This window comes from Chitinophaga sp. Ak27 (genome assembly GCF_012726295.1).
In the GTDB taxonomy this organism is placed as follows: Bacteria; Bacteroidota; Bacteroidia; order Chitinophagales; family Chitinophagaceae; genus Chitinophaga.
In genome coordinates this window covers 1-57,671 of sequence record NZ_JABAOB010000008.1, presented here as the reverse complement: position 1 = coordinate 57,671, position 57,671 = coordinate 1, and the positions used below count along the sequence as shown (strand labels likewise).

Here is a 57,671-nt window from a genome sequence, read left to right as displayed (position 1 = left end):
CACAGCGATGTTTTCCAGGAAATCCGGCAGAAGCTGGATCATGTGGACATTAACCGGTTAACACCGGTAGAAGCGCTGCTGAAGCTGAGTGAGATCAAGAATATGATTGGATAAATGATCCAACAGGTATAAAAAAAACATCCCGTTTCGGAAAGTCCGAAACGGGATGTTTTTTTATTGTAACGATGATTTGAGACTTGATTAGCGTACGTCCCAGAAAATCTTGATATCGGCTTTATCTTTAGCGGCCACTTTAGCGTAGTTATCAGGGTTGTATATCTGTTCAGTAGCAGGATATAGCAAACGCTGAGGAGGTGTAGTAGCACCGCCGGCAGCCGGCGCCAGTGCGAAAGGCAATGCCGGGTAACCGGTGCGTCTTACTTCTGTCCATGCTTCACCTGCTTGGAGAATGAAGAAGTTTACCCATTTCTGCGTCCAGATCTTCGCCAACTTTTGTTGAGAAGTGCCTGTATAGGCTACAGCTGGCTTAGCGATAAAGGCGCTGATGACAGTACCGGATGGTGTTGGCAGGATTGGCCATGTACCACTGCTGAAATAGGCAGACTGATTAATAGAATAATAGAACCCAACAGATTGAGCAATTCCATTTTCATAATCTGTTTGCGGTGAACCAACACCCCATCTTTCGCCGGCTTCTGCTTTTAGGAAACTAACTTCAGCTGCAGTGAAAATAACACCTGGTATATTGTAGTTATTGAAGAAAGTAGCAGTATCGTAGGTAGCAAATCCTCCTTTGTCATAGTCGGTAGTAGTACCGTTAGTTGCAAATCCTTTCATACCTTTTGTTCCTGCATCCCAGTATACGTCTGTACGAGGATCGTTGTTAGCCGCCATTACGGTATCCAGCAGAAATGCAGGAGCGTAGGGGCTACCAGTCAATGCGCTCTGGATATCGCTTTTCAGGGTAGTCGGGCTCATTTTAACCACCGCATTCTGTGTATTGTCGCTAATCAGGGGATATTGTGTGGGATTACCCAACATAGCAGTAACGGCCGCCTTGGCAGTGCTTTCCTTTACATAAGAGGTATGCATCAACAAGCGCAGACGCAGAGAGTTAGCATATCTTCTCCATGCCATGAGGTCTCCTCCCAGCAGGATATCTGCTCTTTTAAAGGAAGCCTGCGTTTCAATGGATAACTGTGCAGTTGCGAAATAGCTGTTCAGTTTGTCCAAATCAGCGATAGCCTGATCATAGATGGCAGCGGCATCATCGAAAGGTGCCGGGTTAACCACACGGTCAGTATTCAAAGACCCTGCCTTTGTGAAAGGAATATCTCCCCAGAGATCTACCAACTGTGCAGCCTGATCATAAAGTACTACTTTACCACAATTGAGGAAAATCGCTTGTTGGGTCTGTTGGTCAGCAGTTAACTGACCATAGGTAGTTTCCATTTCGCGATAATTAGCCATGATACCGGGACCAACATAATTATAGTCGTTATCATCAGCTTTAGATCCAGCATAAAAATCCACCCACCGATTTTCTGTATAAGATAAAGAAGGAATATACATTTTGTTGGAAGCCGGCATCGCAGTCATTTGCGAAAATGCGCCGGTAGTAGGTAGTATAAATGTAGCAAAATCCCAATAAGAAGGGCGCATACGCTTATTTAAAAACATACCGCTGAACAGTTTGCTCATAGATCCGGTAGTTTGTAACTCCGGATTGGGATAAGCGTCCGCTATTTGTTTCTTACAGGAACTAAAGGTAGCCACCAGTAAGATAAGCAGTGAAGAATTTATTAAGAGACGTTTCATTTTAATCTGTTAAGTTCGTTTTACAAATCAGTATCTTACTAGAAACGGGCACGGATGCTGGCACCCAGGCTTCTTGTTGGTCCCATAGTACCACCGTCAACTCCCTGATTCAGCCAGGAAGAGCCTACTGCTACTTCCGGGTCGAGGCCTTTAGGCAGCGTCTTCCACAGATAGAACAGGTTTCTGCCAATCAGTGATAACTGAAGCGACTGGAAGTGCATTTTTTCAACGATGCTTTTAGGCATGTTATAAGCCAGTGTTACCTCACGTACTTTGATGTAGCTGTTTTTGAATACTGCATTTTCATATAGTCCGTTAGTTTCCCAATCATACTGATTCATATAGTATTGAGCCGCAGTAATCACTTTTTCGTTCTTTTTACCATCAGCAGTTACACCTGGGAGGATCACCCCATCGTGTTTGGAACCATTTGGATTGGCTACCAGATTACCGGAAGCGTAGTCGATCGGATCGTAAGAAATACCACCATGAGCGGCATCTCTGTACTGCAGGGTACTGTTAAACATACCTGCACCAATCTGATAGTAGTATGGAATTGATACCAGGTTGCCACCTAAGCGATAATCCAGGGTAAAGTCGAGCGTAAAGTTTTTATAACTGAGGGAGTTGGAGAAACCTCCCACTACTTTAGGCATAATGTTACCAGCATATTCGTAAGCACCGGTGTTGGTAGTATAAATACCATCCTGGTTTACGATTTTGTTACCATTCGCATCCTTATTAGCCGGGTGTACGTAGATATTACCCAAAGATTCGCCGATATTAGATCTGATTAACAGATAACCACCATCATATGGGTTCATTGTCAGGGTGGTCTGACCATCTCTCAGTGCAGCTAACCTGTTTCTGTTGATTGCAAAGTTGAAACGGGTAGTCCAGCGGAAATCTTTAGTAGAAATCGGGCTGGCATTAATAGCTGTTTCAAAACCGTAGTTGGTCAGGTCGCCAGCATTCATGATTTGTGATGTAGCACCAGCAGATCCAGGAGTAGTCATGTACAGGATCTGGTTCATGATTTTATTGTTGTAGTAACTGAAGTCTACCCCAATTTTATTTTTGAACAACCTAGTTTCCAAGCCAAACTCCACTTCTCTTTTTCTTTCAGACTGCAGCTCTTCATTTCCAAATGAATTTGGACTGGATTGCTGATAAGGAATGTTATTCTTGCTCAACGTAACGATATACGGCGTGTATGCCACGTTAGCCTGATACATGTTCGGGTGGTTACCTACCAGACCGAAAGAAGCGCGGAGCTTCGCGTAATCAATAAATGAAGGCAGTTTCGCTACTTCAGAAAGCAGGAAGCCTGCGTTCACGGATGGATAGAAATATTTGTTATTCTTTACTGGTAAAGTAGAAGTTGATTCATACCGACCGGTTCCTTCCAGGAACAAGAAGCCTTTATAGGCAAGGTTCAACATACCGAAACCGGCGATGTCAATCTGCTTAGCACGAACGCCTGTAGCTCCTAATGGATCTGCGGAGTTAGCTAAACTGAACCAGTTTTCTTCCATCAAACCACCTTTCGTTTGGGTGTACATGTTTTTGTAAGTCTGCTTACGCGCCATGTAACCACCGGTAACAGTAAGATCCAGGTCTTTAGATACTTTAGGGTTATAAATCAACATCGCATCGCCATAGAAGGAATTGTTGTTGCGGTTGTTGATCGCATATTGACCTGTAAATCCGTAGATAGAAGGTTTAGTGTTGTATTGCTGATCAGTAGTGGCAACATTAGTGAAATCACCACCCAGTCTGCCTCTGAAGCGTAAATTATTCAGAATACTAACATTCAGGGTTGCACTGTTAATAAAGCGGTTCTGCGTTTCGTCGTAACTGTTACGCAGGTTATTCCACAGGTAATCCATCAGGTTAGTAGCCCTGAAACGATATGCCAGTTTCTCGTCCTGATCGTACTGGTTGTTAGTAAAATCCACATACTTATAACCATGACTTGTCTGGTATTTATTGAAGAACGTACCCATGTCATCGAAGCGGCTAAAGAAGCCATCGAATGAACCGAATATGTTGCTCATTACATTGGGACGATTGTGTACAAAGTTGTTGTTATAAGTAGATACGAGATCTACGCTTACTCTGTCACTCAGTTTCAACGTACCATTGAAATTGAAGTTATTTTTATACATATTACTCCCTGGCATGATGCTCTTATAATCTACACGATTGTAAGAGAAACGGAAGCTACCCATATCGCCTGCATTTGAAATGGCGACGTTAGCGGCAGAATTATAGCCTTTCTGGAAGAAGTCTTTATAGTTATCTTTCTGTGCAACATACTTACGGGTAGTACCGTCCCAGTATCTTACATCACGACCATCGAACTTAGGACCGAATTGATCATAAGCGCGATAGTAAGGGTGCATTGCACCGTTAGCATCTTTAATCCAGCCATCGGAATCGGCACCTACCTGTAAGTTGGTGGCGGCATCGTAACCTGGTCCGTATTCGTTCTGGTAATCCGGTACTGTTGCCAGTCTTTCCTGGTTGTATACATAATTTACGTCTACATTCAGACCGCGACCTTTGGTACCTTTCTTAGTGGTGATAACGATCACGCCATTGTTGGCTTCAGAACCGTACAACGCAGTGGCACTGGCGCCTTTCAATACGGTCAGGGATTCAATGTCTTCCGGGTTGATATCCAATGCGCCGTTACCATCCACTCTTCCACCAGTAGTACCAAAGCTGTTAGTGGTAGGATCGTTGAAGTTTCTTAATGGTACGCCATCTACTACGTAAAGTGGTTGTGTATTCAGTGCCACGGAGGAAACACCTCTTACCTGAACAGATACACCGCTGGACGCACCACCCGGAGCAGTAACGACTTTTACACCGGCAGCTTTACCATACAATGCTGAAGCAAAGTTGGTAGCACCGCTTTCGGTAATTTCCTTTGAACTTACTGTACTTACCGCATACCCCAGCGCTTTCGCTTCTCTCTTAATACCCATGGCGGTTACTACCACCTCATTCAGATTCTTATTATCTTCTTTTAATACAATGTTCAATGGCGACTGTCCATCAGCAGCCACTTCCTGGTTGGTAAATCCTATATAGGAAAAAATGAGGGTAGCACCTGGTGCTACCTGAATGGTAAATTTTCCATCCGGGCCGGTAGTAGCGCCGTTGGATGCGTTTTTCTCTTTGACGGTTACTCCTGGTAAAAACGTTCCTTTTACGTCTTTAACAGTACCCGTAACAGCTTTCTTACCCTGCGCCCATGCAGTAATACAGCAGCATAAGAAAAGCAACGTGGTGAGAAGAAGTGATCTTCGCATAGCTTCCTTTGGTTTAGTGAATTATAACAAGTGAATCAGACACATAAGCATAAAAGGCATGGGAATCCCCGCACCAAGGTCCCTGCATTGCACAGGAATCCTAATGGTTAATTGAAAGTTTCCGTCCTTAAAAATAGCATGGAATTACTCCATTGGCATTCAGCGTAATTCTGACAGTTGGCCTGTAGTAAAACGTTTTAGCATGTTTCCGTAAAAAAAAACCTGTGTAACGCCCTCACATCTCATTTCACTACAAGTTTTTCATAAAAATCAAAATAATCGATTCCAAACTTAGGGATAATTACGAGAAGTGCAAAAAAGATTTAACAATTTTTTTATTTCTCGTTAACAGCTCGTTAAGATTGCGAAAATACTATCCTTTGAAATTAAAATAGCATTATTGAGAAGAGTAGAAAGCAAAGCGTAAAGCAAAAAGCTATTGAGGAGAATGATCTTGGCGAATATTATAAAATCGCTTTGGTCATTCTCCTCAATAGCTTTTTGCTTTACGCTTTATGCTTTCTGTTTTAAAGAAGATGCGCGTACCACCAGTTCCGGCGCCAGTACGACCTGCCTGGAAGGCGATCCCGGGTGGTTTAATTCATTCATCAGCACTTCCACGATGTTTTTCCCGATGCTGGCAATAGGTTGCGATACGCAGGTAATAGAGGGACTGTGCAGGCGGAAAAGATCATGATCATCAAAGCCAACGAGGCCAATCTCCCTGCCTATTTCCCAGCCCAGGGAACGGATACTTTCAATACCGGCAATACCGAGGTAGTTGGTAGCAAAGAAAACTGCATCAAGATCTTTTACGGAGGTGAGAAATTTCTTTATTTCGGTGTTGAAGCTCTCCCTGTCGAGGTCAAAAGCGAGGCGCTTCACCAGCGATTTATTAAAAGGTATTTTATGTTCTTTCAGTGCAGCCACAAAACCATCCAGGCGATCTTTCATCTGGGTTTGTTCTGATGCGATGGTAACGATGGCAATCTTTTTATATCCCTGTGCAATCAGATGGGTAGTGGCATCGTAGGCGCCTTTATAATTGTTGAGCACCACATAGCTGCTGTTGATATGCGGGAAGTAGCGATCCATTAATACCAGCGGTTTGGAGGCGCTCTGCAGCAATTCTATCTCCTTATCAAGATTTTTAGTAGGCGTGATGATATATCCATCTACCTGCCGGTACTTCAATACTTCCAACAGGCCTTTTGCTTTCTCTGTATTATCTTCCGTGCTGCCGTAAAGTACTTTGTAGCCATATTTATCTGCTTCATCTTCCACCACTTTGGCGAGTGAAGCAAAAAAGTTGTTGGCAATATCTTCTACAATGAGACCAATAGTTTTTGTTTTACCGGTACGTAATCCGCGGGCCAGCTGATTGGGCTTATATTTTAGCCGGGCGGCAATTTTCTGGATTTTCTTACTTACCTGTTCGCTGATCCTTTTTTCTTTTGCCTTGCCATTAAGCACAAAAGATACCGTTGTAGGAGATACACCGGCCTGTTTCGCAATATCTTTAATAGAGATCCCTTTCATAGAAAAAAACGCTACATCGATTTAGCCCTGCGTAATTTACAAAATGAAGTTGAAAATTACGTTGTTGTATTAATTATTCCAAGCTACATTGAAAAACTTATCCCTAACTGGGTGGCCCCTTTCCGTCATATAAAAGGTTATTTTGGACAAAATGATGTTTTTTTAACCAATTTTTAATAACTTGGCAACATTCATAGGACAATCTGTATACAACACACCTGCCAGCATAGGAGTTCCCCAAGGGGGCATAATGGCTATGGTAATAAAGTATAGGACTGTCGCAGTAATATAGTAGCTTAAATTAATACATGAATGAAACCCATCCTTATTAAAGTTGGGGCTTTTGCCGATAACCAGATCACTATTATAGAGAGGAGTGATCCATATTTCAATACGCCGTTTCACTTCCACCCGGAATGTGAGTTAGTATATGTTACGGAAAGCCACGGGAAGCGAATTGTGGGAGATAGCATTGAAAGCTTTGAGGAAGGCGACATGGTGTTTCTTGGACCGCATATCCCGCACGTATGGTATAATGAAGAAGAATACTACAAGGGCGATGATTTAAAAGCGCGGTCGGTGGTCATCTATTTCCCAAAGGATATTTTCGGGGAGAAATTTTATGGATTACCGGAAACTAAAGCACTCAGTGAGTTGTTTCACCGGGCACAGCGGGGTATGAAAATCACTGGCGCCACCCATGAACTGCTGAAAACCGAGATACTGGCCCTTCCCCGGAAAGAAGGACTGGACCGCATTATTTCACTGCTCAACATCCTCAAAACATTATCAGAAACACGCGATTGTTATTACCTGGCCAGCACTGGTTATTCCCATGCCTACAATGTAAAAGACAATCATAAGATCGATGAAGTGTTCAAATATGTGATGAATAACTTCTCCAAAGAAATCTCCCTGCAGGATGTAGCCAGCATCACCAACCTGTCGCCACAGTCATTTTGCCGCTTCTTTAAGAACCGCACCAAAAAATCATTTGTCCAGTTTTTAAATGAAGTGCGCATTGGCCATGCCTGCAAGCGCCTAACAGAAGAAGACTGGTCTATCGCCGAAATCGCCTATTCCTGCGGGTTTAAAAACCTCTCCAACTTCAACCGCTTCTTCAAAGAGATCGTGGGCAAAACACCCAAGGAGTATAAGAATGAGCTCCGCCTGAAGGAAGCATGATAAAAATATAATTATTTTAGTATTTGGTTATTTAGTTATTTTAAAAAGTTGGCTGTCAAATTTCAGAATATCAAAATTTTCTTCTTACATTCATTTCAGTAATTATCAACCAAAACGCTTAATTACTACTGTCATTCAATGTACAGCAGTTATTCCGATAACCAGTTAGTATCGCTGTTAAAAAGCGATGATAGTGCAGCCTTCAATGCCATTTATGACCGCTACAGTAAAATGCTGTATTTATTTATATACAGCAAGCTCGACGCGGCAGAAGTCAGCAAAGATGTACTGCAGGAGCTCTTTATTTCCCTATGGGAGAAGCGGCACTCTTTGGTACTGAAAGAATCATTGAAAGCATACCTATACCAGGTAGCCCGCTACAAAATCATTGACATTTACCGGAAAAACGCCACCTATCGCAAGTACCTGCAACAATTGATTGAGCACTTCGATGCGCAACCCCATTCTATTGCAGACACGGTAGACAATAAAGTAAGGACCCAGGAACTATTTGAGGCGATTAACCACCTCCCCGAACGCATGAAGGAAATCTTTATGCTGAGCAGGTTTGAAAATCTAAGCGTAGAACAGATCTCCGATCACCTGGGGCTATCGCAGCAAACGGTTAAAAACCAAATCACCAAAGCACTAAAAATATTGAGGGCCAGCTATGCCAAAACGGATCTTATCCTCCTTTGCGTTCTGCTGATCCGCTATTTCTTCATCTAAACCGGGTATTTCATAAAAAATACCGGGTGGCGATGGTACTATTTCCACGTTATTCCGACTTAAGAACACATAAAATTCCGAGCAGGTGGACACAGAACAGATCAAAATATTGCTGGAACGATATAACCAGGGGAAATGCTCACCGGAGGAAGCAGCTATTGTAGATCAGTGGTTTGAAAACATAAATCGTCACCAGTCCACCTACGTAGATGAAAGAGAACTGGACCGGGAGCTGAACAGCCTAAAAATACAGCTGAATCAACAAATAACGCCGGCACCACGGGTAAAGCCGTTGTATGCCCGCTACTGGTATGCCATTGTAGCTGCTGCAGTTTTCCTGTTGGCCGTAGGCATTTTCTGGCTCAACCAGCCCAAACAGGTAACGCCTTTACCAGCAGGCAACCATGCCGCAGCCCTGGCCGCCAACCAGGGACATCGCGTAGTGCGGGATGGGTTTGTAGAAGTGACCACTGGCAAAGGCAATAAAGAAAGTATTACCCTCGAAGATGGCAGCAGCCTGGAGTTGAATGCCGGGAGTAAAGTGCTTTACCCTGAGCACTTTGGTAACAACATCCGCGCCGTGGTATTACTGGAAGGAGAGGCGTTTTTTAATGTAGCTGCCGATCCTGCCCGCAGCTTTGTGGTAAAAGCCGGCGACCTGGCCACCACCGCATTAGGTACATCTTTCAATATCCGCGCCTATGCCAGCGAACAAAAAGTGACCGTAGCCCTCCTCACCGGTAAAGTAAAAATTGACCAGCTGAATGCCAGTCAGCAATCGGCCTCACTCATCCTGCTCCCCAGTGAACAGATCAGCTACGACCGCATTTCCCTGCACCTGGTAAAAACCAGCTTCAGTAAACCAGATGACATTACCGGGTGGAAACAGGGATACCTGGTATTCAGAGATGCTCCCTACAATGAAATCGTAACCGGCATCGAAAATCGTTACAGTGTGACCGTTATAAATAACAGCGACAAAAAAGAATGGAATTACAACGGCTCCTTCAAAAACGAAAACCTTAAAGAGGTTATGGATATTATCTGCCTGGCAAAATCACTTTCTTATACCATTAAAAACGATACCGTTTATTTGCAAAATCAAAACTAGTTCATATGAGGGTAAAGCCGTGCCCCGTGAAGTGGTTTGTATCCATGGGGTTGATGCTGACACTCCTGTTGGCGGGTAGCCTGAACACCATGACTAGTGCCATCACGCAATTACCCGACCCGCCCACAGATATTGTCGTCACCATCCAGGTTAAAAATAAAAACCTGGAAGATGTAATGGCCGAAATTTCGGCAAAAACAGGACTAAACTTTCATTACGACAAAGCTGATCTTAACCTGAAGAAAAAGATTACGTTAAACTGCACCAAAACACCCATCGAAGAAGTGCTCACGTTAATGTCAGTACAAAGCGGACTAAAGTTTACCCAGATCAATAACAAAATCATAGTGGGGACCGCGAGTGAAAAAACATCGTCACCCAGCGTAGACTTGCTGAATCATGTATCACTGGAACGAGATATTACAGGGATTGTACGCGATAACAAAGGCACGCCGCTCCCCGGAGTTACCATCCAGATAAAACATACAAACAAAGGAACACAATCAAACGCCGATGCTGGTTTTACCATTAAAGCCAGCACCGGCGACGTCCTTGTATTCAGCTCTATCGGCTTCGTTAACCGTGAAGTAGTAGTGTACACTGAAAATGTAATAGACGTACGCCTCCAGGAAAATGTGAAAGCACTGAATGAGCTGGTCGTTACCGCGCTGGGCCTCCAGAAAAAAGTGAAAGAACTGCCCTATGCTACCCAACAACTGGGTGGCGATGATTTACAGCTGGTAAAAGACGTTAATTTCATGAATTCCCTGAACGGGAAAACGGCAGGTGCTACCATTACCTGCAACGCCTCCGGCGTAGGCGGCTCCGTACGCGTGGTGCTAAGAGGCAATAAATCCACCCGGGAAAATCAACCGCTGTATATCGTAGACGGCGTACCATACGTTAACAACACCCCTTCTCAACCAGCCGATGTATGGGGACAATCGCATAATATCATAGGCGCTGGGGGCCGCGATGGCGGCGATGGTATCTCCAATATCAACCCTGATGACATTGAAAGCATCAGCATCCTTAAAGGCGCTTCTGCGGCCGCTCTATACGGCAGCCAGGCCGCCAACGGCGTTATCCTTATCTCCACCAAAAAAGGGAAAGCCGGCCGCAGTAAAATCGATGTTTCCTCCGACTATACCCTGGAAATGCCGTCCCTGCTGCCAAAATTACAATACCGGTATGCACAGACAGATCCCCCGGGTGTAGACCATGTAGGCACGCCACAACCCGGATCGCTTGGCAGCTGGGGCAAGTCCATACAAGCACCGGATCATGTAAGAGCATTTTACCAAACCGGGTCTACCTGGACCAATACCGTGGCTTTCAGCGGTGGCACCGAAACCGCACAAAGCTATTTTTCCTATGCCAACACCTCGAACAAAGGTATTCTGCCTACCAACCGGTTTGACCGGCATACTGTTAATTTACGGGAAACATTAAAGCTGCTCAACGACAAACTGGTGATGGACGCGAATGTATCCTTTACGGCCCAAAATACAGTAAACCGATTGTCGTCCGGCCTCTACTACAGCCCTATTTCGGGGCTGTATACCTTTCCAAGGGGATTGGATTTTGATTACTACAAAAGCAACTTTGAATACTTCGATACGGATCGTAACCTGTACCTGCAAAACTGGTGGAACATCCGCAGCGATAAAAAATGGATAGGGCAAGATGATCAGCAAAACCCGATGTGGGCGCTGCAACGCAACCTACGCCTCGATTCCAGGTACAGGGGGTTAGCCACCCTGTCGCTCACCTGGCAGCTGAACAACTGGCTATCCATAAAAAGCCGTGGCAACTTTGATAAATCGCTCGACCAGTATGAGCTGGAAGCATATGCCGGTACACAGATTGTGTTGGCAGGTTCCAATGGCCGCTATACCCAGGAGCGAGAATTCAATACCCAGTTATACGGAGACCTCATGGTAAATGCCAGCAGCAAGATCAACAGCTGGCTGCACCTGGCGGGTAACCTGGGCGCCAGCATTACCGACACCAAAGCACATGAACGCACTTTCAATGGCTCCAATCCCAATGCGGATCCGGGCCTAATTTATCCCAATAAATTTTCTATCTCCAATATCTGGAGTTCCTCGCTGGATGCGCAACATGGCATTGACCAGAAGCAGCTACAAGCCCTGTTTGGCAACGTACAAACCGGGTTTAAAAACTTCCTGTTCTTAGATATTACCGGGCGTAACGACTGGTCGAGCACTTTTGCATTTACCAACACCAAGAATAAGGGCTACTTCTATTATTCCGCCGGTCTTTCTGCGGTGTGGAGTGAAATGTTTAAGATGCCGGCCGGCATTGACTTCCTCCGTTCCCGCATTTCGTATGCCCGGGTAGGCAATGATATTGCGGCTTACTCGTCCCGCCCCGCTTCGTTTACCCTGCAAACTATTGCCGGGGTTACCCGGGTAATATTGAACCAACGCACGCTTTACCCTGGCCTGACCCTGGAGCCGGAAGACAACCGCTCGTTTGAAATAGGTATGGAAGCGCATCTGTTTAAAAACAGGGTGACGGCCGATCTTACCTTCTATAAGAACAACAACTACAAACAATATATGGAGATTCCCGCGCCACCGGGCTACCGGTTCAGTACTTACTATCTGAACATGGGGAATATCCAAAACCAGGGATGGGAAGCCACACTAACGCTCATGCCCATACGAAACAAAGCTCTTTCCTGGACCAGCACCCTCAACTTCGCCGCCAATAAGAATAAAATCGTTTCCTTGTCCAACTCCCGGATTATAGGCGCCGACAGCAGCAGCATGTTTATATTGACGGACTTCGGGGTAAATATGTTTGGCTCCTTTATTATGGAAGGAGGATCATGGGGAGATATTTACTCAAACAAAGAGTTAGTAAAAGATGATCATGGCGCGTATATACTGGATGGCGCAGGTAAACTGCAGTCGCGCAATGCGTTTAAAAAAGTAGGGAATCCGAATCCTGATTTCACCCTGGGTTGGAATAACAGCATCGACTATAAAAATTTCAACCTGAGCTTTTTGATAGACGGCCGTTTTGGCGGTAAGGTTATGAGCGTAACGCAGGCCGTGCTCGACTGGTATGGCGTAAGTGAAGTGAGTGCCCGGGCCCGCGATAATGGAGGCGTATCCATTAATGCAGTGAATAAAAACGGCAGCCCCTACACCGGCAAAATAGATGCGCAGACTTATTATACCACCATTGGCTCCAGGGCCGGTATTGGCGAAATGTATATGTATGACGCCACCAATATACGACTGAGGGAATTGAGCCTGAGTTACCGTATTCCGTTAAAATGGAAATGGATACGTAGCGTAAGGGCCGGTATTATCGGCAGGAACCTGTTCTTCTTTGAGCTGCATGCACCTTTCGATCCGGAAGTATCCATGGGTACAGGCAATGGCTTGCAGGGAGTAGATGTATTCGGGCTGCCGCCTTTACGCAGTATGGGAATCAATTTAAGATTAGGTATTTAAAATGGTCACCAATGAACAGCAGGAGGAACATATCCACATTATTTGCCCTGGTGGCAATTATGCTGGTAAGCGCATGTACGAAAAAGTTTGATGAGATCAACACCAATCCTTATGACTTTAATGAAGAGGACCTGGCGGCGGACTATCGCCTAATGGGGGAACCGTTATCACAGGCGCAGCTGTGCCTGTTGATTTACAACGACCCTCCTACTGCACAGCTGCAGCAAAATCTGAATGCTGATATCTTCTCGGGATATATGATGTCGCCCACTCCTTTTGAAGGCAATATCAACAACACCAATTACGGGCTGCTGTATTATTGGAACAACCGTCCCTGGCAGGTTACCTATACCAACGTGATGAAGTCCTGCGATTTCACGCAACAGAAGGCCAAAGGCACCTACAGCGATTTTTATGCATGGGCGCAGATTATTAAAGTGGAGGCTATGCATCGCATCAGCGATATCTACGGCCCCATTATGTATACGCATTATGGCGTATTAAACAATGAAATGGGTATTGATTACGATTCGCAGGAGCAAGCCTATAATGCATTTTTCAATGATTTGCGGGAAGCAGTGGATACACTTACCGCGTATATCAACCGGCATGCCGCGCAGCGTTTCACCTCATTCGACCTGGCCTATAAGGGCGACTACGCGCAGTGGGTGAAGTTTGCCAATACCCTGCGACTGCGCCTGGCCATCCGTATTGCCGGCGTTAATCCGCAAAAGGCAAGGCAGGAAGGAGAAGCAGCGCTCAGCCATCCTTTAGGGTTGCTAAAAACGCCTGCTGATAATTTTGCCATCAACATTGCTCCTGTAACCCATCCGCTGAATATCATGTGTTATACCTGGGCTGATATACGCATGAGCGCGCCGATGGAATCTATCCTGACAGGTTATAAAGATCCCCGGCTACCGCATTATTTTGTCCCCACCGACGATGGCGCCAATGCGTATCATGGCATCCGTAACGGCATCCGTATTTCGGCGAAAGAAGAATACAGTGGCTTCTCCCAACTGGTAAAATTCAACAGCAATATCCTGTTTATGACAGCTGCAGAGGCCTGGTTTCTGAAAGCTGAAGCTGCATTAAATGGCTGGAAGGGCGCCGGTACCGCGGCCGACAACTATGCTGCCGGTATTACCACTTCCTTCAACCAATATGGCATTAGTAACGTTAACGACTATATGAATAATAATATAGACAAACCTAAGCCATATGTTGATCCTCAAAATCCTGAAAACAATGTATCTGCAGGCGATCCGCACTTAAGCACTATTACCATTAAATGGGATGAAAATGCCGGCAGGGAACAAAAACTGGAACGTATTATCACACAGAAATGGATTGCCATGTTTCCCGAAGGACAGGAAGCCTGGACAGAATTCAGGCGCACCGGTTATCCTAAGTTATTCCCCGTAGTAATTAATAATAGCGGCGGTACCATCCCTACAGAAAAATTTATCCGCCGCTTACCCATGCCGCAGGTAGAACTCGTCACCAATCCCAAAGCGGTAGCCCTTGCCATTACCACGCTGAAGGGCCCTGACACCGGGGGAACACCACTCTGGTGGGACATTCGATAGCATTCAAAGAAAATTAAAAAAAATTTAAAATCACATAGTACTAGTTTCAACTCCATCCGACTCCTTTTGTGTAGCGCATTATTTCAGCGCTTTTAGCTATGCAGCCTGTAAAAAACAGACGTTATAAAAAACAACATTTCATGTAAGAAAAACACATAACAGGACTCAACCCGAATAGACATTGCCACACGCGATGAGGCCTTGCACGTACCTATGAGTCCGGCTATTGATTAAAAATATTACAAAACAACTGGAACAGGATGGCATCCGCCATGCTAACGGCTTTGTGCGTCCTGTATCCGACATGTATGAACAACTATTCATCACTTTGATCTATTTAAAAATGGTCAGTTTAATGCAACAATACAAATCCCATTTATTAACCAAAAAAAAGGCAAGTATGAAAAAAAACCTACGCCTTATGAAAGTGTGTGCTATGACCGGTCTTGCGCTCACTTCCATCTTAGCAGACAGTGCGTATGCGAAGGCCACCGGCTATCGTTATTCGCCCACCACTTCATTCCGTAGTATTTTACAGGACAGGGAAATCAGCGGCACCGTACGCGATAGCAAAGGCAATGCATTGCCCGGCGTTACGATACAGGTGAAAGGTGTTTCAAGAGGTACACAAACTGGTGCAGACGGTAAATATCATATCAGCGCCAAAACCGGCGATGTACTGGTTTTCAGCTCCGTAGGTTTTGCCGTAAAAGAAATGCCAGTAGGTAGCGGCGCTACCCTCAATGTTTCTTTAGACGACAATGTTAAAGGATTAAATGAGCTGGTAGTAACCGCGTTGGGCATTCAACGTAAAGCAAAAGATCTAACCTACTCCACCCAACAGGTAAAAGGAGAAGATCTGACTACCGTTAAGGAAACAAACGTTATCAACAGCTTATCCGGTAAAGTATCGGGTTTACAAATCAACCGGAGTGCCTCTGGTGTAGGCGGTTCTTCCAGGGTTGTATTACGCGGACAAAAATCTATCCGTGAAAACCAACCACTCTATGTAGTAGATGGAGTGCCCATTGCTAACTTTACCAGCGCCCAGCCCACCGATCTTTGGGGCCAGGCATCCGGTACTTCCTCCGGCGGTCGCGATGGTGGCGATATCCTCAGCACCATCAACCCCGACGACATCGAAAGCGTAAACGTATTGAAAGGCGCCTCCGCATCCGCATTGTACGGTAGCCAGGCAGCCAACGGGGTCATCATGATCACTACTAAAAAAGGAAAAGCAGGACAGGCTAAAATTATTTACTCGTCCAACTTCACCCTCGATCAGCCTTCTTATCGTCCGGACCTGCAATACTCGTACCTGCAATCTTCTCCTGGCAACCTGTATAGCTGGGGAGACAAAGGCAGCAGTCCTGATCATGTGAAGAAATTCTTCCAGACGGGTACTACCTGGATCAATTCGGTGAACGTGTCTGGTGGTACAGAAAAGGCACAGACCTATTTCTCTTACTCCAATACCGCCAATAAGGGTATTGTGCCTACCGCCAAATATGGACAACACACCCTCAACTTCCGGGAAAATGCCAATTTCCTGAACGATAAACTAAACCTGGATGCGAACGTGCAGATGACTACTCAAAATGCTCACAACCGCCCGACTTCCGGTTTATATTATAATGCACTGACTGGCTTGTACCTGTTTCCCAGAGGTTTAAACTTCGATCAGTACAAAAACAATTATGAGTACTTCTCTCCTACCCGCAACATGTATGTGCAGGACTGGTGGAACCTCAACATCGACAAAAAGCTGGATGGACAAGACTCCCAGCAGAACCCTTACTGGATCCTGAACAGGAACATCACTGAAAACCGGAAGGATAACCTGATCACCTCATTGGCCTTGCGTTATACACTCACCGACTGGCTAAGCGTACAAGCCCGTGGTAATGTGAATAAAGCCTGGGATAAATACGAATTAAAAGCCAATGCCGGTACGCAAACCACTATTGCTGATGCCAATGGTCGTTATACCTACGATTACCTGTCCAGCACACAGTATTATGGCGACCTGTTATTTGTTGGAAGTCCTAAAATTTCTGATAAAATAGGCTTCAATTTCACCGCAGGTACCAGTATTACAGACCTGAAACAGGATCGTAACTTCATCGATTCCAAAGATGCCGATCTCGCTTTTGCCAATATATTCCATGTTGGTAACATCAACCTGAGCCCGGCCGCTAAAATTATACCGACTGGCACCAGGAGACAGCTCCAGTCTGTATTTGGAACCGTAGGCTTCAATCTTCAACAGAAAGTATTCCTGGATTTAACTGCCCGTAACGACTGGTCTTCCACCCTGGCTTACACGCCCAATGCCAAGAAAGGCTATCTCTATTATTCCGGTGGTTTAAACGCCATTCTCAGCGATATCTTCCATATGCCTAAATTTATAGACTATGGTAAGGTACGTGGCTCTTATGCCAAAGTGGGTAATGACGTGGCGCCATTTGCAACCCTGCCGGTAAATACCATTACTTCCGGTACGCTGACCTCCAATACATCCGGCGCTTACCTGGGATTACCGCTGAAACCGGAAATGACCACTTCTGTTGAATTTGGTACAGAATGGAGAATGTTTGACAACCGCTTAAACTTCGATATCACGTGGTATAACTCACATACTAAAAACCAGTATTTTGACTTTACCATCTCCGCAGGTTATTTATATCCTAATGCCTTTGTGAACGCAGGTAACGTACAAAATACCGGTATAGAAGCTACTTTAGGCTACCAGGTTATGAAAAGCAAGAACCTGAACTGGCAAACTTCCTTCAACTTTACCCACAACCGGAACAAGCTGATAGAACTGGCTCCGCAGCTGAAAGGCGACTATACCATTACGCCTAAAGGCGACAACGTAAACAGCTATGCGCTGAAATTGCATGAAGGCAGTTCCTTTGGTGATATCTACGGCCGTGCATTCAAACGCGGCGCAGACGGCAGCGTCCTGGTAGATGATAATGGCAAGCCTTTGCCGGCCGATGGTCCGCTGTCTTTCCTGGGTAATCCTACTCCTAAATTCCTGCTGGGATGGAACAACAGTTTCAGCTGGAAACAATTCAGCTTAAACATCCTGATCGATGGACGTTTTGGCGGTAAAGTAATGAGTATTACACAGGCTATGTTGGATGAATATGGCGTATCTAAAGTTACCGCAGACGCCCGCGACAATGGTGGTGTAGAATTTAATGCTACCAAAGCCAGTGGCGGTAAATTCACCGGTAAGATCCCTGCAGCAGTATTTTATGGTGGTGTAGCCGGTCGTGCCGGTATCACTGAATACTACATGTATGATGCTACCAACGTACGTTTGAGAGAGCTAGCCATTGGTTATACCATTCCAATGCACAACAATGTGCTCAAAGACCTGAAGGTTGGCCTGGTAGGACGTAATTTGTTCTTCTTCACTAAAAAAGCGCCTTACGATCCTGAGATGAGCATGAGTACAGACAACGGTGTTCAGGGTGTGGATGTATTTGGTCTGCCTTCTACCCGCAGCTTTGGACTAAACCTGAAAGCTACGTTTTAACCTGATTCAGCACACAAAAAAATTGAGCCATGAATTTTAAATCATATAAAAAAATAGGTTTGGTACTGACTGCTGCCTTACTAAGTTTCAGCAGCTGTACCAAGAACTTCGAGGAAATCAACAAAAACCCGTATGGGTCTACCGATGCTGATCTGCAAGGCGACTTTGCGCTAGTAGCGGCACAGTTACAACAGGCGCAACGCAGTATTTACTTATATCTCCCGGTGCCGGATTTTCAATTGCAGCAAAACCTGTTGGGAGATGTATTCAGCGGTTATATGATGTCGGCCACTCCCTTTGCCGGTAACAGTAATAACCTCAGCTATAACCTGCTGGATGGGTGGACCAGCGCTGCCTGGAGAATTGCCTACAGTAACGTGATGAACCCTTGTTACAAAGCGAGCAACTACTCCAAATCCAAATTTCCTGAAACGTATGCCATGTCGCAGATCCTGAAGGTAGAAGCCATGCACCGTATCAGCGATATTTACGGCCCTATTATCTACACAAAGTATAATCAGCCTAATGCAGATGGTACGGTAGATTTAGACAGCCAGAAAGACGCTTATTATGCTTTCTTCGCCGATTTGAAAGAAGCGATCGACATTCTCACCCCGATCAAAGATCAGCAACAATCCGTTTTATTTGGGAAAGCGGATCTCGTATACGGTGGCAAATACATCCAGTGGCTGAAGTTCGCCAATACCTTACGCTTACGGCTTGCTTTGCGTGTTGTGAATATTGATCCTGCCAAAGCAAAAACAGAGGGAGAAGCAGCCCTGGCCAATGCCGGTGGTTTACTGACCGATGGTACTACCGATAACTTCCTCGTGGATATTGGTGCTACTACACATCCATTAAATACCATCAACGACTCCTGGGGTGATATCCGCATGGGCGCTCCCGCAGAATCTATCATGGGTGGTTACAATGATCCGCGCTTGCCTAAATTCTTCCAGGCAGCTACCGATCCCGCTGTAGCCGGTTCGTTTAAAGGTATCCGCAACGGTATCAATATCGATGCAAAAGAGAGATACCTGAAATACTCCAAGCTGGCTATTTTCCCCAGCAAAATACAGCTGATGACCGCTGCTGAAGGCTGGTTCCTGAAAGCAGAAGCCGGTATCCGCGGATGGGCCAACGCCGGCGACCCGCAAACCAACTACCAGTCCGGTATCCAGGCTTCCTTTGATCAATACAAGCTGGGCAGCGCGGCTACTTACTATAACAACGGTACCGCTAAACCTAATGAGTACAAAGATCCCAAAGCCATCACGGCTGGTCAGAACGATATACTTACCGGCTCTCCTTACCTGAGCACCATCACTATTAAATGGGATGCTGCCGCCACTTTCAACCAGAAACTGGAACGTATCATCACACAAAAATGGATTGCCAACTACCCTGAAGGAGAAGAAGCCTGGTCTGAATTCCGCAGAACCGGTTATCCTAAACTCTTCCCGGTAGTAATCAATAACAGTAATGGCGCTATCAGCACTACCGATTTCGTACGCAGAGCCAATTTCCCGAGCAACGAATACGCTACTAATGCCGGCGCCATTCAAAAGGCAATTGCCACCTTAACACCACAAAAAGACGTAGGCGGTACGCACCTCTGGTGGGATCCGGTAAAATAAATCAACATTTTATTTTGAATCGCGTGCATAAAAAAGGCCGGTCCTGTTGAGGACCGGCATTCTATCACACCAAATGATTCATAAAAATATTGCATTTAGCATTCACTCAACATAGGTCACATTCAAATTAACAGCCGTTGGCATTCCTGTTGACGGACTTTTTAAGAGAACAAGGATTTTCGAATTTCATAAATACAGGACAAAAGCAAAAGCCGGTTTTGTTGAAAACCGGCTTTCTTTATGCAAACAGGCGTTTGTTTACTGGAAGAAACGATGGAAGAACAACAGCTGGTACTGGATGGAATTAGCCCAGTAGTCCCAGTTGTGCTCACCGGGGCGTTCCGTATAGTCATGATCAATACCGGCCAGCAATAATTTCTTGTGGAGGTCGCGGTTTACATCTATAAAAAAGTCCTTTACCCCGCAGTCGATGATAATAGACAGAACGCCGGGTTTTAGCTTTTCTACCTGCTTAATTACCGTATAGTCGGTCCAGTTAGCACCCGCAACGCCGGGAGGACCCAAGCGTTTGGCAATGTCCCAATTTTTGGGAAAGGGGCGCAAGTCAACGCCACCGCTGATACTGCCGGCAGCGCCAAAAACTTCCGGATGGCGGATGGCAAGAAACATAGCACCATGGCCGCCCATGCTGAGTCCTGTAATAGCGCGGTAATGAGGCTCGGGCATCGTCTGATAATGCTGATCGATATAGGCAGGAATTTCTGTGGATACATAACTTTCGAAACGCATGCTGCTATCTACCGGGCTGTCAAAATACCAGCTGGTAACAGCGCCATCGGGGCAAACCACCATACATTGGTAGGTATCTACCAGTTCTTTAATGGCAGGCACTTTGGTGACCCAGTTGGCATAGTTCCCCCCGGCGCCATGCAGCAGGTATACTACCGGGTATCGCTGAGTACCACTTTTATAAGTGGAAGGCGTAATGACCACACAATTATAGGCGCGGTGCATTTTCTGGCTGTAAATGCTGACGGTATCTACATTTGCGGCCTTTGCCACCTGGGCGTAACAGACAAATATCAGTAAGCGGGCAAATAATTTCATATCTCGGGCTTTTATGAATATAAAAAAGGGCGGCTATCATCCGGGATGATAGCCGCCACAAAATATAAAATAGCGCGATTATTTTGTTCTTGCTTTCTTCATGGGGTTGTCGCCGGTGGAAGCGCCACGTACGCCTCCCTGTGCTTTAAACAGCTCAAACTGGGAAGGAGCCGCTTCACGGGGCCAGCTGTTATTGCTTTCGTCGATATCAGCGGTTTCACGCAGGGGATCGAGCTTCACGGCCACCACCTGCTTGTCTTTGGCAAATACTTTGGTCACTTCATTTTCGTTTTTGCGCCAGATGTAGGCAGAAATACGGTCTGTTTCCTTAGTACCATCTGCAAATGTCCACTCAATGATCAGCGGCATTACCAGTCCGCCTTTATTGGAAAAGGTAAGCTGGTAGAAGTTCTTCTTACTGTCGTATAGTGCTTTTTCTTCTGCGCTTAGGCCGTTATAGAACTTGTTGTAGGCTTCTTTGTCTTCCTGGCTTACTTCAAACCGGTTCCATTTGCTGTAGAAGTCCTGCAGGCTGGTATCCTGGTCTACCGCATACTTTATGCCGGCGGCTTTATTCCGCTGACGGGCAATATGATCCATGTTTTTATCATAAGCTGCCTGGGCATTTTTGGCTGTTTTTTCCGGATCATTGCCGTCCATGCGGAACCATTTCACGCTATCGAGGGAGATGTCTACCGGTTCGATACCGAAGAACCAGCCGCGCCAGAACCAGTCCAGGTCTACCGCAGAAGCATCTTCCATGGTGCGGAAGAAATCGGCTGGCGTAGGATGCTTAAATGCCCAGCGGCGTGCATATTCCCTGAAGGAGAAGTCGAACAACTCGCGGCCCATGATGGTTTCACGGAGAATATTCAACCCGGTAGCCGGCTTGGCATAAGCGTTAGGACCAAACTGCACAATATTTTCGGAGTTGGTCATAATAGGCTCCAACTGGTCTTTAGGCATCTTCATATAATCTACGATCTTATGGGCAGGGCCACGACCGGAAGGGAAATTGCTGTCCCATTCCTGTTCGGCCATAAACTGGCAGAAGGTATTTAATCCTTCATCCATCCAGGTCCATTGCCTTTCATCGGAGTTTACGATCATCGGGAAGAAGTTGTGTCCTACTTCGTGGATGATAACGCCGATCATGCCGTTTTTAGTAGATTCTGAGTAGGTGCCATCTTTATCGGCACGGCCGTAGTTAAAGCAGATCATCGGGTATTCCATACCGTTGGCCGCTTCTACCGAAATAGCCACAGGATAAGGATAAGGGATGGTATGCTTTGAATAGGATTTCAGGGTATGCGCTACTACTTTGGAGGAATAGCGGTGATACAGCGGATAGGCTTCAGGACCATAATACGACATGGCCATTACCTTGTTGCCTTCTACGTTAGCCGGCAACGCGTCCCATACGAGGCGGCGGGAAGATACCCAGGCGAAGTCGCGCACGTTCTGTGCTTCATACACCCAGGTTTTGGTGCCGGAGGCATGGCCCTGCATCGCTTTCTTCGCATCGTCGAGGGTCACTACTTCCACCGGTTCCTTGCTGTTTTGTGCCTGTTGCCAGCGCTGGTATTGGGCTGCGCTGAGCATTTCTTTATAGTTTTGGCATTCGCCGGTAGCGCCTACCACATGGTCGGAAGGTACCGTCATGCGTACTTTGAAGTTACCGAAGGTGAGGGCAAATTCGCCTCTGCCGGTGAACTGTTTGTTTTGCCAGCCCTGAAAATCGGAGTATACCGCCAACCTGGGATACCATTGGGCAATGGTATACAGGTAGTTTTTGTCTTCCGGGAAATATTCATATCCGCCGCGGCCACCGATGGTCATCCGATCAGAAATGTTGTACCACCAGGACACTTTAAAGCGGTATTTTTCGCCTGGCATCAGCGGTTTGGGCAAATCAATCCGCAGCATGGTTTGGTTGATGGTGTAGGGCAATGTTTTGCCTTCCGCATCGGTGAGCTTCGTAATTTTTACGCCCAGGTCCTGCTTAGGCGGCAGGATGCTGTTGAGCGTAGAAAGCGTCATTTTATCCGACATCCGGCTTTCGTTGAAAGACTGGTTGTCGCTTTTCGGATCGTGCTCATTTTCATCCAGCTGCAGCCAGATATAGGTGAGCGGATCGGGCGAATTATTAAAGTAGGTAATAGTTTCGGCGCCGGTTAATTTCTGTGCAGCATCATCCAGTTGTACGTCGATATCGTAGTCGGCCCGTTGCTGCCAGTATTTAGGCCCTGGCGCCCCGGAGGCAGAGCGGTACATGTTGGGTGTTTGCAGCATAGTGCCCAGCTGTTCGAAGCGGTTGCCATGGTTGGATCCTGGGTTATTTTGTGCCTGCAGCGATAAAATACTGCAACACAATACCCCGGCGAGGTAAAGATTCTTTCTCATAAACAGTATTAAAAAAACAGCGATCTAACGCCTTGTATAACCATTAAAAATGCGACTCCAAAGGTGGCCGACGACAGGAACATGTTCCAGTCACGGCGTTTTACGTGACTGATTTTCACGATCATCGTAGATACCAGCAGTATGCTCATCACGATGATGATCTGCCCGAATTCCAACCCCAGGTTAAATCCCAGGAGTGATTGTACGATGTTGGCCTGGCTGCCCAATAAACTCTTCAGGTAATTGGAGAACCCCAGCCCGTGAATCAATCCAAAAAACAATGCGTAGAAATAGTTCAGTTGCAGGTTCTGTGGCTCATCTTCCCTTTTCAGGATGTTAGACACGGCGGTAACGCATATTGTAACCGGTATCAGGAACTCCACCAGCGGCCCGGGTATGCGGATAATATGTAACACACTCAAGGCCAGCGTAATAGAATGACCTACTGTAAACGCCGTTACCAATACCAGTACTTTTCTCCAGTCGCGCAACAGGTAAATAGCACTTAGTGCTATTACAAAAAGAATGTGATCGTAAGCGTCCCAATTGATAATATGCTGCCATCCCAGCTGAAAATACAACTCATCCATTGCCCTGCCCTGCTATATTTTGGTTATGATTGCTTTACCAAGTTTACATTTGCGTTCACTGGTATTTTAATTTTCAAAGCACACAAGATAATAATGTTCTCCAAAAATCAATATACAAATGTGTTGAACCAAAAAATCGGGGTTGTGAGCGGAGAATATGGCGGCTTAAAGTGTATTTTTGTCTTCCGGAAAATAAAAATATAAAGAGGTGGGCTTATTATTTTGTAAATGGTGGATGACTTTGTGGCTGACAGCCGTTCATCCTTTTTATGCCAGTGTAACAGAGATTTCGCATAATGCCGCTAAGAAAGAGCTGCAGGTAAGCTGCCGTATTTTTGCGGATGACCTGGAAAATACGCTCAAAGCGGAATATAAAACGTCTTTCGACATCACTCATCCTGCCAATCGCCCACAGGTAGAGGGTTATATTGCCGGTTACCTGTCCCGGCACCTCATCATTACCTTAGATGGTAAAACAGTTCCCTTACATTTCATTGGTTATAAGATAGAAGAAGACGCCGTATGGAGTTTCCTGGAAGCGGAAAATGTTCCTGCACCTAAACAGGTACAGGTTAAAAATAACCTGCTGTATGAAAGACATCCTGCACAAACAAATATGATTCATGTAATGGTAGGGGGCGAACGGAAAAGCACGAAGCTGGATAACCCGAAAGATATAGCGGTGATGGGGTTTTGAATAAATAACGGCTAATTTCTGTTATCTAAAAACTTTACTGGTTTGCGGCTGTTTTCCGGGAACTGCATACGCATAATTTCCTGTTGGCTGGTATACCGCACCTGGGGGATTACCCGTAACTTGGCCTGGAGATAAGATTTTATTTTGCGGTCCATTTCTTCCGACTCTTCGCGGGGCCATAGGTGCAGGAGAATTTCATCAGTACCCAGTTCATTGGAATATACTTCTACTACAAACTCTTTCACATCTTCCATATCGTTCAGCAGGTCGAACAGCGCAGGTGGGTACAGGGTGGTCCCCTTGTACTTGATCATCTGTTTTTTACGTCCTATTACGGGAGATAAGCGTAAAGTATGCCTGCCGCAGCTGCAAGTATCGTAATGATACTGACAGATATCGCCGGTCTTATAACGCAACAGGGGCATGCCTTCTACGCCCAGGGTGGTAATGGTAACTTCGCCCTCTTCGCCGGGAGCTACCGGCTGGTTGTTTTCATCCAGTAATTCCACGTACAACAGCTCAGGATGATGATGCCCGCCATTGCCGGCTTTACACTCTGTAAAGGCCGTCTGCATTTCGGTAGAAGCATAGGTGGAATACAATTTAATATCCCATTGCTCTGTAATTTTCTTGCCTAATACATTCAGCGAAAAATCCGTATTCCGGATATTTTCTCCAATACACACGGCTTTCTTTACAGATGTTCTATTAATGTCGATATTATGTTCTTTCGCGTAGGCAATGAGCTTTACGATAAAGGAAGGTACGCCTACAATAACGGTGGGCTGTATACGCTGTATATTTTCCCATTGCATGCTGGGCACGCCTGGACCTACGCGCAATACGCCGGCGCCGAGTTTACGTATACCATTGTAATACGCCATACCTGCCATAAACTGGCGATCCAGCGTGAGCATCAGCTGGTAAATATCGTTGTCTGTTCCTTCGGCGCAACAAAAAGAAATGTATTCATTGTAGCTTAAACGTTGCAGGTCTTTTTCTGTGAGGGCAATAATAACGGGGCGACCGAGGGTACCGGAAGTGGTAGTATATTCCGCAATCTTACTTTTATCTACGCAAAGGAATTCCCAGTTGTGTTCCTGTAAATCTTCTTTGGTTACCGGTGGAATCATAGAAAAGGCTTCCAGCGACTGAACCTGGTCGGCAGCAATGTTATGTTTTTTAAACCATGCTTTATAGAACGGCGAAAATTCACGCAGGTAGCCCAGCAGGCGTAGTACTTCTTTCTCCTGGTAAGCCCTGATGGCTGCTTTCGGCTGTAGTTCAATATCTGGTATATACATCTTCGGCTTAAAATTTATCCTTCAATAATGACCATGGCTACGGCGGCGCTTTTTTCATGGGATAAAGACACCCATATTTTTCTGATGCCCATGGTAGCGTACATGGCTGCTCCCTTGCCAATCAGGTATACTTCCGGTTTCCCGGCTTCATCGTTGCGTATTTCTATTTCGTCGAAATTAATACCACCGTTGCCCCAACCGGTTCCCATAGCTTTCAACACTGCTTCCTTGGCAGCGAAGCGGGCAGCATAGCTATCGGCCGGAGCAGCCTGTTTTTCGCAATAGGTAATTTCATAGGGCGTGAATACCAGGTTGCGAAATCCCTCGCCCTTAGCCAGCTTGGCCGCGACGCGGGGCACCTCCACAATGTCTGTTCCAATACCTATAATCATAACAGTTACTTTTAGTGGTTCGCCTGCAATTTTGCATTACATAACTCCAGCTGTTTACGGATATGATCTTCCTCTCCTTTGGTGGCAATGACTTTCGTTAAGCCTGTTTCATAATATTTCTTGGCAGCCGCATACTCCTTGCGCTTAAACGCATAATCGCCTGCCAGCACATATGTATGATAGTATGCCGGGTTAGACGCAATCAGTGCGTTAATATCTACTGTTTTACCTTCTTTTATCTGGTCTCTCAGCTGCCGGTAAGTATTAAAGGCAACATACTCTTTTGATAGCAAGAAGCTATCTGCCGGAATAGTTTGGGCACTGTCGTATACCTCATGATCGGAATCCAGGCCGTGCATACTGAATATCTTGTTCAGATCATAGGCTACAAACTGCCCCAGCTGCCACGGCGCAGTAGATATCCACACCATTTGTTTTTTAGGTTCAAATACGATAGAATGATGGGCAATCAACTGGTTGATGGCTTTCTCATTCCCCAGGCCAATATTGGCATTATGTAAACCACCGCGGTCGCGGAGGATGTTCACCGTTTTCTGTACTGTATTAGGCCCGTTTTCCTGCATCAGCTCTTTCAATCTTTCGTAACGGTATTCTGATGCACTTTCTTTCATCTGCAGCTTGTTGGAAGCCAGGTTACCGAGTGAGTCGCCCTGGAAATGATTGGTACAGGTAATGGTGTTTTTGCCAGAACTGTACATATCCATTCCCTCCGGCGTTTTTTCAATGAGCACCGCTTTATTATCAGCTGCCGAGCCAACCAGGAAAGATTCCGATACAAACATTTCCCGCTTGGCAGCGATATTCCAGGCTTCGGAAATATTACCCGCATATTGCAGGATTTCCCGGGCTACCAGCGATACCGGCGTAGCAGCGGCGGTAGGCACGCTGGTTTTGGCAGCATTGATGGTCACGGTGAGGCCCTGGTCATTCATACCGGATACCACCCCTGTAAAACCGCCCCAGGTCACAAACATGAACTTATGCCCTTTTTCCGGGCGATAAAATACCACCATCTTTTCTTTCGCAAAATCGTCGCCCATATAAAAGTCGAAATTGCGCCCGATAATCAGGTTGCTATCGGCCGACTGGTCGTTCCAGGTGCCAAAAGACGTACAACCTACCAGCATCATGCCTTGCAGTGCATGGCCTATATCGTGTGCCGCATGATAATTCATCAAACGGGCATAGTTGGTACCAATGTAATCGTAGTTGGGAGAAGCAGAAAATGATTCTCCATAAATTTCTTCCTTAAACTCTTCCGGCACATGACTGGCCAGATCGCGGTTGAACCAGCCTATAAAATATTTCAGGAAGTGAAGCATGAACTTAGAGGGCACCATCTTACTGAACTGGGCTACAAACACGTCTTCCTGGCGGCGGATCAACTCACCGGAGAGCTTACCATTGATCACCCCGCGTTCAAAAGGCGCACCTTCCACATACATCTCATATAGGCCGCTGTTACTTTTCCGAAACCAGTTGTTACCGAGCGTATAACAGGTGCTATCCAGCTCTTTGCGTTGCAGTTGCAACGCACGCTGATCTGCCACCACCGGCGGCGGCATTTTGCTCACGGCCACCAGGTAAATGGCCAGCCCTACAATGAGCAGCAGGAAAAACCCGATGATATATAACAGTATGCGTCCTAATTTTTTCCAGCCGCTTCGTTTCTTTTGTTTCACTTTATATTGATTGACTGATTAATTTCATCTACCAGGAAGTCCATGCCCAGCAATTCTGCCGAGGTGATGACGCCACTGATGGTCACTCCTAAAATTCCATGCAAGTTCAGGTTTTGACCCGTAAGATACAAATTGGATAATTTAGTACGGGCTGATATCATGGTCCGTAACGGATCTGCGCTATCTTTCATAATACCGTACATGCTGCCATCCCCGGTACCGATATAGTCGCGGTACGACAATGGCGTAGCCACGTAATACGATTGTATACAGTTCCGGAATCCCGGGAATTGCTTTTCCACGCAATCGATCAGCAGGTTGGCCTTTTGTTGTTTAAATGCCTCATAGCCGGCGCCCCGGCCTTCCGGTTGTTGCACGGTATGGATGGTATGTTGCCAGGGTTCCATTTCGGCATACCGCATATACGTCATTACCGACAGGCTATCGGCATAGGTTTCATGCCGGGAACTGGCCGATACATACATCGCATAAGTTTGCGGCCATTCCTCCACACGATAGTCGATGCCCGCCCAGGCGTCGGGGGCAGCATGGTAATAATGATTATAGTTGAGATACCTGAATGTACCGGGTTTCAACACTACGTTCAATACAAACGCGCCTACCGAGTTTTCCAGCTGCTGCACGCGGTTACGGTAAGCGCTCCGGAGCGTATCGCTATGGGTCATGGCCATCGTTTGCGCCGGGTGCAGATTAGAGATATAATGAGTAGCTCTTGCGCGGGTGCCATCCTGTAAGACAATATGGTTTACCTGGTCGCCTTCTCCCTGGATATCCGTTACCGCCATATTCCGGATAATGTTGCCGCCATTTTCCCGGATACGCTGACATAGCAATTTTCCTATCTGAGAGCCGCCATCCACGCATTTCCAGGAGCTTTTCATATAGCTGTTTAACACCAACGCATGTACGTAAAAAGGTGTTTTTTCGGCCATGCCGGCGTATAACAGGTTATTGCCTGCCAATACTTGTTGCAATTTTTCGTTGCTGGTAATACTGCGCAGGTAGCTGGCGGTATTGAGCTGCAGTACGCTGCGCTTTTCTTCATAGTCGCCCGTACGGAGATTGTACAGCGGGAACTTGCTGCATACTTCACTGATCTTATCGCAGTAAGCCCGCAGCGCGGCTTCTTCTTCGGGGAAATCGGCCAGCAAGGTGCGGATAAAGTTTTCCTCACCCTGGGCCAATTTGTATATTTTATCATCCCCGGCAAAGCTGATATGATCGAAGCCGTCCATATCCATACGTTTCAGCTTCAGCTTATCGTAGATGTCCAGGTATTTAAATACTTTATACAGATTTTCGCCCGGAGCCAGGCCACCAATATAATGTACGCCTGAATCAAAGATGACTTTCTCCCGGGAATAGGTTTGCAGGCAACCACCTGCCTGCCGGTTTTTTTCATAAATACAAACACGATAGCCGTGCTGGCTGAGGATAGCGCCACAAACAAGGCCTCCAAGGCCGCTGCCTATAATGATGACATCATAGCTGTGCATAATTTTTTTGGGGAAGTTTTTTTATCACAAATATTACATTCGAGGTATACCGGGTATTGTCTATCTGCTCCGCTACCGCACCATATTTGCTGACCAGGTTACGCACATGTGAAGCGGAAAAAAACGATAACTGCTGATTACCCGTTTTATTAAACCCAAACACTTTTGTAGACATAAACTCTGTAAACTTTGTTCCCTCGTGCCTTTTGGCCATATCGCTATCGCCATCGCGTACCACGATAACACCATCCGGGGTAAGCCTGCTTATACATTGCAGCAACAGCGCTTCCTGTGCCACAGGCTGCAGGTAATGCAATACATCACTTAAAATAAAGGCATCGTATTTTTCAAACGGCGTTTGGGAAATATCGCCGTGTATAAACTGCAGCTGTCCTGGCTTCTGGTAACACCAGGCCGCTGTAGCTATCTTCTCTTCGTCGTAGTCGATGCCGGTAATTTCACGCCCTGGGGCTGTCCAGGTAAGCATGTAGTCCATGAAACCATACCCACAACCTATATCCAGGATACGGCCGCTTGTAGGAAGCAATTCGTGAAACAGCTCATAGTTCTTTTCCATGGCGGTTTTCACCCGCATATACCACTCCAGTACCGGCCCTTTATAAATGTAATTGTACTTCAGCTGCTCCCGGAAATATTTCGGTACCTCTATCTCTGCCCGCAGCACTTCATACTGCTGTCTGAAATACCGGCTGATACTTTTCGTACGTGCGCTGTAGTTATCTCCCCAGGAAGTATCCTGTGGCGTAATACGTGGCAGGTATTTAACTGTTACCGTACCATCCTTCAGCAGAAAATCGCCCTTACTCATTGTATAGGCGGTACCGTGAATGATAATTGGCGCTATATCCAGGCCCAGCTGTTCTGCAATATAGAAGGCGCCTTTATGAAACCGCTTAATAACGGGATCGGGAGAACGGGTACCTTCAGGGTATACCACAATGGAATAACCTTCTGCCACGCGTTGTTTTAACTTCTCAATAGCCCCTTCCGCACCATCAGCTACCGGGTAATAGTCGGCCAGCCGCACCACGGCTCCGAATACCGGCGAGCGCCATACCCACTGGTTAGTAAGCAGTATCACCTTGGGATGCAGCATGGTAGACACCAGGATATCCAGGAAAGACTGGTGGTTACTGATGATCACGGCCGGCTTCTCAAACTGCTCATTGGCAGGATTGATAATGCGTTTCTTCACATTCCCCATAATGTACAATACGCTATGTGTATAAGCTGAAAGAATGCGGTGGTATAATAGTTTACCTTTTTCCTTATTGAAAGGATTTAAGCGGATCAATACCGTACCTATGACCGTCAGCAACAGGCATCCTACCGTAAAATAAGTAAAGGAAAATACCGATAAGCTCCACCCTTTCAGGGTCCAGGGAGCGTAGTTCTTTTTTATACGGTTGGTGATCAGCCAGTTGAACAGGAATGGGATAATCACCTGGGAAATCAATACCACCGTGCTGATCCCGATAATGGATATCAGGGCAATAGATTTCAGCGAAGGATGCTTTGCAAAGATCAGTACGCCTAATCCGAGTACGGTAGTAATGGCCGACAGGAAAATGGAGGATTTGAAAGATGAAAGGGTTTTCTTGCCGGTCTTGTATTCCTGCAACAGCCCGTCCATCATAAAGATGCTGTAGTCATCTCCCAAACCAAAAATAAACGTGGAAAGGATGATATTGACAATGTTGAACTTGATACCAAACAGCCCCATAATTCCTAGTATCCAAATCCAGCTCACGGCCATGGGGATAAAGGTAATCAGCGCCAGCTCAATGCGGCCGTACGACAGCAACAAGGCGAAAAATACCAGCAGGGAGGTCATCCAGGCGATGCTGTTGAACTCATCTTTGATTACTTCTACCAACCTGTTAGCGGCGTATTGTTTGTCGAGCACCGTAGTACCGGGCAGGTTTTCCATTGCGCTGTACACCGCCTGTTTGTGGGCGGGATCTACCTTCAGCAGCGTTACCACCGAAGTAGCGCCATTCTTTTGTATAATGAAATCGCCCAGGTTGCCGCTTTGCAGGGTCTTTACCGCCTCCGCCGACAACGGCCGAAAGTCTTTATGCAGTAACGCATCAAAGTTGTTGAATGCAGTAGCGCTAAAGCCGAAGCGGGCGCCTTCCTGGCGCAGGTAGGCGAGCAAAGCAGCTCGCTTATTGGCGCCGGCAGCCTGCCAGTAATGGTTCCAACGATCGATGCGCGACTGTTGCTCTTTTTCAGATAATAACAACGCCTGTACGCCGGCATACTTTTTCACGATTCCCTTTTCCTGCAACTGCTGTATCACAGGCATCAGCTGTTCCCCATTTTCCAGTGCACTTTCCAGGTTGCGCCCATCAGAAACCACGTATACCGACTGGGCAATATAAGTGTTCACCGCATTGAGATGCGCTTCTGCGGCTTTCAATTGCGGCGTCATGTAATTCATGCGCATCATATCGCTTTCAAAGGATACGTTGCGCGCGGTATAAAAGAATACAATAGTGAGCAGGAAAATAGCGCCTACCAGGTATTTATTTTTCTCCGGTTTGTAAGCAGATAATTTATCCAGCCAGTTGTCGTGATGCGCGTGCTGCTGCCGTGCATGTTGCCCGATCACGATCCAGTGAGGCAGGAACACCAATGAAAATAAAGCCGCTCCTACCAGGCTAAGCGCCGCAAACAATCCCACATCGCGCAGCATAGGCGATTCTACAAACTGCAGACAGAAAAAACCGCCTACGGTAGTAAAGCTGCCAAGGGTCATAGGCATCGCCAGGTCGTTGATCACCTCCCGGATATCGTGGGAATGGCGATAATGATTAAATACATGCAGCGAATAGTTCACCGCAATACCCAATACTACGGCGCCCGCCCCCATAGCCATTACCGAAATATGTCCTTTTACAACGTATATCCAGGCCAGTGAAAAGAGGCCTCCGAAAATCACAGGTAACATCACCAGTACCGGTGATCTTTTCTTCCGGAAAAACAGGGCAATCAACACTACCAGCAATACAATGGTAATGCCTTGTGTTAAAAAGGTATCCTGCCTCAGCTGGGTGGCATTGCCAACCGATACAGCCGTACCTCCGAAATAGGAGGCTGCTACACCGGGATAATGCTGATCCAGGCTGTCTTTTATTTTATCCAGCCCCCGCAGGAACTGCGCATTAATCTTTGTTGCCCCCGGTGGATTCGCAGGCGTAATAAAGATCAGCACATGCTTATGATCTTTGGTGATCACATAGTTATCGTACAGCTCATACTGATCGTCTACCTGGAGATGTTGCAACTTTCGGATGCCTATCCAGGAAATACCCACCGGGTCGGCCTGTATCATCTTCTTCAGCACCAGTCCTGCTGGTGAAATGAGGGTATTGTAATCGTATTGCAGCGATTCCTGCAATTTAGCAGGCTGTAATAAACTATCTATCTTCACATAGTCTTTTTCCTCGAGGAAAATAGGCAGGTGTTGTTGTATCACCTGCATCAATCCCATGACCATGGAATCCTGTGCCTGCGATTGTATTTGTTTTATGTAGGGCGATAGCTGAGCGCCGGCCTGTGTAGCCAGGTCTGCAGCATAGGCGGTAAGGCTGTCGGGTTGGGCAGCCTGGGTAGTATCTTTTTGAGAGATGGTGACAATCAGCTTGTCTGCAAAGCGGGAGTCCTGGAATACCTGTTGCAGTTTATCCAGTTTCTTATCCTGCGGTAATATTTTTGTGATATCTTCTTCCAGCTTAATTTGTGCAGCAAAATATCCTACCAGCAAAAAGCTGAGCAGGGTGCAGCACCACAGCCAGAATTTGCGCTGTTCAAAAAAGTTATATATCGCTACAAAAAGACTACCCATTTTTTTTCTCTTTTCTAAACATTCCCAACAACATCCAACTCAGCAGCCAGGCGGCGATACCCGCCAGTACGGCCAGTGTAACACTGCCCACTATAAATTGCAGCATATTGTCGCGGAAGGTCTGGAAGGTAATACCATCCTTAAATACCAGGTCTTTCGCGGTCTGCCCCATCCAGATGCGACCGGTGTAAAAGCCGGCGAACATAATGAAGGGAGTAAACGGCGGCGTACTGATATGCGCCGACAACAATACCAATGCTTTATTCAATTTCAGTTTAATGGATACCAGTATCGCCACCAGTAATTGCGCGCCCCAGATAGGTACAATGCCCATGAACACGCCAAACCCTATAGATGCGGCTTTCCTGACATTAGATTCTTCCGCTTTCAACACTTCTTCTTTCCACATCCGCTTCCAGTTCTCCTTTTTCAACAGGAAACGGATAAAGTCGCGAGGCTTAATATACAGGAAAGTTACCAGTACCAGTACCGTATTAAGTATCGATATCCGCACGAAGTCGCGGAACGGCCGGAAATGCGATACCCGCTCTTCCGGCGGCGGATAGTACACTTTCACCGGTGTCCAGTTCACTTTAATACCTTTCCAGGCGCTGCGTACCAGCACCTCTATTTCGAATTCGTATTTGGTACAAAAGAAATTCATTTTCCCCATGCGAAGCAGGGGATACAGCCGGTAGCCGGATTGTGTATCGGGCCCTTTCAACCCGGTGGTTACCCAGAACCAGAAATTAGATATTTTATTGGCGGTAGTATTCTTACCGGGCATATTTTCCTGTTGCAGGTTGCGCGCACCAATGATCAATGCCCCAGGCTGCTCTTCTATTTGTTGCACCATGGCTGGCAGATCGGTGGCAAAATGCTGCCCGTCGGCATCCATGGTAATCACGTAGTGATAGCCTTGTTGCAACGCATAGGAAAATCCACGGCGCAAAGCAGCGCCTTTACCACGGTTAGGGCTATACGATACCAATTGCAGACCGGGATATTGTTCCAGTACGGCGAGCGTTTCATCGGTGGCTCCGTCATTTACCACTATTACATGGTTCGTGTACGTCAGCGCATCGGATAATACCGCGCCGAGGGTACCTGCGTTGTTGTACGTAGGAATCAGCACCGCCGCGCGGTGACGCTCAAAATGGTCGTTATGTGTAGGTACGTTCGTCACTCAGTTAAATATGCCCTGGAACTTCATAAATGTTTTGTCTTCCCGCTTCAGGGTGGCTGTTACTTTCCAGCCGCTCTCTTCTTCTTTATACACTACGGATACATCTATCAGGGGCTGCTGTACCGGGTCTATCATTTGCAGGAACTTCATCTGGTTCGCTTTCTTCAGGGAGACCTTCTTCTGCAATGCGCTCTCCAGTACTTCTGTAATGGTTTGCATCATGCATACGCCGGGCACCACAGGGTGTTCAGGAAAATGACCCTGAAAAATGGGATGTCCCGCATTCAGTTCAATAGTAGTGGTCACCTGTCCTGGTTCCTGTGATTGTGCTGTAACGTTATAAAAATTGCCTGCTAACATGAAGTATGATGATTTAAATGATGTTGATACTATTTTTCTACCTTTTGCAGGGAGATATTGAATTTGAAGTGCTCATGACGGATATTGATCGAATCAGGCACGCCATTCGTGTAATGCTGCATCCATACCGAAACAGCAGGGCGACGGCGGGATGATTTTTCTATTCTTACCAGCTGCGTACAGGAAGTATCGGTGATGTAGTAATTATTTCCTTTTTCCGTTGGCAATACCACATAACGGTAACGGCTATCTGTGGCTACATGCGCCTTAGTCAGATCCGGGCGTAGCAGCACTAGTGCAAAATCCTGCTGCAATGTTTTCACTACGGCTTTTTTGTCCATTTTGGCCATCAGGTAGTGTTTGGTGAACTGCCCGTTTTTATCAAATTCAAAATCAAAGAACTTAAATCCCATTTCGTTGGCAAATACCACGCGGGTACTGCTATCCGGCATTTGTTTAAAAAACAGGAGGCCGCTGAGATGACGCTTTAAGATGTCGACCTGGGTACTATACAGCGAAGATGTAAACTGCGGGCTGAATTGCCGGATACAGTTTACATCACCGGCGGCAGGCTGCAAGCCTTTGTACACCGAGCGGCAGCTGGTCACCAGCAGAGCGATCCAGGCAATATTACTTAACCGAAAATACCGCATCAGCAATGGCTGCATTCAGCTGTTTATGTAAAAAATTAATGGTCGTGTCATCACCAGACGATTCTGCCATCGTAATTTTAGATACAGAATAATCCTGTTTGTCTACCAGCAGCACAATTGTTTTGAAATATTCTTTCATCACCTTGTTTACTGGCGTCAGCTCCAGGCGGTAGGACTGGCTGTTCTCTGTAGCCTTGGTGGTAAAATCGGCGTTGTCCAGTACTGTTCCGCGTACGCAGTCGACCGTAATTTTATTGATTTGTTCGAACAGCTTATTGCTTTTCCCAGACACTTTATTTTCTTTCTGGGCATCTTTAATCCGGATATCTTTCCCGTTGATGACCAGCAGGTAATAGGATGGCTGCATATATTCCATTCTTACCTTATTATCTTTCTTAAACCAGAACTTGCCTTTAGATACAATCTTATCAGATAGCATGCTCAGGTTTTTCTCCTGCACAAAATCGCATTGAATACTCTGGGTACGCTGTGCCGCGGTGGCAAACTGCTGTTTCAGCGGGGCCAGGTCGGTCACCGGCTTAAACCCCGTTTGCGCCTGTATTTGCAGGCTTGCTACGGAACAAAGCAAAAATAAAATCCATTTACACATAAGCTCTCACGTTTAACATTTTATCAATTCTTTCCAGCCGGTATCCTTGTTGGCGGATACCGCGGATCAGTTGTGGTAATATATCGGCGGTTATCTTACAGGTATCATGCAACAGGATAACGGCGCCGGGTTTAAGTTGTGTTAATATCCTGTGCAACAATGTTTCTCCATCTTTGGCTACGGTATCGAGAGAGCGGATATTCCAGCCCACCGGTAGGTAATTGCCGGCTTTTACGGCCCTGGCCAGGTTGGGGTTGGTAACGCCATAAGGTGGACGAAACAACCGCGGATGCAGGCCGGTAGCATCTACGGTAAGCGCGTCCATCTGCTGCATGTCTGTCAGCATATTGGACGACAGTTTCATATCAAACCAGAAATGATGGGAATAGGTATGGTTGCCTATTACATGTCCTTCCTGGTAAATGCGTTTCAGCAATGGTTCATTGCCTGCAATATTTTTCCCGATGCAGAAAAACGCGGCAGGCGCCTGTTCTTCCCTTAAGATATCCAGGATAACAGGGGTATATTCCGTTTGCGGACCGTCATCGAAAGACAGGGCTATCACCTTCTCGGTTGTATCTGCCTGGCATTGTACCTTCATAAAAAAGTTCGCCTCAATATTGATAGCGCCGTGGATGGTAAAGGGCAAGTAAATCAGTATGGGAAGGCCATAGTACCAGAATGGTATATCATATCCCATGAGCTTGTCCAGGCATACTAATACCAGGAGGCTCACTACGGCGATGATATTTACGATCCTGTTGTTCAGCATGCGGTGAGGAGTACAAAGGAATGGTGTGTTCCCTGGTGATGGTTATACAATAGAATCCTGTTGATTTTCTTTGGTGCATGACCGTAGAATACGGCTGCTTCCGGAACGGCTTGTTCTGCGATAATGGCGTTGGCCATCCACAGTCCAAAGGCCGCAGCGGTAGGATATTCGCCACAGAGATGTTTGAAGCTGGCTTCTGCGTGGTCGGGAAACAATGCGGCGGCAACTTCTTCATACATTTCATCCTGGTCAATGTCTCCATTTCTGCCGGTTACCAGCAGATCTATATCGGCTGGTGTGCAGTGATGGTCTTCCAGGAATTTCATAATATGGCCAATCACTTCTCCCTCCCACAGCGGTTTGTACAAGGTGCTAACGCCTGTTAATGTGGCTGCGGTGCCTGGGGCGCTGGTAACGCCCAACGCAAAAAATGCGGCGCCTTCGCCGGCAATGGTGCCGGTATCGGGGCTGTTGAGCAATTCCATTGTTTTTACCGGCGCTTTCTTATAAATGCCGAAACGGGACAATACCTGGTGGCTGTAGTTGGTAATTTCGTCCATGCCGCCGGCCAGTATATGTTTTGCTGTGCCTTCTTTTAAGATCATGATGGCATCAAGCAGGGCATTTTCGAAAGAAAACCCGCGGTGTACAAAAGTATTGTTGTACCCGTTACATCCCAGCAGCAGGGCTATCTGCCCGGCTACGGTGTTGTGGGTGCTTTGTATAAAGGCTGTTGGCGTCAGCATTTCTTCCTGCTGGTTCACCATTTTGGTTAAAAATACGCCAGTATCGTCGAGGCATCCGTAAGCAGTACCGGTGATGATAGCATCCGGTAAGGTGATGCCGGCGGTCTCCAGGCTCAGGTTAGCTGCCGCTACGCCCATTTTTACCACGCGGCTCATGCGACGGATCTGCTTTACGTCAATCCACTGTTTATAATCAGGATCTACGGTGGCCAGCCTCACTTGTTCATATTCCCTCGGAGCAGCCAGCAAAGGCCCTCCTTGCGCAGTGTTCTGCGGAGATATACAACCGGTGCCATTGATGTAGATATTCATGTAGTCGTTAACTTTTTTAGCAGCGTTACGCTTTAGAAAATACCAGGCTGGAACAATTTCCACCAAACCCAAACGAGTTAGACATGACGTGTTGCAGGTCGTGGCCGGTAGAAAAAGCAGTAGCCGGTGAAAATGGTAACTCTTTCATCTGGTGTTCAAAACGGGCATTGGGATAGATGATTCCCTCTTTTATAGCCAAAGCTGAAAATACCGCCTCTATTCCCCCGCTGGCTCCCAATGTATGTCCGGTGAACGATTTGGTAGAGCTCATGGCCGGGAAATGCGGTGCAAAGAGTTTATTGATCGCTATTCCTTCCGATACATCATTGTTTTGTGTACCGGTACCATGTAAGTTGATATAGCCTACTTGCTGCGGTTGAACACCGCTCATATCCAGCGCTCCCTTCATGGCCAGGTAGTTACCGGTGCCATCGGGAGAGGAGGCTGTTTGGTGATAGGCGTCGTTGGCGTTGGCAAAGCCGCTGAGGCGGCACCATGGCTGCAATTGAGCGGCCAGGCTATCGGATACCAGCACCACATACCCGGCGCCTTCACCGAGGTTGAGCCCTGTACGGGTATCGTCGAAAGGGCGGCAAGGCTGCTGATCAAGGATCATTAGCGTATTGAAACCATTCAGGGTAAACCGGGTAAGGGAGTCGGTGCCACCGGCAATCACTACATCCACAATATTATTGCGGATCAAACGGGCGCCATACATCAGCGCATTAGCACCGGAAGAACAGGCCGTGCTGATAGTAGACACATGATGCCGGATACCCAGCATATCGGCTACCAGCTCGGTAATGCTGCCGCATTCGTGGTGAGCTACCTGGTGCAAACGGCCACCGCGGGGATTGGCGAGGAAGTCACCGAAGAAATCTTCTGTTTTATCCATTCCTCCCACCGTATTACCCGACACAAATCCTACCCGGTAATGGGAAATATCGTCCAACCCGCTGGACTGCCACGCTTCGCGGGCAGCAATCATGCTGAGCAGGGCCGTACGGCTGATATTTTCTGGCATACGGGCCATATCGGCCAGCGTAGCATTATCGGCTTTTACTTCCGCTACCGGAAAGGTGTTGCGATGCACGGAAGGCAGGTACTGCATAGCAGCCATTCCTGGTTGCATGTCGCGGAATGACTTTATACAGGCGGGTACATCCAGCCCTATACCACTGATCACACCACCACCTGCTATCCACACCTTTTCACTCATGCCTTGATGGTTTGATTGGCAGTAATGTATTCAGCCATGGTACGCACGGACTGAAAAATTTTTGGCCCCTCTTCTGGGTTGGCAATGCGGATGTTATAATGCTGTTGCAGCAATACAATCAGTTCCAGCGCATCGATAGAATCAAGCCCTAACCCTTCTTTGGAAAACAGCGGCTGATCATCGCCGATACTTTCCGGTGCTACCTCATGTAAATTCAATTGTTCTATGATCTGCGCTTTCAGATCCGCCATCAACTTTTCCACTGTAATTTGATTAAAGTTATTAACTGTTTATTGTTGATACAGCGATGATAACGCCGCCGCTGTCAAAGCGATAGCGCTGTCCCGCTGTTTATTTTCTACCAGGAATAATGCTGCTTCATATTGTTGGTCCATTACTTCCACCCAACCGGCAATACAGGCCTGCAGCGGTGTTTCGGCCAGCAGTTGCGCCGGGTAAGTACTTAATAGCGTTGCGTCGAAGGTGTCGGTTACAAAAAAAGTATTCTCTCCTTTAAAACCATGCCGGATCGAGATCTCTCCCATTACAATGTTCGGTAAAGTGTATACAAACAGCGCTGGACTGGCAAAATCCCTTACGGTAGCATAGTAACGCAGATCGGTATCCAGGCTACTGCTCCGGTTGGATAATACGATACCGGCCTGCTCCGGCCGGAGACTACGGATATTCGTATTTTCCAGCAATACTTCGGCTGCCAGCCAACCTAATTTACTGAGGGCATCCATTTTGTGAAACTTCGGATACTGCCCGGAAAAACGGTCATATCCCGCCCGGAGAAAATCTGTAAGCTCCAGCCCCGGATCTGCTTCCCACAATAAGGCGCCGTTTAAGAACACCTGGTTACGCCGAATGATACAACTACCTGTAATATATGCCAACTCGCTATTCAATCTCAGAACTGCTTTTTAATTTTTCCGTTAATTCGATGGTCCTGGCCAGTCGTTTCAGGGCAGTATCATGGTTTTTCACAAACGGATTACTCATATCCCACACATAACCTGCTAATACTGAACATATTTGCCCTTTGATCACCGGATCAGCGTCTTTTTTGAAGAAAATTGTGTCCAGCGTACCTTCATACCAGGCCATAACATAAGAGCGGAATGTATTTACGCCCTGCATGGTTGGCTCCATATATTCTTTTTCCCAATCTACTGCCTCTCCTTTCAGCTTCCGGATGACCAGCTTTGCGGCAGTTTGTGCGGAAACGCAGGCCAAAGTTACACCAGAAGAGAAAATCGGGTCCAAAAATTCTGTCACGTTGCCTGTCAACACAAATCCATCTCCATAAAACTTATCGGTAGTGGCCGACCAAGACTGTAATATTCTTGGTTCAAACACCAGTTCTACATCGCGGAAACGCTCCCTGGTATAGGGTTCTGCTTCCAGTAACGCCCTGTATTTTTCTTCATCCGTACCGGGATATTGTTCAAAAAATTCCGGATCTCCCACAAATCCCAGGGAAGTAATCCCGGTAGCGAAAGGAATTATCCAGATCCATACGCCCTTTTTATGCACCACAGCCGTAATACGATTAGGTTCATCGGCCATGGAGCGGCGTACATCCACCGTATGGGCAAATAACGCTTTACGGGGCTGGAGATTGGAATTTTTCTCCAGGTTAAAGAGTTTGGGTATAACACGACCATAGCCGCTGCCATCCACAATAAAGCGGGCGGCTATTTCGGATTGCTGGCCATCTTTATCTTCAATCGTTGTTACAGAATCAGAACCGTTGAAGCGAATGCCGGTAACAGTCGTTTCATAGGCTACGGGGACTCCCATGCTTTCTACTGTATCGGCCAACGTTTTATCAAAATCGGCACGGGTTACCTGCCAGGTCCACGTCCATCCTGGCGTATATTGCTCCTGGAAAGTAAAATCGCACAGTGCCTCTCCTTTTACGAATTTAGCGCCGGATTTTTGCTGGAAGCCTTTCGCCTTAATGGCCTCAATAAATCCTGCTTCCTCCAATGCTTCCATGCTGCGTGGCAACAGGCTTTCGCCGATCACAAAACGGGGAAACTTTTGCTTCTCCACCACTTTTACCTTATACCCTGCCTGATGAATAATAGAGGCAGCTACTGTTCCTGCCGGACCCGCTCCTATTACCAATACATCAACTTGTTCAGTCTTCATAAGAGATCGATTTTGGGAGTTATAGATGATTATTCTGCTTTTTTACATTTCAACAATGTATAATTGATGCCCATCTGGTCGTTTTCTTCCACAATACGCAGTCCAGCGTCTGCAATACACTGGAAAAAGTCGTCGGTATGATACATCTGGCTATTGCCGTTTGCCATCGCGGTGAAATACAACGATGTCTGCTGCAGGCAAAATGCCGCAGATTTAAACTGCTGGCGGTTCCAGAAAGGCTCCAGTATATAAATGGTTCCATCTGCGTTGAGCGCTTCGCGGCAACGTTTCAGGATAGATACGATTTCGGCTTCAGAAAAACAGTCGAGGAACTGGCTCATCCAGATGGCATCAAAGCCTTTAGGGAAAGGCACTTCCTCATGCAGAATATTGGCGATGTGAAAATGAACGCGGTTTTCTACGCCGGCATCTTTCATTTTCTGTTGTGCCAGTCCTGCCTGTCCGGGCAAATCAAAAATGGTTACTTCCACTTCGGGATCTTTGGCGGTACAGGCCAGCGCCCATTTGCCGGTATTACCCCCAATGTCGAGTAAACGTTTTGGTTTGTTTTCAAACACAATATCGAGGGCGGCGGGTGTAGCCAGATCGGAGTAGTAGTGGTCGAAGTCGAACCAGCTCTTACCTACTTCCGGCGGCAGCAGCGACAGGCCTGGGTAGATGGTGTCCCATGGTCCCAGTTCACGTAACCCTGCTGGTTTACCTTCTCTCAAACTTTCCTGCAGGTGATTCATGCCTTTGTAGCAGATATCCTGTGAAAAGTCCATATTGATCTGGGTAAGGCGATCGTGTAAAATAAAGTAGCCTGTTTTGGTAAGGGTATAACGCTTGTCATTCACGATGATGAGTTCTATGCCCAAACCTGCTTCCAGCAACACTCTCACGGCATAGCGCGACATCTTGGTTTGTTCCATGATTTCTTCGATGGTAATACCGGCAGAGCGGCTGTTACTTACCGCCGTTAAGATGCCCATATCACGCAGGGCCCTGGTGGCCTGAAAGGCAATCGGAGCAAATGCCAGCCGTAATGCCGCTTCTTTCGCTTCCAGTGCAGTTTTTGTTTCTTTATTAAACACGACAATAACTTTATTTAGCTGTTAAGATTAAAGACCATGGCGGCATTGCATCCTCCAAATCCTGATACTGTTTTCAGGAAATGAGCGGATGATTGCTGCTGCAGGGTATTATAAACGTTTACCGGCATACTAACGCCGGGAGTGTCAAATCCTTTAGTGGGTATTATCACCCCATTTTTCATGGCCTGCATGCTGATAATGGCTTCTATCAGCCCGGCAGCGCCGAGGGTATGGCCATAGTATCCTTTCAGGCTGTTGACAGGTACAGATGCCAGGCCTGCATGATGCAGGGCCTTAGCTTCCATTTCGTCGTTATACAGGGTAGCAGTACCATGTGCCGATACGAAGCCGATATCTGCCGGTCGCAGTCCACTGTTATGCAACGCCAGCTTCATCACAGCAGCCAGCTCTTCGCCGGTACGGGAAGGGCCGGAAATATGGTTGGCATCGTTGCTGATAGCGCCGGCGCCCAACGAAAACGGCGCGTGGCCCCGTTCTTTGCTGAGTAGCACCGTGGCGGCGCCTTCTCCTAAAGTTACTCCGGTACGATGGGCATCAAAGGGTTTGCATGGTACAGCACTCACCGCCTGGAACGACTGAAAGCCTGACAATACAAAGCGGGTGAGCACATCAGCGCCGGCTACCACCACGTGGTCGTAACGACCGGCATCGATCAGCCGCTTACCTATTAAAATGGCTACCAGTCCGGATATACAGGCACTGCTGATCACTACGGGTTGATTAGCGGCGTTAAAATGCGCTGCTATTTTTGTGGCAGTGGCATACAATTGCATATCGGCCAGTGGAGGTATGCCACCTTCCGGCATTTGCTCCAACAGCTCAATATTCCCCTTGGTGGTGGAAATAACGAGCCCACAACGTTTATCCTCCAGGGAAATACCGGCTTGCTGCAGCACATCTGATATAGAGGCTACCAGCAATTTTTCAAATTTGGTATACCCTGTTACGGGGTAGGCGACGGTATAACGATCCAGCTGCCCCGAGGCCATCATCGCCCCATAAAACGGCGCAGCGGCATAGGCTGCATCTTCCTGCCGTCCTATGCCACTGTTGCCTTTTAATACCTGGTCAAAGTTTTCCCGGGTAGTACTGCCTAAAGGCCCCACAATATTATCCGCTACTACATACACCTGTTGCATAATACCCTTGGTTATACCAGCCCGTGCGCTTTTTTCCATTCCAGAAAAAAGGCAGGGGCAATCAATTGCAGCGAAGAAGTTTCCTTGTCCAGGAATACCTGTACGGAAGACCCTTTCGCCACTACGTCCCCTGTTGCCGGGTTGGTAAGAATGTATTCAAATTTAATTTTTGCGGCCATGTCGTCCACAAACCTGGTTTCCACCACTACCCTGTCGCCATAGCGCAAGGAACGTTTGTAATCGCATTGTATGTTTACTACGGGAACTGTGTAGCCTTTTTCAAAAATATCGAGGTAACGTAACCCATATTTTTCTCCGAATGCTTCCCGGCCGTCTTCAAAATACTGCACATAATGCCCGTGCCATACTATTCCCAGCGGATCTGCTTCATTAAATCGTATCAGTATGTTGGTGCATTCGGTCAGTATCATAATTTATCCTTTCTTCTTTGGTTTCTTGGTTTCTTTAGTAGCTACGCCTGTTTTACCTTCTTTTTTAGGAGCGGGGGCGACTACTGGTTTTTCTTCTTCCGGATCAACGGCGGAAGCATATTTTTCTTTCAGTTTTTTGTAGTCATCGTCTACATTGTCCATCACATCCTTGATCATAGCCAGCCAGTAATTACGCCAGGCGAAGCTCCATTTCTGACCTTTACCCACATAACGTTCTGTCATCAGCACATTTTTGCGGTCCATGTCTACTATGGTTACCCACATAGAAGCACTCTTGGAGCTTTTGCTCATACCTTCCATCACGAAGAGCACACCAACACCGTGTTTGCCGGAGAAATCGTAAGATTTTACCACTTTGGTAATATCTTCAGGTTTCAGGCGTTCAAAGTCGGCAGATTCGTCGGACTTAAAAGCGTCTTTATTCACGCCTTCATTGTGCTTATTCACGAGCGTAATACTGGTATTGTATTTCTCGCGGTGGAACATATCCGGGATATGATATTTCTTTGTTTCATTCACAATTACCTGGTTCATGGCAGGGAAATCAGTTTCCACGATCTGGTCTACTTTAGCGCCGGCATCGCCGATAAGACGGGCCTGGGTAAAGTCTACTCCCAGCCAGAGGAAGGAAGAATCTTTGTTTTCCAGGAAATTCTTCAATTTTTGCGCGTTCGCATGATAGGTGAGCATGCCCATAAACGCTACAGAGAGTGCGATAAATTTTCTGCAGTTCATAATATAAATATTATAGTTGGGGATTGATGAAGATTTTCATTTCACATTGTGCCATTACACGTCCTTCGTACGTCACTTTTCCGGTTACCATGGTAGCGTTAAATACTTCGCCGCCTATTACGGTAGTGGTTTCAATCGTTTGTCCTGCTGGCGGTAATTCCAGTATTTCCAGGTCTTTTACGGCGCCGATAAATCCCAGGGGAACAGGTGTATTTTGTTGTTTGGCAATGTAGCCAATGCGGGCAGCGGCGGTTTGTGCGATATTTTCCATGAGGCCCGGGGCGGTGAGCACGCCATTTTCCACGAAAATGTTGTCGGGGGCAATATGCAATCCGGTGCGGGTCAGCGGGCCATCTACCTCCAGGATACCACTGATCATGACAATAGGTGTACGTTGTGGGATATACGTGGTAATATCGTCTGTATGAATAAACATCTGCACAAGTTATTATTAAAAATGTAACACGAAATAAATAGAATTATACGACATTATTAACAGTATAAACACGGTTTATTCCCAAAAATCGTAATAATTGAACCACTGAACGGGATAACGATGCACTTTTTCTTCCACCTGGCGGCCAAATTCCTTTAAGGCTGTTTCTACTCCTTCGTTCCGGCGGCCGTGATATTGCCGGGGTTCTGTAGCATAAAAATGATAGTGGGTAGCAGATTCCTTAAAGGCAAATACTACAGACACCGGCACCCGGAACGTGGCTGCCAGCAAAAACGGGCCCATAGGGAAACGGGCATCCTGGCCCAGGAAAGGAATGGCAATGGTTTTGTTGCCCGGTAAAAAGCGGTCGGCATGCATACATACCATTTCCTGGTTACTCAGCGCCTCGTTAATGGCATAAATATGTGACAGGTCGTCTTTGATCACGATAATATTCATGTTCCGGTCGCCGGTTACTCCGGAAAGATATTCCTTGATCCGCTGGTGTTCCCCGTCAAACATCACGATATTGACACGGGTTTCCAGGCGTTTGAAAAGGTGGCCTGCTACTTCCCAGTTGCCCAGATGAGCGCTCAGCAGGATGCCGCCCTTACCGCCGGCCACCATTTCCCGCAGGTAATGTTCGCCCTCAAATTCAAAGGTGAATTGATTGGCCATATCCGCCATTACCACCACCTTGTCGATGAGCGTCTGGCCAAATATGTAATAATTGCGGTACAGGCTGAGCAGGGAACGCCACCTGCTAAATCCTATTTTGGTACGGAAATAACGATAAATGGGTGCGGAAGAACTCCAGGAAAATGCAAAATAGTAGAAGGCTACAAATCTCAATAACAGATAAGCCGGCCAAACACCCCCATGTTTAAGCAGGAAAACAAAGCAACTATATCCGAACTTACTACCTTTTGATTTTCCTTGCCAGGATGGCATTATACCAGTTCTTTTTGTTGTACACGAGTGGCTACATAATTGTAGAAATCCTGGAAGGTAACGATAGACTGAAAATCTTCCGGATTTACTTTAAATCCGAAGTTATCTTCTATTACTACCACCATATCGATATAGTCCAGGCTGTCGAGATCCAGCGTGGATTTCATATTCGCTTCCGGGCTGATTGATTCGGGGTTTGCTTCAAACTCCTCTACCAGGAACTTATTCGTAACAGTTACAATTTCTCTAATGTCCATATTGTGTGAAATCAGATATAGGTTCGTTTTAAAATATTTTTACTTCGTGTTGGTCTAACGATCCTGATCCAGGGGCCAAAGTTAAGGATATTTATTTTCCATTCCACCCTCTTACAACGAGAGAAGAGTTAGTTCCTCCAAAGCCAAAGGAATTAGACAAAAATATATTAAAATTTTTATCAAGTGTACTGGTCACAATATTTAACCGGGCAGCATCATCGTCGGGGTTTTCCAGGTTAATATTGGGCGCAATAAAGTTATGTTGCATCATCAGCATGGAATATACGATTTCGCTGGCGCCGGCCATCCAGCATTCGTGGCCGGTCATAGACTTGGTAGAGCTGACATATGGCTTTGATCCGCCAAACACTTCATGAATCGCTTTTGCTTCGCTGGCATCACCGGCGGCGGTAGAAGTAGCATGCGCATTAATATATTCAATATCACTGGGTTGTAATCCTGCGTCCTGTAAAGCTATTTGCAGGGAACGCACCGGTCCGTCTACTGTAGGATTGGAAATATGACCGCCGTTGGAGGAAAAACCATATCCCAGCACTTCGCCAAGGATGGTAGCTCCCCTGCGCTGGGCCGACTCCAGGCTTTCCAGGATTACGGTTGCAGCGCCTCCACTGGGCACCAGGCCATCGCGGTCGCGGTCAAACGGGCGTGAAGCACGGGTAGGATCGTCCTCCCGGGTAGAAAATGCCGCGATAGCATCAAAATTGCCCATCGCATACAGATTCACTTCCTGGGCGCCTCCACAGATCACGGCATCCTGCATTCCATTGCGGATAAACATATATCCCAGCCCAATAGCATGGGAACCGCTGGCACAGGCAGCACTGACGGTGAAATTTACGCCACGCAACTTAAAAATGGTGGCCAGGTTCATATTCACGGTAGAATTCATGGTCTGGAACACAGAACCGGAACCTACCAGCATCGTATCTTTTTTGGCCCGCATAATATCGTTCGCTTCCACTACCGGCCTGGCAGAACTATCGTTGCCATATAAGAGTCCTATCGGGGTTTTATCAATGTACTCGGGCGTCATATTGGCTTGGGCCAGCGCCTCACGGGTAGCCATATACGCAAATTCCGCCTGCTCAGGCATCATCAACCTGGCGCGGCGGTCCAGCAATCCTTTCAGCTCCGGCCGCTGTATAGCGCCGGTAAGCCCTGAACGATAGCCAAAGGCTTTTCTTTCGGGATCCAGTACAATACCGGATTTACCTGCATACAACGAATCCCTCACCTCCTGCATATCCTTTCCGATGCAGGAGTAGATTCCCATCCCAGTAATCACTACTCTGTTCATAAGCCGATAGCATTTATACCGCTAACTTACAATACGATAATTTATAACATTAATAGCTATTCGCTATTAGTGACAGTTTACGTGTGTAACCCTCCATTGATATTCAGCACCTCGCCGGTAATATATCCGGCCGCTTTGGAAGCCAGGAAGGCCACCGCTTCGGCTACTTCTTCGGGTGTACCGAAACGGTTCATCGGCACCTGCGCGGCCAGCTCTTTTTCATTGAGTTCTGCCGTCATATCTGTTTTGATAAAGCCAGGGGCAATCGCATTTACGGTGACACCTCTTTTTGCCACCTCCTGTGCCAGGGCCTTGGTAGCGCCAATAACGCCTGCCTTGGCTGCAGAATAGTTGGTTTGGCCCGGAAGGCCTTTAATACCAGACAACGACACCATGTTGATAATGCGTCCGTAACGCTTTAACAGCATCTGGTTCAGTACCTGCTTGGTAACATAATAAAAACCATTCAAGCTGATATTCAGCACATTAGTCCATTGCGCTTCGTTCATCCAGAACATCAGGGAATCTTCCCGGATGCCAGCATTGTTAACGAGTACCTCTATCTGTTGTTCTTTATTATTTTCCAGCCAGCCACCTAGTACCTGCTGTACTTCGGCAGCATCGCCCACGTTGAACTGCAACAGCTCACCCGTGCTGCCTTTGGCCTTTACGGCTTCCAGGGTTTCCTGTGCCGCCGCTTCATTGCCTTTGTAGTTAATGAGTATATGATATCCTGCTTCGGCCAATCTGGTACATACAGCCCTGCCTATTCCCCTCGACCCACCGGTTACTAGTGCACATTTCATGAATTACATATTTCGGTTCTCAAATAATGGTTAACCTTTCATTGCTATTTAGCATTGCACAGGTACGTTTCTCAGCAGGTATTCCTTGATTTTCTGAAGATCCTTATAACGCGGGCTGTCCTCAATAAATTTAGGGAAAATTGCTCTTACTTCCTCGTACACCTTGTGGGAGAAGGCCGCCAGGCGATCCTGGCATTGCAGGTAGTCAACCGCCTGCAGCATCGTCATTACCTGTATAGCCAATACCTGGAAGGTATTATCTATCACCTTGCTCGTCATCACCGCAGCATTGCACCCCATGCTCACAATATCCTGGTTATCGTTGTTGTTGGGAATACTGTGTACATACATTGGGAAAGACAAGGTTTGGTTTTCCGCCACTGTAGAGGTAGCCGTAAACTGCACACCCTGCATTCCAAAATTGAAGCCAAGTTTACCCAGGTTCATAAACGGCGGGAACTTATGATTCAATTTTTCATTCATCAGGTAGTTCAGCTGCCTTTCTGCCAGCATCGACAACTTGGTGATAGCGATCTTGATCTTATCCATTTCCAGCGAAACATAATCGCCATGGAAGTTACCGCCATGGAACACATTCTCCAGGTGATGATCTACTACAGGGTTATCGCTCACAGAATTCAATTCCTGCACTACCAGTTTTTCTGCCTGTGCCAGCGTATCATACACGGGACCCAGGATCTGTGGTACGCAGCGCAGCGAATAGTATTCCTGTACTTTATCTTTAAATATTTCTTCTTCCAGCTCTTTATACAGGTGATCCGGACGATGGCGCACCATTTTGCTGCCCTTCAGGATTTCCCGCATTTTAGCGGCTATCTGTTGTTGTCCCTCATGTTTTTTTACCGCATTGAGTTCTGCCGAGAGATGATCATCAAATGCTTCTACTATTTCGTTGATCATGGCCGACAGGGTTACCGACCAGCCCAACAATTTTTTAGCTTCAATAAGATTTACCAGGCCTATACCTGTCATAGCGGAGGTACCATTTATTATGGCTAAGCCTTCTCTCACATGAATGTCGATAGGTTTAAGGTTCAGCCGGGCAAATACTTCTGCCGTAGGCTGAAATTTATCTTCATACCATACCTCTCCCTCGCCGATCAGTACCAGGGCCAGGTGGGCCAGCTGCACCAGGTCGCCACTGGCGCCTACACCGCCATGTTCGAATATGCAGGGGTATACATTTTTATTGATCAGTTCTTTCAGCAGGTGTACTACTTCCGGATGAATGCCGGAATGCGCCTGCATAAAGCTGCTCAAACGTGCAATCATCAACGCTTTGGTATGCAGGGGCGACATACATTTGCCCATGCCGGAGCTATGGCTGCGAATCAGGTTATACTGCAACTGGAAGGTATCTTCATCACTGATACGGTACTGGGCCATAGGGCCAAAACCGGTGTTGATACCATAAATCAGTTTCTTTGCTGAAAATTTTTCGAGGAATACAAAACTGGCTTCTACCTGTTGCAGGGCTGCTGCTTCCAGCGTCAGTTCTTCACCACCCAAAAGCACCCTGTACACTTCTTCCAGGGACAGTGCCTTACTTCCTATTGCAACCATTTTATCTTAAATTAAATTATTTGTATATGTAAAAAAGTGCTCAAAATTAGCATAAAGCTAGATTTATCCAAATAATTAACAACCCTCCGCCCCGATTTCCGGGTATTTACGTATGCGGTTACTACTTATTTTCGTTTGGGGGAACAGGCTTTACTCTTCCGTTGTTTGAGGTGGCGGTGTGACCAGCACTTTATCAATACGATGTGCATCCATGTCCACAATCTCAAAGGTAAAATCGCGCCAGGTGAACTTCTCACCAGTTTGCGGTATATGTTCCAGGTGGTGCAGGATAAAGCCGGCAAGGGTATCGAAATCCTGCTCAAATTCGGTCATCCAATCTTCCTTATCAAATTCTTCCAGGAAATCATAAAACGGGATCTGGGCATCCACCAGCCAGGTACCATCTTCCCGCAACACCATTTCATAATCATCCATATCAGCGGTTTCCGGCATATCTCCTACAATTGCTTCCAGGATGTCGTTTAGGGTGATCATTCCCAGGAAAGTACCGTACTCATCCACAATAAATGCAGCGTGGAGGTGGGTTTCCTTAAACTTTTCAAGTACCTGATAGGCGCTGTTATTCTCCGGTACAAATAAAGGTTTCCGGATCATATCTGCCAGCGGAACCGATTTATCCGCCACCCGGTACAGGTCTTTGATGGTGATCAACCCTTTAATACTATCTATTTGCCCATCGCACACCGGGTATACGGAATGCAGGCTATCGTGGATTTTTTGGTGATAGCTGCCGGTAGCTTCGTTGATATCCAGCCAGGTAATATCATTACGGTATGTCATCAGGGAGGTAATGTTGCGGTCGCCCAGATGAAATACCCTTTCTATAATTTCCTGCTCTGTTTCTTCAATGGCGCCGGAAGTAGTGCCTTCGTTGATAATCGCCTTAATTTCTTCTTCTGTAACATGCGGCTCGCCAGTTTGTACACTGAATAATTTGACCAGCACATTGGTGGAGGCAGACAATAACGCGATGAAAGGATAGGTGAGCCAGGAAAGGACCTGCATAGGTTTAGCCATTGTTTTGGCGATGGACTCCGGCTTGGCCATACCAATACGCTTAGGTACCAGTTCGCCCAGTACCAGGGAAAAATAGGTAATGACAATCACTATGATAACAGTGGCTACCACGCCGCTGTAAGGCTGTATCAATGGAAAAGTGTTGAGCCAGGCCATCACATCAGCTTTGACGTTCTGACCAGAGTAAATACCCAGTAAGATGCCGATCAGGGTAATACCGATTTGTACGGTAGAAAGAAAGGTGTCCGGACTGTTGGCGAGCTTTAGCGCTGCCTTTGCTTTTTCATCCCCTTTATTGGCCTGGTTTTCCAACCGGTTTTTCCGGGCCGAGACCATTGCTATCTCCGACATCGAGAACAGGCCATTCAATAAAATAAGGATGAGGATAATGACGACTTCCATATATGAGCCTAAAAATAAAGAATTATTCAAATATCAGGGTAAGAAATGCCAACAACAACCCAATGGCGATGGCCAAGACCTTCTTCCAGCTGAGTTCATGATGTTTCGTACCGCTTTCATAGAAGATGGTGGTGGAAATATGCAGAAAAGCGCCTACCACCAATGCTACCACATATAGCAGATAATGCTGTACCACTTCAAAACGGTTACCCATCCACCCCGCCAGCAAAGCAGCTATGGGGGTTACGAGGGCAAAACATACCAGGATACTCCACAACTCCAATCGTTTTTTATGGGCATGTATCATCACGGTCATCAGGGTCAGGGCCTCCGGTATTTTGTGCGCTGCCACCCCTGCTATCAGGGAGGGCAATGCCGACTGGTCATCATACTTGAAGCCCAGGGGAATCCCCTCCATGAACGCATGGATGGAAAGGCCCAGCAGCAGCGGCGTTACCGCAATATGGTGATGATGTTCCTGTGGCAAATGGGTATGTCCGTGTTCCATTCCATGTGACAGCTGCTGCAAAAATACCTGCAGGAAAAAGCCCAGCACGATGTATATGCCTGCCTGGTGCCCCAGTTCATGGTATACCTCCGGCAGCAGGTGCATGATCACCACACCAAACAGGAAAGCTCCCGTGAAAGCCAGGAGATAAATAGAAAAGTTGGCGCTGACACGCTTTATAGTCATGGGTATCAACCCACCGGCAACAGTGGCGGCCAGTATTAATATCAGGTAGTTCCAGTTCATGATGCGAGTTCGGGCTCCAGTCTTATACGGCGTTGAAAGAAACTACCGCTGAGCAGCCCGATTAAAGTACCCAGTAAAGCACCTCCTACCACGTCTAGCGGATAGTGCACACCTACGTAAATCTGTGCATAAGCAATAATAGCCGCCCATGCAAAGAACAACCAGGCATACCGGTGAAAAGCTGATTTTAAAGTTATGAAACAAAAGGTTGCCAGGGCAAAATGATTGGCCGCATGGTTGGAAGTAAAGCTGCCGCTCATCGGGCAATACACCACCAATACCCTGGCATAGTGCGATACTACCGGGTCCCGGCAGGGACGTATCCTTCCCACAGCGCCCTTCAGGTATAAACTGGCCTGATCAGACACGCCGAAGCACAGCAGGAAAAACAGGATCCAGAACAGCCCCTTCCAGCCATAGTTAATAGTTACAAACAAACCCAGGAAAAGGTATAATGGCGCCCACACATAAGGCTCCCGTACAAAGGGCAGCAGGGCATCTAAAAATGCGTTATGCCATTGGCCATTGATATGAAAGAATAGTCTAAGATCCTCACGGAGAATAGATTCCAGCATGGCTATGATTTTGTGGCTACGATAATCAGTCGCGGTGAGCGCTGTGCATCATAGCTGTTAAAGTGATAATCTCCGAAAATTTCCGTTATCTGAAGCCCCTGTTTGGCAAACATTCTCTCAAAATCCGCCCGGGTAAAGGCATTTACACTTTCGGTGTAAGTGGCCCGGCGCATTTTCGCTTTATCGAGAATATTGATCCGCTTCATGAATTTATGGTCGTTCAGCTCCCTGCGGATATCAAATACCACCCCTTCTTCTTCTTTCACCTCATCTGTTACCAGGTGTGCGGCTACATAGTCGCTATTCAGGTAGTCCAGTACCAGCCTTCCCCCAGGCTTCATCGCATTCTTCAGCGTTCGCAGTGCATTATCATTATCCCGTTGCGCGTCAAAATAGCCGAAGCTGGTAAAAAAGTTAAACACTACGTCGAAGTAATTGACCCAAAAAGGCAAACGCATATCATGCTGAAAAAAGCTCAGGTGGTCATTTTCCAGTTTTTTTGCCACATTAATGCTTTCGATAGACAGATCGATTCCGGTTACATTATAGCCTTTGTCGGCCAGGTATTTGGCGTGACGCCCTTTTCCACAGGCCACGTCCAACATTTCTGCGTCGGCAGCGGGATGCAGGTAAGTTAGCAGCTTATCGATAAAAGCCGCCGCCTCCCGGTCATCGCGATGACTGTACAACAGGTGATAATAGGGAGAATTAAACCAATCCTTAAACCAAAGTTTATCTACTTCCATAATTGTGGCAGTTACTGGCTGTTAAGCTTTAGCCGTTAGCGTTTCAGCAAATGCGCTAAAACGCTAACGGCTAAAGACCTGTTGCCAAACAGCTATTTTTTATTATTAAACATCAAATATCGGGTGCTTTGATAAAAGCCGCGTGTTAAATTATCGAGGCTTTTTGCCGTATCTGGCTGTTGTCCCCGGATATTTTTCAACGGATCGCCTTTTAGGTCGTACAACGCGGTAGAATCGTTGACCATATTGATTTCGTACATATACCGGTCGCCCATTACTGCATAATGTGCCATCTGGTTACGCATCGTTGTCAAGAACACATATTTATTATTTACCCGGGTACTGTCGAACAGGTCTACCCCCAGCGTATAGTTTTTATAAGGCATACCCACCATTTTGGCTACCGTTGGATATACATCCAGCAAGCTGCCGGGCGTAGTAATCACCTGGGGCGCCAGGTGTTGGGGGCTGTACATAAACGCAGTTACATGTACGCCGCCACTGGCCAGCTCGTACTCCGGCAGCGGCATAAAGCTGTAAGGGTTGAGCACACAGTTGTGATCCCCAAAGAATACGAAGATGGTGTTATCAAGATAGCCATCTTTCCTGGCCATGTCCATCAGGTGGCCTACGTTGTAGTCTTCATACCGCAGGGCATTCAGCTGATCGATCGATACAAACCCTGATTTTTTGAACGTGTTCATATCAATGTCTTTCTCCGTCAGCTTTTTAAAATCACCGGCGCCACTGGTAGTAGTATAGGGCGGGTGATTGTCTGCCAACTGGAGGAAGGCGACAAATGGCTGTTTCTTATCATTATCAGCTTTGAAGATGGCGCTGGCTTCCGTGATCAGGTCGTAGTCGGCAATTCCCCATACATCGGCTTTACCGGATTTGTACATGCCTTCTTCGTAGATGCGGATGCCTTCCACGTTGTTGGTAAATACCGCGCGGATATTTGCCCAGTTGGTATTCCCCCCCAACAGGTATAATTTGTCATACCCTTTAAACTGGTCCATTACAATACGTTGGTCCAGCATTTTAGGATGCCGGCTGGCTGTTTTCACCGAGGTGATATCCGGCAACCCGGTATGAACCCCGAATACTGTTTTTGCTGTACTGATGGCCGGTACGTAAAAATTCTTAAACAGGATACCACTGTCGGCCAGTCGTTTCATGTGGGGCGTGGCCTGCATAGGATTGCCATACATGCTGGTGACTGCAGCACCGGTAGATTCGAGCATTACCAATACCACGTTGAGCCTGGGTTTAGACGCATCGGCGGCAATGGTGCGTACATAGCTGAGGGTATTGGGATTCAGTGAATCTACTTTCAGGTATTCGGCGATATAGGGGTAATATTTCTTAGTAGCTTCCAGGTCATAGGTATCGCCCTTTACAGAAAAATTGGACGCAAAATATAAGACGGGATTAAGTCCCAGGCTGGTAATGCCGTTATCCCGGCTAAACATGGCCTGGCTCCAGCGTAACGGGAAATAGGCAAAATTACCATAGCATCCGGCTCCAAACAGCAATACCATACCAATTACGTAGCCGGTATAAGGCCAGTTGCGTAGATATACCGGGGAGTGCGCAGCAAACTTCTTCCAGGTAGCTTTTTGCAGGCGGAATAGGAGGAACATAAAGACGATGATACCCAATACACCTCTCACTACCGGGTAACTTTGCCATACCATGCGGGCATTGTCGGCCCGTTCGCCTTTGGCCAGGAACCTTAATACGGAAGGGTCGAGGCGTAAGCCCAGGTAGTCGTAATGTCCCAGATCCAATATATAAAACAGGGTCAGGAGCAGGTAAACGACAAAGAAATAAATAACGTTGGCGCGCCGTATAGGTGTGGAGGTAAAAAATTTATTCCGGGTAATCAGGGCCAGTAGCAGGATGGGAATCATGAGGTAAAGGGCAAGACGCAGATCAAATCTGAGTCCCAGGTTCCAGGCTTTCCATATCGCTGCATGGTCTGTGATGGTTGTTTTGAAGAAAAAGAGGTAAAAAACTACCCTGAACATTACCATCAACAGGAAGAGGTAAAGCGTTTGAACAAACACATAACGAATATACCGGGGTATATTCTTCCACGAGTATTGCATGTAACGTATAGCTGTTTTTTGAAAAGCGTAGCTGCAAATATACCGAAAAAGCGGGAAGCGGAAAGCAGAAAGCAAAAAGCTCCGGAACCGGGTAAAAGTGATAAATGACTTAACCAGCCCCGCTGATCCGCCGCTTCAATAGCTTTTTGCTTTTTGCTTTCCGCCTTCAGCTTTTGATAATTAGGATTTCTGGAATGCTTTTTTTTATATTTGCCTTCCTTTAAAAATTGAATCTTGTGGCACTGATCAAATCGATATCCGGCATACGCGGAACCATAGGCGGTAAGCCCGGCGAGGGACTTTCTCCATTAGATGTGGTAAAATTCACAGCAGCATACGGCACCTGGCTGAGCCGTCAAACAGAAAACCGTAAGGTGGTAATTGGCCGTGATGGCCGTATTTCCGGCGAGATGGTGAGAAACCTGGTCGTATCTACCCTCAACGGGTTAGGTATCGATGTTGTTGACCTCGGTTTATCTACCACTCCTACTGTAGAGCTAGCCGTAACCATGGAAAACGCTGCCGGTGGTATTATTCTTACTGCCAGCCATAATCCAAAAGAATGGAATGCGCTGAAATTATTGAACAGTAAAGGTGAATTTATTTCCGGCGAGGACGGCGCTACCCTGCTGGATATTGCTGAACGCGAAGATTTTAATTTCGCTGATGTGAATAAACTTGGTACTTATACCATAGACGATTCTTACCTGCAAAAGCACGTAGACCTGGTGGTGAACTATCCGCTGGTAGACGTACCTGCTATTAAGGCGCGCAATTTCAAGATTGTAGTAGACGCGGTAAATTCTACCGGTGCTTTGTTTGTTCCTCCCCTGTTGAAAGCATTGGGTGTGGAAGAAGTAGAAGTGCTATTTCCGGAAGTTACCGGCAAATTCAGCCACAATCCTGAGCCCCTGGCAGAAAACCTGACAGCACTCTCCAACGAAGTCAATAAATCCAATGCCGACCTGGGTATTGCAGTAGATCCGGATGTGGATCGCCTGTGCTTTGTATGTGAAGATGGCAGCATGTTCGGGGAAGAATACACCCTGGTAGCGGTGGCCGATTATGTATTAGGCAAAAGAAAGGGGAATACCGTTTCCAATATGTCGTCTACCCAGGCATTGAAAGATGTGACCCTGAAACATGGCGGCCAATACACACCTTCTGCAGTAGGAGAAGTGAATGTGGTGAAGAAAATGAAAGATACCAACGCAGTAATAGGCGGAGAAGGCAATGGCGGTATCATTGTGCCGGACCTGCATTATGGCCGGGACGCCCTGATCGGTATCGGTCTTTTCCTCAGCCACCTGGCACACAGCAAGAAGAGCATTAAAGCGCTGCGTAACAGCTATCCTGATTACTTCATCTCAAAAAATAAAATTGAGCTGGATAAAGGGGTAGATGTGAAAACTATCTTCGAAAAAATTAAGGAGAAGTATAAAAACCAGCCACTCAATACAGAAGACGGGCTCAAAATAGAATTCGACAAGGATTGGGTGCATCTCCGTACCTCCAACACCGAACCTATTATCCGCATCTATGCGGAAAGCCAGAATGAAACCACGGCAGATAATATTGCCAAGCGGATCATGCAGGACATTAAAGAGTTTATGCACTAATAGCATTGACAATGGGGCTGACCAAAAAGTAAAATAAGGCTTTTTGGTCGGCCTTTTTTTTAAGTGATAAATTTTCAGCTTTTAGATCTTGATTTGATTGTCGGGATGTTTAAATGTCTAAAAGTGTGATTTTAGGACAG

General features: G+C 46.7%; 46 protein-coding genes (1 of these 46 running past the window's edge). 10 read left to right on the top strand and 36 right to left on the bottom strand.

From position 1 onward, the window contains the following. Positions 1-114, top strand: partial view of a DNA mismatch repair protein MutS gene (gene mutS / locus HGH90_RS24170; RefSeq protein ID WP_168766300.1) — the 3' portion only. Its footprint begins 2,496 nt before the window's first position; the window shows 114 of its 2,610 coding nt (coding positions 2,497-2,610); the start codon falls outside the window, past its left edge; it ends in the stop codon at positions 112-114. Between the two features lie 87 nt (positions 115-201). On the opposite strand, the gene HGH90_RS24165 is transcribed toward mutS, so the two are convergent. The 3 genes from HGH90_RS24165 to HGH90_RS24155 all read right to left on the bottom strand — a co-directional run bounded on the left by HGH90_RS24165 (position 202) and on the right by HGH90_RS24155 (position 6,638). Further along, complete coding sequence (locus tag HGH90_RS24165) at positions 202-1,779, bottom strand: SusD/RagB family nutrient-binding outer membrane lipoprotein (RefSeq protein ID WP_169192069.1); 1,578 nt, start codon at positions 1,777-1,779, stop codon at positions 202-204. Positions 1,780-1,817: 38 nt separating this feature from the next. Next, positions 1,818-5,099, bottom strand: coding sequence for a SusC/RagA family TonB-linked outer membrane protein (locus HGH90_RS24160; protein ID WP_169192068.1), 3,282 nt, complete (start codon positions 5,097-5,099; stop codon positions 1,818-1,820). 513 nt (positions 5,100-5,612) lie between these two features. Further along, positions 5,613-6,638, bottom strand: coding sequence for a LacI family DNA-binding transcriptional regulator (locus HGH90_RS24155; protein WP_168766297.1), 1,026 nt, complete (start codon positions 6,636-6,638; stop codon positions 5,613-5,615). A 312-nt stretch (positions 6,639-6,950) separates the two neighbouring features. Between HGH90_RS24155 and HGH90_RS24150 the strand changes: the two genes are divergently transcribed. The 7 genes from HGH90_RS24150 (at position 6,951) to HGH90_RS24120 (ending at position 19,930) form a co-directional block, all read left to right on the top strand. After that, positions 6,951-7,823: an AraC family transcriptional regulator gene (locus HGH90_RS24150; RefSeq protein WP_168766296.1), complete on the top strand. Its 873-nt coding sequence runs from the start codon at positions 6,951-6,953 to the stop codon at positions 7,821-7,823. 138 nt (positions 7,824-7,961) lie between these two features. After that, positions 7,962-8,552, top strand: a complete 591-nt coding sequence (locus HGH90_RS24145; protein WP_168766295.1) for an RNA polymerase sigma factor — start codon at positions 7,962-7,964, stop codon at positions 8,550-8,552. Between the two features lie 85 nt (positions 8,553-8,637). Then, positions 8,638-9,663 (top strand): FecR family protein, encoded by a 1,026-nt coding sequence (locus HGH90_RS31855; RefSeq protein WP_169192067.1) that lies wholly within the window; start codon positions 8,638-8,640, stop codon positions 9,661-9,663. Positions 9,664-9,668: 5 nt separating this feature from the next. Continuing rightward, positions 9,669-13,154 (top strand): SusC/RagA family TonB-linked outer membrane protein, encoded by a 3,486-nt coding sequence (locus HGH90_RS24135; RefSeq protein WP_169192066.1) that lies wholly within the window; start codon positions 9,669-9,671, stop codon positions 13,152-13,154. Positions 13,155-13,165: 11 nt separating this feature from the next. Beyond that, a complete protein-coding gene (locus tag HGH90_RS24130) occupies positions 13,166-14,746 on the top strand; it encodes a SusD/RagB family nutrient-binding outer membrane lipoprotein (RefSeq protein ID WP_169192065.1) in 1,581 nt (526 codons plus the stop codon). A gap of 400 nt (positions 14,747-15,146) precedes the next feature. Beyond that, positions 15,147-18,293 (top strand): SusC/RagA family TonB-linked outer membrane protein, encoded by a 3,147-nt coding sequence (locus HGH90_RS24125; protein ID WP_169192064.1) that lies wholly within the window; start codon positions 15,147-15,149, stop codon positions 18,291-18,293. 29 nt (positions 18,294-18,322) lie between these two features. After that, positions 18,323-19,930 carry a SusD/RagB family nutrient-binding outer membrane lipoprotein gene (locus HGH90_RS24120; RefSeq protein WP_168766290.1) on the top strand — a complete coding sequence of 536 codons (1,608 nt, stop codon included), beginning with the start codon at positions 18,323-18,325 and terminating at the stop codon, positions 19,928-19,930. A gap of 258 nt (positions 19,931-20,188) precedes the next feature. Here HGH90_RS24120 and HGH90_RS24115 read toward each other — a convergent pair whose 3' ends face one another. From HGH90_RS24115 to HGH90_RS24105, 3 genes are all read right to left on the bottom strand, one after another. Further along, a complete protein-coding gene (locus tag HGH90_RS24115) occupies positions 20,189-20,998 on the bottom strand; it encodes an alpha/beta hydrolase (RefSeq protein WP_168766289.1) in 810 nt (269 codons plus the stop codon). Between the two features lie 78 nt (positions 20,999-21,076). Continuing rightward, the gene (locus HGH90_RS24110) at positions 21,077-23,401 is read right to left on the bottom strand and encodes a M1 family metallopeptidase (protein WP_169192063.1); all 2,325 of its coding nucleotides are present in this window, start codon (positions 23,399-23,401) and stop codon (positions 21,077-21,079) included. 8 nt (positions 23,402-23,409) lie between these two features. Continuing rightward, positions 23,410-23,991, bottom strand: coding sequence for a HupE/UreJ family protein (locus tag HGH90_RS24105; protein ID WP_169192062.1), 582 nt, complete (start codon positions 23,989-23,991; stop codon positions 23,410-23,412). Positions 23,992-24,199: 208 nt separating this feature from the next. Between HGH90_RS24105 and HGH90_RS24100 the strand changes: the two genes are divergently transcribed. Continuing rightward, complete coding sequence (locus HGH90_RS24100; RefSeq protein ID WP_169192061.1) at positions 24,200-24,688, top strand: DUF6702 family protein; 489 nt, start codon at positions 24,200-24,202, stop codon at positions 24,686-24,688. A gap of 11 nt (positions 24,689-24,699) precedes the next feature. Here HGH90_RS24100 and HGH90_RS24095 read toward each other — a convergent pair whose 3' ends face one another. The 30 genes from HGH90_RS24095 to HGH90_RS23950 form a co-directional block, all read right to left on the bottom strand. Then, positions 24,700-25,992 carry a phenylacetate--CoA ligase family protein gene (locus HGH90_RS24095; RefSeq protein WP_168766283.1) on the bottom strand — a complete coding sequence of 431 codons (1,293 nt, stop codon included), beginning with the start codon at positions 25,990-25,992 and terminating at the stop codon, positions 24,700-24,702. A gap of 14 nt (positions 25,993-26,006) precedes the next feature. Continuing rightward, positions 26,007-26,384 (bottom strand): holo-ACP synthase, encoded by a 378-nt coding sequence (locus HGH90_RS24090; RefSeq protein ID WP_168766282.1) that lies wholly within the window; start codon positions 26,382-26,384, stop codon positions 26,007-26,009. A gap of 11 nt (positions 26,385-26,395) precedes the next feature. Next, the gene (locus HGH90_RS24085; RefSeq protein ID WP_317166175.1) at positions 26,396-28,087 is read right to left on the bottom strand and encodes a C45 family peptidase; all 1,692 of its coding nucleotides are present in this window, start codon (positions 28,085-28,087) and stop codon (positions 26,396-26,398) included. Then, positions 28,084-29,604 (bottom strand): phytoene desaturase family protein, encoded by a 1,521-nt coding sequence (locus HGH90_RS24080; protein WP_169192060.1) that lies wholly within the window; start codon positions 29,602-29,604, stop codon positions 28,084-28,086. The genes HGH90_RS24085 and HGH90_RS24080 overlap by 4 nt, the downstream gene beginning before the upstream one ends. Further along, positions 29,591-33,475 (bottom strand): trifunctional MMPL family transporter/lysophospholipid acyltransferase/class I SAM-dependent methyltransferase, encoded by a 3,885-nt coding sequence (locus tag HGH90_RS24075; protein ID WP_169192059.1) that lies wholly within the window; start codon positions 33,473-33,475, stop codon positions 29,591-29,593. Before HGH90_RS24075 ends, HGH90_RS24080 begins: the two co-directional genes overlap by 14 nt. After that, on the bottom strand, positions 33,468-34,661 hold the full coding sequence (locus HGH90_RS24070; protein ID WP_168766279.1) for a DUF2062 domain-containing protein: 1,194 nt from the start codon (positions 34,659-34,661) through the stop codon (positions 33,468-33,470). Before HGH90_RS24070 ends, HGH90_RS24075 begins: the two co-directional genes overlap by 8 nt. Then, entirely contained in the window at positions 34,662-35,021 is a 360-nt protein-coding gene (locus HGH90_RS24065; RefSeq protein ID WP_168766278.1) for a 3-hydroxyacyl-ACP dehydratase, read from the bottom strand. Between the two features lie 29 nt (positions 35,022-35,050). Then, positions 35,051-35,689 (bottom strand): hypothetical protein, encoded by a 639-nt coding sequence (locus HGH90_RS24060; protein ID WP_168766277.1) that lies wholly within the window; start codon positions 35,687-35,689, stop codon positions 35,051-35,053. Beyond that, positions 35,652-36,284 carry an outer membrane lipoprotein carrier protein LolA gene (locus HGH90_RS24055; protein ID WP_169192058.1) on the bottom strand — a complete coding sequence of 211 codons (633 nt, stop codon included), beginning with the start codon at positions 36,282-36,284 and terminating at the stop codon, positions 35,652-35,654. The genes HGH90_RS24060 and HGH90_RS24055 overlap by 38 nt, the downstream gene beginning before the upstream one ends. Beyond that, positions 36,277-37,056, bottom strand: a complete 780-nt coding sequence (locus HGH90_RS24050) for a polysaccharide deacetylase family protein (protein WP_168766275.1) — start codon at positions 37,054-37,056, stop codon at positions 36,277-36,279. The genes HGH90_RS24055 and HGH90_RS24050 overlap by 8 nt, the downstream gene beginning before the upstream one ends. Beyond that, positions 37,050-38,114: a beta-ketoacyl synthase N-terminal-like domain-containing protein gene (locus HGH90_RS24045; protein ID WP_168766274.1), complete on the bottom strand. Its 1,065-nt coding sequence runs from the start codon at positions 38,112-38,114 to the stop codon at positions 37,050-37,052. Before HGH90_RS24045 ends, HGH90_RS24050 begins: the two co-directional genes overlap by 7 nt. 25 nt (positions 38,115-38,139) lie before the next feature. After that, positions 38,140-39,333 carry a beta-ketoacyl-[acyl-carrier-protein] synthase family protein gene (locus tag HGH90_RS24040; RefSeq protein WP_168766273.1) on the bottom strand — a complete coding sequence of 398 codons (1,194 nt, stop codon included), beginning with the start codon at positions 39,331-39,333 and terminating at the stop codon, positions 38,140-38,142. Continuing rightward, complete coding sequence (locus tag HGH90_RS24035) at positions 39,330-39,596, bottom strand: phosphopantetheine-binding protein (protein ID WP_145672153.1); 267 nt, start codon at positions 39,594-39,596, stop codon at positions 39,330-39,332. Before HGH90_RS24035 ends, HGH90_RS24040 begins: the two co-directional genes overlap by 4 nt. A 27-nt stretch (positions 39,597-39,623) precedes the next feature. Then, positions 39,624-40,244 (bottom strand): beta-ketoacyl synthase N-terminal-like domain-containing protein, encoded by a 621-nt coding sequence (locus HGH90_RS24030; protein ID WP_168766272.1) that lies wholly within the window; start codon positions 40,242-40,244, stop codon positions 39,624-39,626. Continuing rightward, positions 40,237-41,493: an NAD(P)/FAD-dependent oxidoreductase gene (locus HGH90_RS24025; RefSeq protein ID WP_168766271.1), complete on the bottom strand. Its 1,257-nt coding sequence runs from the start codon at positions 41,491-41,493 to the stop codon at positions 40,237-40,239. The genes HGH90_RS24030 and HGH90_RS24025 overlap by 8 nt, the downstream gene beginning before the upstream one ends. A 29-nt stretch (positions 41,494-41,522) precedes the next feature. Beyond that, positions 41,523-42,587 (bottom strand): methyltransferase, encoded by a 1,065-nt coding sequence (locus HGH90_RS24020; protein WP_317166174.1) that lies wholly within the window; start codon positions 42,585-42,587, stop codon positions 41,523-41,525. 14 nt (positions 42,588-42,601) lie between these two features. Next, the gene (locus tag HGH90_RS24015; protein ID WP_169192057.1) at positions 42,602-43,747 is read right to left on the bottom strand and encodes a beta-ketoacyl synthase N-terminal-like domain-containing protein; all 1,146 of its coding nucleotides are present in this window, start codon (positions 43,745-43,747) and stop codon (positions 42,602-42,604) included. Positions 43,748-43,758: 11 nt separating this feature from the next. Next, positions 43,759-44,178 carry an acyl-CoA thioesterase gene (locus HGH90_RS24010; RefSeq protein WP_169192056.1) on the bottom strand — a complete coding sequence of 140 codons (420 nt, stop codon included), beginning with the start codon at positions 44,176-44,178 and terminating at the stop codon, positions 43,759-43,761. 3 nt (positions 44,179-44,181) lie between these two features. After that, entirely contained in the window at positions 44,182-44,934 is a 753-nt protein-coding gene (locus tag HGH90_RS24005) for a hypothetical protein (RefSeq protein ID WP_168766268.1), read from the bottom strand. A 10-nt stretch (positions 44,935-44,944) separates the two neighbouring features. Then, positions 44,945-45,370, bottom strand: coding sequence for a 3-hydroxyacyl-ACP dehydratase (locus tag HGH90_RS24000; protein WP_168766267.1), 426 nt, complete (start codon positions 45,368-45,370; stop codon positions 44,945-44,947). Positions 45,371-45,445: 75 nt separating this feature from the next. Next, positions 45,446-46,321: a lipid A biosynthesis acyltransferase gene (locus HGH90_RS23995; RefSeq protein WP_168766266.1), complete on the bottom strand. Its 876-nt coding sequence runs from the start codon at positions 46,319-46,321 to the stop codon at positions 45,446-45,448. Next, positions 46,321-46,578 carry a phosphopantetheine-binding protein gene (locus tag HGH90_RS23990; protein ID WP_145672184.1) on the bottom strand — a complete coding sequence of 86 codons (258 nt, stop codon included), beginning with the start codon at positions 46,576-46,578 and terminating at the stop codon, positions 46,321-46,323. The genes HGH90_RS23995 and HGH90_RS23990 overlap by 1 nt, the downstream gene beginning before the upstream one ends. A gap of 91 nt (positions 46,579-46,669) precedes the next feature. Next, positions 46,670-47,896 carry a beta-ketoacyl-[acyl-carrier-protein] synthase family protein gene (locus HGH90_RS23985; RefSeq protein ID WP_169192055.1) on the bottom strand — a complete coding sequence of 409 codons (1,227 nt, stop codon included), beginning with the start codon at positions 47,894-47,896 and terminating at the stop codon, positions 46,670-46,672. Between the two features lie 77 nt (positions 47,897-47,973). After that, complete coding sequence (gene fabG / locus HGH90_RS23980) at positions 47,974-48,702, bottom strand: 3-oxoacyl-ACP reductase FabG (protein ID WP_168766264.1); 729 nt, start codon at positions 48,700-48,702, stop codon at positions 47,974-47,976. A gap of 48 nt (positions 48,703-48,750) precedes the next feature. Beyond that, complete coding sequence (hutH, locus tag HGH90_RS23975) at positions 48,751-50,286, bottom strand: histidine ammonia-lyase (protein ID WP_168766263.1); 1,536 nt, start codon at positions 50,284-50,286, stop codon at positions 48,751-48,753. Positions 50,287-50,436: 150 nt separating this feature from the next. Further along, positions 50,437-51,726 (bottom strand): hemolysin family protein, encoded by a 1,290-nt coding sequence (locus HGH90_RS23970; protein ID WP_168766262.1) that lies wholly within the window; start codon positions 51,724-51,726, stop codon positions 50,437-50,439. Between the two features lie 22 nt (positions 51,727-51,748). After that, positions 51,749-52,480: a ZIP family metal transporter gene (locus HGH90_RS23965; protein WP_168766261.1), complete on the bottom strand. Its 732-nt coding sequence runs from the start codon at positions 52,478-52,480 to the stop codon at positions 51,749-51,751. Continuing rightward, a complete protein-coding gene (locus HGH90_RS23960) occupies positions 52,477-53,055 on the bottom strand; it encodes a phosphatase PAP2 family protein (protein ID WP_168766260.1) in 579 nt (192 codons plus the stop codon). Before HGH90_RS23960 ends, HGH90_RS23965 begins: the two co-directional genes overlap by 4 nt. A 2-nt stretch (positions 53,056-53,057) precedes the next feature. Continuing rightward, a complete protein-coding gene (locus HGH90_RS23955; RefSeq protein WP_168766259.1) occupies positions 53,058-53,801 on the bottom strand; it encodes a class I SAM-dependent methyltransferase in 744 nt (247 codons plus the stop codon). Positions 53,802-53,893: 92 nt separating this feature from the next. Beyond that, positions 53,894-55,912 carry an LTA synthase family protein gene (locus HGH90_RS23950; protein WP_168766258.1) on the bottom strand — a complete coding sequence of 673 codons (2,019 nt, stop codon included), beginning with the start codon at positions 55,910-55,912 and terminating at the stop codon, positions 53,894-53,896. 236 nt (positions 55,913-56,148) lie between these two features. Here HGH90_RS23950 and glmM point away from each other — a divergent pair, with 236 nt between their 5' ends. Continuing rightward, entirely contained in the window at positions 56,149-57,531 is a 1,383-nt protein-coding gene (glmM, locus tag HGH90_RS23945; RefSeq protein ID WP_168766257.1) for a phosphoglucosamine mutase, read from the top strand. Positions 57,532-57,671: the final 140 nt, after the last annotated feature.

What these genes read in the sequence shown, in the direction of transcription:
- HGH90_RS24165 (WP_169192069.1), bottom strand. Translation starts at nt 1,779, where the DNA reads ATGAAACGTCTCTTAATAAATTCTTCACTGCTTATCTTACTGGTGGCT.
- HGH90_RS24160 (WP_169192068.1), bottom strand. Translation starts at nt 5,099, where the DNA reads ATGCGAAGATCACTTCTTCTCACCACGTTGCTTTTCTTATGCTGCTGT.
- HGH90_RS24155 (WP_168766297.1), bottom strand. Translation starts at nt 6,638, where the DNA reads ATGAAAGGGATCTCTATTAAAGATATTGCGAAACAGGCCGGTGTATCT.
- HGH90_RS24150 (WP_168766296.1), top strand. Translation starts at nt 6,951, where the DNA reads ATGAAACCCATCCTTATTAAAGTTGGGGCTTTTGCCGATAACCAGATC.
- HGH90_RS24145 (WP_168766295.1), top strand. Translation starts at nt 7,962, where the DNA reads ATGTACAGCAGTTATTCCGATAACCAGTTAGTATCGCTGTTAAAAAGC.
- HGH90_RS24135 (WP_169192066.1), top strand. Translation starts at nt 9,669, where the DNA reads ATGAGGGTAAAGCCGTGCCCCGTGAAGTGGTTTGTATCCATGGGGTTG.
- HGH90_RS24130 (WP_169192065.1), top strand. Translation starts at nt 13,166, where the DNA reads ATGAACAGCAGGAGGAACATATCCACATTATTTGCCCTGGTGGCAATT.
- HGH90_RS24125 (WP_169192064.1), top strand. Translation starts at nt 15,147, where the DNA reads ATGAAAAAAAACCTACGCCTTATGAAAGTGTGTGCTATGACCGGTCTT.
- HGH90_RS24120 (WP_168766290.1), top strand. Translation starts at nt 18,323, where the DNA reads ATGAATTTTAAATCATATAAAAAAATAGGTTTGGTACTGACTGCTGCC.
- HGH90_RS24115 (WP_168766289.1), bottom strand. Translation starts at nt 20,998, where the DNA reads ATGAAATTATTTGCCCGCTTACTGATATTTGTCTGTTACGCCCAGGTG.
- HGH90_RS24110 (WP_169192063.1), bottom strand. Translation starts at nt 23,401, where the DNA reads ATGAGAAAGAATCTTTACCTCGCCGGGGTATTGTGTTGCAGTATTTTA.
- HGH90_RS24105 (WP_169192062.1), bottom strand. Translation starts at nt 23,991, where the DNA reads ATGGATGAGTTGTATTTTCAGCTGGGATGGCAGCATATTATCAATTGG.
- HGH90_RS24095 (WP_168766283.1), bottom strand. Translation starts at nt 25,992, where the DNA reads ATGTATATACCAGATATTGAACTACAGCCGAAAGCAGCCATCAGGGCT.
- HGH90_RS24090 (WP_168766282.1), bottom strand. Translation starts at nt 26,384, where the DNA reads ATGATTATAGGTATTGGAACAGACATTGTGGAGGTGCCCCGCGTCGCG.
- HGH90_RS24080 (WP_169192060.1), bottom strand. Translation starts at nt 29,604, where the DNA reads ATGCACAGCTATGATGTCATCATTATAGGCAGCGGCCTTGGAGGCCTT.
- HGH90_RS24075 (WP_169192059.1), bottom strand. Translation starts at nt 33,475, where the DNA reads ATGGGTAGTCTTTTTGTAGCGATATATAACTTTTTTGAACAGCGCAAA.
- HGH90_RS24065 (WP_168766278.1), bottom strand. Translation starts at nt 35,021, where the DNA reads ATGTTAGCAGGCAATTTTTATAACGTTACAGCACAATCACAGGAACCA.
- HGH90_RS24060 (WP_168766277.1), bottom strand. Translation starts at nt 35,689, where the DNA reads ATGCAGCCATTGCTGATGCGGTATTTTCGGTTAAGTAATATTGCCTGG.
- HGH90_RS24055 (WP_169192058.1), bottom strand. Translation starts at nt 36,284, where the DNA reads ATGTGTAAATGGATTTTATTTTTGCTTTGTTCCGTAGCAAGCCTGCAA.
- HGH90_RS24050 (WP_168766275.1), bottom strand. Translation starts at nt 37,056, where the DNA reads ATGCTGAACAACAGGATCGTAAATATCATCGCCGTAGTGAGCCTCCTG.
- HGH90_RS24045 (WP_168766274.1), bottom strand. Translation starts at nt 38,114, where the DNA reads ATGAATATCTACATCAATGGCACCGGTTGTATATCTCCGCAGAACACT.
- HGH90_RS24040 (WP_168766273.1), bottom strand. Translation starts at nt 39,333, where the DNA reads ATGAGTGAAAAGGTGTGGATAGCAGGTGGTGGTGTGATCAGTGGTATA.
- HGH90_RS24025 (WP_168766271.1), bottom strand. Translation starts at nt 41,493, where the DNA reads ATGAAGACTGAACAAGTTGATGTATTGGTAATAGGAGCGGGTCCGGCA.
- HGH90_RS24015 (WP_169192057.1), bottom strand. Translation starts at nt 43,747, where the DNA reads ATGCAACAGGTGTATGTAGTAGCGGATAATATTGTGGGGCCTTTAGGC.
- HGH90_RS24010 (WP_169192056.1), bottom strand. Translation starts at nt 44,178, where the DNA reads ATGATACTGACCGAATGCACCAACATACTGATACGATTTAATGAAGCA.
- HGH90_RS24005 (WP_168766268.1), bottom strand. Translation starts at nt 44,934, where the DNA reads ATGAACTGCAGAAAATTTATCGCACTCTCTGTAGCGTTTATGGGCATG.
- HGH90_RS24000 (WP_168766267.1), bottom strand. Translation starts at nt 45,370, where the DNA reads ATGTTTATTCATACAGACGATATTACCACGTATATCCCACAACGTACA.
- HGH90_RS23995 (WP_168766266.1), bottom strand. Translation starts at nt 46,321, where the DNA reads ATGCCATCCTGGCAAGGAAAATCAAAAGGTAGTAAGTTCGGATATAGT.
- HGH90_RS23990 (WP_145672184.1), bottom strand. Translation starts at nt 46,578, where the DNA reads ATGGACATTAGAGAAATTGTAACTGTTACGAATAAGTTCCTGGTAGAG.
- HGH90_RS23985 (WP_169192055.1), bottom strand. Translation starts at nt 47,896, where the DNA reads ATGAACAGAGTAGTGATTACTGGGATGGGAATCTACTCCTGCATCGGA.
- fabG (WP_168766264.1), bottom strand. Translation starts at nt 48,702, where the DNA reads ATGAAATGTGCACTAGTAACCGGTGGGTCGAGGGGAATAGGCAGGGCT.
- hutH (WP_168766263.1), bottom strand. Translation starts at nt 50,286, where the DNA reads ATGGTTGCAATAGGAAGTAAGGCACTGTCCCTGGAAGAAGTGTACAGG.
- HGH90_RS23970 (WP_168766262.1), bottom strand. Translation starts at nt 51,726, where the DNA reads ATGGAAGTCGTCATTATCCTCATCCTTATTTTATTGAATGGCCTGTTC.
- HGH90_RS23965 (WP_168766261.1), bottom strand. Translation starts at nt 52,480, where the DNA reads ATGAACTGGAACTACCTGATATTAATACTGGCCGCCACTGTTGCCGGT.
- HGH90_RS23960 (WP_168766260.1), bottom strand. Translation starts at nt 53,055, where the DNA reads ATGCTGGAATCTATTCTCCGTGAGGATCTTAGACTATTCTTTCATATC.
- HGH90_RS23955 (WP_168766259.1), bottom strand. Translation starts at nt 53,801, where the DNA reads ATGGAAGTAGATAAACTTTGGTTTAAGGATTGGTTTAATTCTCCCTAT.
- HGH90_RS23950 (WP_168766258.1), bottom strand. Translation starts at nt 55,912, where the DNA reads ATGCAATACTCGTGGAAGAATATACCCCGGTATATTCGTTATGTGTTT.